65 protein-coding genes, 1 tRNA gene and 1 other RNA gene (2 of these 67 cut by a window edge) are annotated in these 57,671 nt (G+C 31.4%); 27 read left to right on the top strand and 40 right to left on the bottom strand.

The features are described from left to right. Nucleotides 1-1,416: the 5' portion of a S8 family peptidase gene (locus ACKTTR_RS04025; protein WP_408026637.1), read on the bottom strand. The gene continues 69 nt to the left of window position 1, outside the view; only the first 1,416 of its 1,485 coding nucleotides appear in the window; it begins with the start codon at nt 1,414-1,416; the stop codon falls past the left edge of the window. Between the two features lie 171 nt (nt 1,417-1,587). After that, nucleotides 1,588-2,586 (bottom strand): M28 family peptidase, encoded by a 999-nt coding sequence (locus ACKTTR_RS04020; protein WP_408026636.1) that lies wholly within the window; start codon nt 2,584-2,586, stop codon nt 1,588-1,590. Between the two features lie 67 nt (nt 2,587-2,653). On the opposite strand from ACKTTR_RS04020, the gene kdsA reads away from it, so the two are divergent. The 4 genes from kdsA to ACKTTR_RS04000 all read left to right on the top strand — a co-directional run bounded on the left by kdsA (nt 2,654) and on the right by ACKTTR_RS04000 (nt 6,552). After that, complete coding sequence (gene kdsA, locus ACKTTR_RS04015) at nt 2,654-3,472, top strand: 3-deoxy-8-phosphooctulonate synthase (RefSeq protein WP_408026635.1); 819 nt, start codon at nt 2,654-2,656, stop codon at nt 3,470-3,472. 39 nt (nt 3,473-3,511) lie between these two features. Then, nucleotides 3,512-4,462 (top strand): transglutaminase domain-containing protein, encoded by a 951-nt coding sequence (locus ACKTTR_RS04010; RefSeq protein WP_408026634.1) that lies wholly within the window; start codon nt 3,512-3,514, stop codon nt 4,460-4,462. 100 nt (nt 4,463-4,562) lie between these two features. Next, on the top strand, nt 4,563-5,459 hold the full coding sequence (locus ACKTTR_RS04005) for a transporter family protein (protein WP_408026633.1): 897 nt from the start codon (nt 4,563-4,565) through the stop codon (nt 5,457-5,459). 148 nt (nt 5,460-5,607) lie between these two features. Further along, the gene (locus ACKTTR_RS04000; RefSeq protein WP_408026632.1) at nt 5,608-6,552 is read left to right on the top strand and encodes a transglutaminase domain-containing protein; all 945 of its coding nucleotides are present in this window, start codon (nt 5,608-5,610) and stop codon (nt 6,550-6,552) included. A gap of 9 nt (nt 6,553-6,561) precedes the next feature. Here the strand turns inward: ACKTTR_RS04000 and ACKTTR_RS03995 are convergent, their stop codons facing one another. After that, the gene (locus ACKTTR_RS03995; protein WP_408026631.1) at nt 6,562-6,930 is read right to left on the bottom strand and encodes a DUF1801 domain-containing protein; all 369 of its coding nucleotides are present in this window, start codon (nt 6,928-6,930) and stop codon (nt 6,562-6,564) included. Between the two features lie 78 nt (nt 6,931-7,008). On the opposite strand from ACKTTR_RS03995, the gene ACKTTR_RS03990 reads away from it, so the two are divergent. The 4 genes from ACKTTR_RS03990 to ACKTTR_RS03975 all read left to right on the top strand — a co-directional run bounded on the left by ACKTTR_RS03990 (nt 7,009) and on the right by ACKTTR_RS03975 (nt 9,834). Next, the gene (locus tag ACKTTR_RS03990; RefSeq protein WP_408026630.1) at nt 7,009-7,617 is read left to right on the top strand and encodes a hypothetical protein; all 609 of its coding nucleotides are present in this window, start codon (nt 7,009-7,011) and stop codon (nt 7,615-7,617) included. Between the two features lie 32 nt (nt 7,618-7,649). Then, on the top strand, nt 7,650-7,946 hold the full coding sequence (locus ACKTTR_RS03985; RefSeq protein ID WP_330487346.1) for a winged helix-turn-helix domain-containing protein: 297 nt from the start codon (nt 7,650-7,652) through the stop codon (nt 7,944-7,946). Between the two features lie 57 nt (nt 7,947-8,003). Next, nucleotides 8,004-9,389, top strand: coding sequence for a cell envelope integrity protein CreD (gene creD, locus ACKTTR_RS03980; RefSeq protein ID WP_408026629.1), 1,386 nt, complete (start codon nt 8,004-8,006; stop codon nt 9,387-9,389). Nucleotides 9,390-9,453: 64 nt separating this feature from the next. Next, entirely contained in the window at nt 9,454-9,834 is a 381-nt protein-coding gene (locus ACKTTR_RS03975; RefSeq protein ID WP_408026628.1) for a ribosomal maturation YjgA family protein, read from the top strand. Here ACKTTR_RS03975 and ACKTTR_RS03970 read toward each other — a convergent pair. Beyond that, a complete protein-coding gene (locus tag ACKTTR_RS03970; RefSeq protein ID WP_408026627.1) occupies nt 9,814-10,029 on the bottom strand; it encodes a DUF3820 family protein in 216 nt (71 codons plus the stop codon). The genes ACKTTR_RS03975 and ACKTTR_RS03970 overlap by 21 nt on opposite strands. A gap of 40 nt (nt 10,030-10,069) precedes the next feature. Continuing rightward, entirely contained in the window at nt 10,070-11,278 is a 1,209-nt protein-coding gene (locus ACKTTR_RS03965; protein WP_408026626.1) for an NAD(P)-dependent oxidoreductase, read from the bottom strand. A 229-nt stretch (nt 11,279-11,507) separates the two neighbouring features. Here ACKTTR_RS03965 and ssrA point away from each other — a divergent pair. Beyond that, nucleotides 11,508-11,903, top strand: a transfer-messenger RNA (tmRNA) gene (gene ssrA / locus ACKTTR_RS03960). Between the two features lie 142 nt (nt 11,904-12,045). Continuing rightward, on the top strand, nt 12,046-12,570 hold the full coding sequence (locus ACKTTR_RS03955) for a hypothetical protein (RefSeq protein WP_408026625.1): 525 nt from the start codon (nt 12,046-12,048) through the stop codon (nt 12,568-12,570). Between the two features lie 82 nt (nt 12,571-12,652). On the opposite strand, the gene rpsU is transcribed toward ACKTTR_RS03955, so the two are convergent. Continuing rightward, complete coding sequence (gene rpsU, locus ACKTTR_RS03950; RefSeq protein ID WP_099215259.1) at nt 12,653-12,841, bottom strand: 30S ribosomal protein S21; 189 nt, start codon at nt 12,839-12,841, stop codon at nt 12,653-12,655. A gap of 312 nt (nt 12,842-13,153) precedes the next feature. Beyond that, nucleotides 13,154-14,230, bottom strand: a complete 1,077-nt coding sequence (gene prfA / locus ACKTTR_RS03945; RefSeq protein ID WP_330487365.1) for a peptide chain release factor 1 — start codon at nt 14,228-14,230, stop codon at nt 13,154-13,156. A gap of 78 nt (nt 14,231-14,308) precedes the next feature. On the opposite strand from prfA, the gene ACKTTR_RS03940 reads away from it, so the two are divergent. Both ACKTTR_RS03940 and ACKTTR_RS03935 read left to right on the top strand, forming a co-directional pair. Then, nucleotides 14,309-14,743, top strand: a complete 435-nt coding sequence (locus tag ACKTTR_RS03940) for a hypothetical protein (protein WP_408026624.1) — start codon at nt 14,309-14,311, stop codon at nt 14,741-14,743. 124 nt (nt 14,744-14,867) lie between these two features. After that, nucleotides 14,868-15,455, top strand: coding sequence for a hypothetical protein (locus ACKTTR_RS03935; protein ID WP_408026623.1), 588 nt, complete (start codon nt 14,868-14,870; stop codon nt 15,453-15,455). Between the two features lie 49 nt (nt 15,456-15,504). On the opposite strand, the gene ACKTTR_RS03930 is transcribed toward ACKTTR_RS03935, so the two are convergent. From ACKTTR_RS03930 to ACKTTR_RS03910, 5 genes are all read right to left on the bottom strand, one after another. Then, nucleotides 15,505-18,054, bottom strand: coding sequence for an adenosylcobalamin-dependent ribonucleoside-diphosphate reductase (locus ACKTTR_RS03930; RefSeq protein ID WP_408026622.1), 2,550 nt, complete (start codon nt 18,052-18,054; stop codon nt 15,505-15,507). 178 nt (nt 18,055-18,232) lie between these two features. Further along, complete coding sequence (locus ACKTTR_RS03925; RefSeq protein WP_408026621.1) at nt 18,233-19,411, bottom strand: AIR synthase related protein; 1,179 nt, start codon at nt 19,409-19,411, stop codon at nt 18,233-18,235. Nucleotides 19,412-19,458: 47 nt separating this feature from the next. After that, complete coding sequence (locus ACKTTR_RS03920; protein ID WP_408026620.1) at nt 19,459-19,953, bottom strand: GNAT family N-acetyltransferase; 495 nt, start codon at nt 19,951-19,953, stop codon at nt 19,459-19,461. 2 nt (nt 19,954-19,955) lie between these two features. Continuing rightward, nucleotides 19,956-20,423, bottom strand: coding sequence for a GNAT family N-acetyltransferase (locus ACKTTR_RS03915; RefSeq protein WP_408026619.1), 468 nt, complete (start codon nt 20,421-20,423; stop codon nt 19,956-19,958). A gap of 3 nt (nt 20,424-20,426) precedes the next feature. Next, complete coding sequence (locus ACKTTR_RS03910) at nt 20,427-22,610, bottom strand: glutamine synthetase III family protein (RefSeq protein ID WP_408026618.1); 2,184 nt, start codon at nt 22,608-22,610, stop codon at nt 20,427-20,429. 184 nt (nt 22,611-22,794) lie between these two features. Between ACKTTR_RS03910 and ACKTTR_RS03905 the strand changes: the two genes are divergently transcribed. Then, nucleotides 22,795-23,805, top strand: coding sequence for a glutamine synthetase beta-grasp domain-containing protein (locus ACKTTR_RS03905; protein ID WP_408026617.1), 1,011 nt, complete (start codon nt 22,795-22,797; stop codon nt 23,803-23,805). 73 nt (nt 23,806-23,878) lie between these two features. Here the strand turns inward: ACKTTR_RS03905 and ACKTTR_RS03900 are convergent, their stop codons facing one another. The 3 genes from ACKTTR_RS03900 to ACKTTR_RS03890 form a co-directional block, all read right to left on the bottom strand. Next, nucleotides 23,879-24,820 carry a calcium/sodium antiporter gene (locus tag ACKTTR_RS03900; RefSeq protein WP_408026616.1) on the bottom strand — a complete coding sequence of 314 codons (942 nt, stop codon included), beginning with the start codon at nt 24,818-24,820 and terminating at the stop codon, nt 23,879-23,881. A gap of 86 nt (nt 24,821-24,906) precedes the next feature. Then, complete coding sequence (locus ACKTTR_RS03895) at nt 24,907-25,980, bottom strand: PepSY-associated TM helix domain-containing protein (protein WP_408026615.1); 1,074 nt, start codon at nt 25,978-25,980, stop codon at nt 24,907-24,909. An 89-nt stretch (nt 25,981-26,069) separates the two neighbouring features. Continuing rightward, a complete protein-coding gene (locus ACKTTR_RS03890; protein ID WP_408026614.1) occupies nt 26,070-28,454 on the bottom strand; it encodes a TonB-dependent receptor in 2,385 nt (794 codons plus the stop codon). Nucleotides 28,455-29,044: 590 nt separating this feature from the next. Between ACKTTR_RS03890 and ACKTTR_RS03885 the strand changes: the two genes are divergently transcribed. The 4 genes from ACKTTR_RS03885 (at nt 29,045) to ACKTTR_RS03870 (ending at nt 30,240) form a co-directional block, all read left to right on the top strand. Next, the gene (locus tag ACKTTR_RS03885) at nt 29,045-29,197 is read left to right on the top strand and encodes an SsrA-binding protein (protein WP_099215251.1); all 153 of its coding nucleotides are present in this window, start codon (nt 29,045-29,047) and stop codon (nt 29,195-29,197) included. Between the two features lie 11 nt (nt 29,198-29,208). After that, nucleotides 29,209-29,442 (top strand): putative signal transducing protein, encoded by a 234-nt coding sequence (locus ACKTTR_RS03880; protein ID WP_408026613.1) that lies wholly within the window; start codon nt 29,209-29,211, stop codon nt 29,440-29,442. A gap of 75 nt (nt 29,443-29,517) precedes the next feature. Continuing rightward, nucleotides 29,518-29,591, top strand: a tRNA-Arg gene (locus ACKTTR_RS03875). 196 nt (nt 29,592-29,787) lie between these two features. Beyond that, on the top strand, nt 29,788-30,240 hold the full coding sequence (locus ACKTTR_RS03870) for a carboxymuconolactone decarboxylase family protein (protein ID WP_408026612.1): 453 nt from the start codon (nt 29,788-29,790) through the stop codon (nt 30,238-30,240). Between the two features lie 70 nt (nt 30,241-30,310). On the opposite strand, the gene ACKTTR_RS03865 is transcribed toward ACKTTR_RS03870, so the two are convergent. From ACKTTR_RS03865 to ACKTTR_RS03845, 5 genes are all read right to left on the bottom strand, one after another. Continuing rightward, on the bottom strand, nt 30,311-30,889 hold the full coding sequence (locus ACKTTR_RS03865) for a YdeI/OmpD-associated family protein (RefSeq protein WP_408026611.1): 579 nt from the start codon (nt 30,887-30,889) through the stop codon (nt 30,311-30,313). A 7-nt stretch (nt 30,890-30,896) separates the two neighbouring features. After that, entirely contained in the window at nt 30,897-31,277 is a 381-nt protein-coding gene (locus ACKTTR_RS03860) for a DoxX family protein (protein ID WP_408026610.1), read from the bottom strand. Continuing rightward, entirely contained in the window at nt 31,274-31,744 is a 471-nt protein-coding gene (locus tag ACKTTR_RS03855; protein WP_408026609.1) for an SRPBCC domain-containing protein, read from the bottom strand. Before ACKTTR_RS03855 ends, ACKTTR_RS03860 begins: the two co-directional genes overlap by 4 nt. Nucleotides 31,745-31,746: 2 nt before the next feature. Then, entirely contained in the window at nt 31,747-32,070 is a 324-nt protein-coding gene (locus ACKTTR_RS03850; protein ID WP_408026608.1) for an ArsR/SmtB family transcription factor, read from the bottom strand. 135 nt (nt 32,071-32,205) lie between these two features. After that, on the bottom strand, nt 32,206-33,177 hold the full coding sequence (locus tag ACKTTR_RS03845) for a GlxA family transcriptional regulator (protein ID WP_408026607.1): 972 nt from the start codon (nt 33,175-33,177) through the stop codon (nt 32,206-32,208). 113 nt (nt 33,178-33,290) lie between these two features. Here ACKTTR_RS03845 and ACKTTR_RS03840 point away from each other — a divergent pair, with 113 nt between their 5' ends. Next, a complete protein-coding gene (locus tag ACKTTR_RS03840; RefSeq protein WP_408026606.1) occupies nt 33,291-33,701 on the top strand; it encodes an SRPBCC family protein in 411 nt (136 codons plus the stop codon). Nucleotides 33,702-33,710: 9 nt separating this feature from the next. Beyond that, entirely contained in the window at nt 33,711-34,118 is a 408-nt protein-coding gene (locus ACKTTR_RS03835) for a VOC family protein (protein ID WP_408026605.1), read from the top strand. A 50-nt stretch (nt 34,119-34,168) separates the two neighbouring features. Here the strand turns inward: ACKTTR_RS03835 and ACKTTR_RS03830 are convergent, their stop codons facing one another. The 10 genes from ACKTTR_RS03830 to ACKTTR_RS03785 all read right to left on the bottom strand — a co-directional run bounded on the left by ACKTTR_RS03830 (nt 34,169) and on the right by ACKTTR_RS03785 (nt 45,381). After that, complete coding sequence (locus ACKTTR_RS03830) at nt 34,169-34,615, bottom strand: heavy-metal-associated domain-containing protein (protein WP_408026604.1); 447 nt, start codon at nt 34,613-34,615, stop codon at nt 34,169-34,171. A gap of 13 nt (nt 34,616-34,628) precedes the next feature. Then, nucleotides 34,629-36,329, bottom strand: coding sequence for an efflux RND transporter periplasmic adaptor subunit (locus ACKTTR_RS03825; RefSeq protein ID WP_408026603.1), 1,701 nt, complete (start codon nt 36,327-36,329; stop codon nt 34,629-34,631). A gap of 2 nt (nt 36,330-36,331) precedes the next feature. Further along, nucleotides 36,332-37,042, bottom strand: coding sequence for a PepSY domain-containing protein (locus ACKTTR_RS03820; RefSeq protein ID WP_408026602.1), 711 nt, complete (start codon nt 37,040-37,042; stop codon nt 36,332-36,334). Between the two features lie 10 nt (nt 37,043-37,052). Next, nucleotides 37,053-38,393 (bottom strand): TolC family protein, encoded by a 1,341-nt coding sequence (locus tag ACKTTR_RS03815; protein ID WP_408026601.1) that lies wholly within the window; start codon nt 38,391-38,393, stop codon nt 37,053-37,055. Further along, the gene (locus ACKTTR_RS03810) at nt 38,390-38,740 is read right to left on the bottom strand and encodes a four helix bundle protein (RefSeq protein WP_330487385.1); all 351 of its coding nucleotides are present in this window, start codon (nt 38,738-38,740) and stop codon (nt 38,390-38,392) included. The genes ACKTTR_RS03815 and ACKTTR_RS03810 overlap by 4 nt, the downstream gene beginning before the upstream one ends. 23 nt (nt 38,741-38,763) lie before the next feature. Next, nucleotides 38,764-42,519 (bottom strand): efflux RND transporter permease subunit, encoded by a 3,756-nt coding sequence (locus ACKTTR_RS03805; protein ID WP_408026600.1) that lies wholly within the window; start codon nt 42,517-42,519, stop codon nt 38,764-38,766. Nucleotides 42,520-42,624: 105 nt separating this feature from the next. Then, entirely contained in the window at nt 42,625-43,044 is a 420-nt protein-coding gene (locus ACKTTR_RS03800; protein ID WP_303507996.1) for an HYC_CC_PP family protein, read from the bottom strand. A 50-nt stretch (nt 43,045-43,094) separates the two neighbouring features. Next, complete coding sequence (gene corA, locus ACKTTR_RS03795; protein WP_408026599.1) at nt 43,095-44,159, bottom strand: magnesium/cobalt transporter CorA; 1,065 nt, start codon at nt 44,157-44,159, stop codon at nt 43,095-43,097. Nucleotides 44,160-44,167: 8 nt separating this feature from the next. Next, nucleotides 44,168-44,545, bottom strand: a complete 378-nt coding sequence (locus ACKTTR_RS03790; protein WP_408026598.1) for a hypothetical protein — start codon at nt 44,543-44,545, stop codon at nt 44,168-44,170. A gap of 2 nt (nt 44,546-44,547) precedes the next feature. Then, complete coding sequence (locus ACKTTR_RS03785; protein ID WP_408026597.1) at nt 44,548-45,381, bottom strand: universal stress protein; 834 nt, start codon at nt 45,379-45,381, stop codon at nt 44,548-44,550. A gap of 95 nt (nt 45,382-45,476) precedes the next feature. On the opposite strand from ACKTTR_RS03785, the gene ACKTTR_RS03780 reads away from it, so the two are divergent. The 7 genes from ACKTTR_RS03780 to ACKTTR_RS03750 all read left to right on the top strand — a co-directional run bounded on the left by ACKTTR_RS03780 (nt 45,477) and on the right by ACKTTR_RS03750 (nt 51,083). Further along, nucleotides 45,477-46,004, top strand: a complete 528-nt coding sequence (locus ACKTTR_RS03780; protein ID WP_408026596.1) for a mechanosensitive ion channel domain-containing protein — start codon at nt 45,477-45,479, stop codon at nt 46,002-46,004. A 404-nt stretch (nt 46,005-46,408) separates the two neighbouring features. Then, on the top strand, nt 46,409-47,800 hold the full coding sequence (locus ACKTTR_RS03775; RefSeq protein ID WP_408026595.1) for an arginine decarboxylase: 1,392 nt from the start codon (nt 46,409-46,411) through the stop codon (nt 47,798-47,800). A gap of 14 nt (nt 47,801-47,814) precedes the next feature. Then, a complete protein-coding gene (gene speB, locus ACKTTR_RS03770) occupies nt 47,815-48,753 on the top strand; it encodes an agmatinase (RefSeq protein ID WP_408026594.1) in 939 nt (312 codons plus the stop codon). Between the two features lies 1 nt (nt 48,754). After that, complete coding sequence (locus ACKTTR_RS03765; RefSeq protein WP_408026593.1) at nt 48,755-49,534, top strand: RMD1 family protein; 780 nt, start codon at nt 48,755-48,757, stop codon at nt 49,532-49,534. Nucleotides 49,535-49,546: 12 nt separating this feature from the next. After that, nucleotides 49,547-50,515, top strand: coding sequence for a deoxyhypusine synthase family protein (locus tag ACKTTR_RS03760; RefSeq protein WP_099216029.1), 969 nt, complete (start codon nt 49,547-49,549; stop codon nt 50,513-50,515). Between the two features lie 4 nt (nt 50,516-50,519). Continuing rightward, nucleotides 50,520-50,801, top strand: coding sequence for a hypothetical protein (locus ACKTTR_RS03755; RefSeq protein ID WP_408026592.1), 282 nt, complete (start codon nt 50,520-50,522; stop codon nt 50,799-50,801). Between the two features lie 21 nt (nt 50,802-50,822). After that, complete coding sequence (locus ACKTTR_RS03750; protein WP_408026591.1) at nt 50,823-51,083, top strand: hypothetical protein; 261 nt, start codon at nt 50,823-50,825, stop codon at nt 51,081-51,083. A gap of 38 nt (nt 51,084-51,121) precedes the next feature. On the opposite strand, the gene ACKTTR_RS03745 is transcribed toward ACKTTR_RS03750, so the two are convergent. From ACKTTR_RS03745 to ACKTTR_RS03705, 9 genes are all read right to left on the bottom strand, one after another. Next, complete coding sequence (locus ACKTTR_RS03745; protein ID WP_408026590.1) at nt 51,122-51,547, bottom strand: TerB family tellurite resistance protein; 426 nt, start codon at nt 51,545-51,547, stop codon at nt 51,122-51,124. Nucleotides 51,548-51,549: 2 nt separating this feature from the next. Then, nucleotides 51,550-51,879, bottom strand: coding sequence for a hypothetical protein (locus ACKTTR_RS03740; RefSeq protein WP_408026589.1), 330 nt, complete (start codon nt 51,877-51,879; stop codon nt 51,550-51,552). 474 nt (nt 51,880-52,353) lie between these two features. Further along, nucleotides 52,354-52,626, bottom strand: coding sequence for a hypothetical protein (locus tag ACKTTR_RS03735; RefSeq protein ID WP_408026588.1), 273 nt, complete (start codon nt 52,624-52,626; stop codon nt 52,354-52,356). A gap of 2 nt (nt 52,627-52,628) precedes the next feature. After that, nucleotides 52,629-52,904, bottom strand: a complete 276-nt coding sequence (locus ACKTTR_RS03730; RefSeq protein ID WP_121146033.1) for an ATP-dependent Clp protease adaptor ClpS — start codon at nt 52,902-52,904, stop codon at nt 52,629-52,631. A gap of 5 nt (nt 52,905-52,909) precedes the next feature. Then, nucleotides 52,910-53,743: a 50S ribosomal protein L11 methyltransferase gene (prmA, locus tag ACKTTR_RS03725; RefSeq protein ID WP_408026587.1), complete on the bottom strand. Its 834-nt coding sequence runs from the start codon at nt 53,741-53,743 to the stop codon at nt 52,910-52,912. Further along, the gene (gene tpiA, locus ACKTTR_RS03720) at nt 53,743-54,501 is read right to left on the bottom strand and encodes a triose-phosphate isomerase (protein ID WP_408026586.1); all 759 of its coding nucleotides are present in this window, start codon (nt 54,499-54,501) and stop codon (nt 53,743-53,745) included. Before tpiA ends, prmA begins: the two co-directional genes overlap by 1 nt. Before the next feature lie 41 nt (nt 54,502-54,542). After that, the gene (locus ACKTTR_RS03715; protein ID WP_408026585.1) at nt 54,543-55,037 is read right to left on the bottom strand and encodes a TlpA family protein disulfide reductase; all 495 of its coding nucleotides are present in this window, start codon (nt 55,035-55,037) and stop codon (nt 54,543-54,545) included. Nucleotides 55,038-55,041: 4 nt separating this feature from the next. Then, a complete protein-coding gene (locus ACKTTR_RS03710) occupies nt 55,042-55,521 on the bottom strand; it encodes a TlpA family protein disulfide reductase (protein WP_408026584.1) in 480 nt (159 codons plus the stop codon). A gap of 1 nt (nt 55,522) precedes the next feature. Continuing rightward, on the bottom strand, nt 55,523-56,599 hold the full coding sequence (locus tag ACKTTR_RS03705) for an ABC transporter permease (protein ID WP_408026583.1): 1,077 nt from the start codon (nt 56,597-56,599) through the stop codon (nt 55,523-55,525). A 63-nt stretch (nt 56,600-56,662) separates the two neighbouring features. Between ACKTTR_RS03705 and pyrF the strand changes: the two genes are divergently transcribed. Then, on the top strand, nt 56,663-57,475 hold the full coding sequence (gene pyrF, locus ACKTTR_RS03700) for an orotidine-5'-phosphate decarboxylase (protein WP_408026582.1): 813 nt from the start codon (nt 56,663-56,665) through the stop codon (nt 57,473-57,475). 105 nt (nt 57,476-57,580) lie between these two features. On the opposite strand, the gene ACKTTR_RS03695 is transcribed toward pyrF, so the two are convergent. Next, on the bottom strand, nt 57,581-57,671 hold the 3' end of the coding sequence (locus ACKTTR_RS03695) for a RagB/SusD family nutrient uptake outer membrane protein (protein WP_408026581.1). Its footprint extends 1,406 nt past the window's final position; only the last 91 of its 1,497 coding nucleotides appear in the window; its start codon lies beyond the right edge, outside the window; the stop codon is at nt 57,581-57,583.

The following is a 57,671-nucleotide window of genomic DNA, read 5'->3' as shown; positions in this document are numbered from 1 at the left end:
TGCGGATTCTTTCATTTTTTGTAAAACTTGTTCTCTTGACCAACTTGGATGCTTTGCCCATACCAATGCAGCAATACCTGCTGTGGTAGCAGTTGCTACGGATGAACCTCCTACATAATTTGCTTGTCCATCATAATAACTCAATACAGGAATTTTATTATCCGTTCCGTTAGTTCGTTGCATTTGTACTGTAAAATCAATTTGTGATCCGGTATGACATACATCACACTTACTATACTGTCCTTCTTTAACACCTGTTACCGCAACAGTTTCAGACATACTTGCTGGAAAAATTACTCCATACCAAGTAGTAAACGAAGTAGACGTTCCTCCTGCTGCTAAAATCATCTTTCCTTTGCTATGTGCGTACTTTACTGCATCCGATACGTTACCAATACTGAACGGAGAACCTAATGACATAGAAATAACTTTTACATCACTTCTATTTGCCAATGCTGTTAACGCTTCAACAACACCTCTTTTTTCATGGTAATCATCAATTACTACATTTTCAACAGCTCTATACGTTACTAAGTTTGCATTATAAGCAACACCTACAGGTAAATTATCATTATTTCTTGGAGCTGTAGCTACTGCTGCCATTTTTGTTCCATGACCACACTTGTCATTTACTCCGTCATAATTATTAGACCATGCCCACCAAGAATCTACAAAGGTTCCATATTTCTGAACTATTCTTCCTGATGAATATCCATCGTTAAAATATTGATTCATCCATTTTTGCTCTGGTGATAAACCAGAATCAACCACCGCTACAGTTACACCTGAACCTGTACTATAATTCCAAGCTTGTGAAATATTGTGTGCATCGAAAGACCATGGTAATCTAGCACCTGGTGATACTGTACGATAATCACTCGTATTTAAAGTTACAGTACCATAGCCACATCCTGAAGAACCTGATGAATCTGATTTAGCTTGAGCAGTTGACTCTAAAAAACTATATCCTCCTGGTTCTATATAACGAACTCTACTGTCTTTTAATAAGATATTTATTGTTTCCTTGTTGGTAACTTTAATGTCTAATACATTAATATTTTCGTTTACATATAGTTCCGTTTCTCCTTTTGCTGAAGTAGGTTCAAAGCTTCTTACTAAGGCTAGTAACTCATTTTTAATATTAGCGCTTTCTTCACTCTTTGCATAGTTATTTTTTGAAGTACCGTAGCCTATAGTCAAGATATTTTCTCCATGATTCACTGCACTCCATATTGTATGAGCGTCTTGTGACATCCATTTAAAATCTCCTGTCTTTTGTAAAGATTCCTTGATTTTTGAATTGATTTCTTTTTTGGTAAGTAAATCTTGATCTTGTTTTATATCTAATGTTTCATCATTATTAGAACATGAGATCATAGTTAAAACAACCGTTAGGCTTAAAAGTGTTTTTTTCATTTTCGAAGGGGTTTAAATTAAAACTTTTCGAATATAGTAAAATTTTAATACAATTTTAACACTTTAATTAATTTAACTAGCAAAAAATTAACATTTTATTAAAAACACAATACCTAATCCCAATAAAAAAGGAGCTCATGGCTCCTTCTTTACTTTAAGTTTTCAATATGTTTACTCCATATTTACTCTAGTAGGTGTGTCTTTTCCTTCAATAATGCTTTGAGTTCCTCTAGCAACTGCTTTTACAGTTTCTGTTAACACATTCATATTTAAGGTTTCAGCCTCATCTGTTACTTTATGATAATCAGCATCAATATCAATTGGAGTGGTTGAAAATGTATGAGACGGCACCCCTAAACGTGCTAAAGAAGCATTATCTGATCGTAAGAACAATTGAAATTTAGGGTATGGATCTGGAAATAACTTATATCCTGACCCTTCTAAATTCTTTTGAATTATTTTTCCAAAATCCGATTTATCAAAACCAGTTAACCATGCAGTTTTTGGTCCTGTTTTAGGTTGTTTTCCTATTAACTCTAAATTAATTCCTGCTACAAATTTACTCGCATCAATTCCTTTTCCAAAGTACTCAGAGCCTACCAATCCCATTTCTTCAGCAGTAAAACATACAAACAAAATACTACGCTCATTGTTTCCCTTTTTAGCATAATATTCAGCTAATGATAATACACCGGTAACACCAGAAGCATCATCATTCGCACCATTAAAAATTCTATCCCCTTCTCCGTCTTTCTTTACCCCTAAATGATCGTGATGTGCAGATACAATAACAAACTCATCTTTTTTAGACTTTCCTTCTAACAAGCCTATAATATTGCTCATTTTAATACCCTTGTATTCAAAATTTTGACGATATGTAGTTAATGTATCAAAAGTTTTTAAACCAATTCTTTTGTATTCATTTTCTATATACTGAGTTGCTTTTTCCATTCCCTCAGTTCCTGGTTTTCTACCTTCCATTTCATCTGAAGCAAGTGTATATAAGTGTTTTCTTACTAAAATAGAATCAATTAACTCTTCTTTATTTTCTTTTTTCTGAGTTACCTCAACAGTATTCATAGCAACCTCGCTACTAGTATTTTTAGTTTGCTTACACGACAGTAAAATTGATACACTTACAAGTGTTAATGGATATAAAACTTTTTTCATTCTTTATTTATTTAAAAGCCTAAATATAGCCAATTTAATTTCTTAATTTTGTTGAAAATTTTTAAGGATGGCTTTAACTGATATTCCAAACATAAAACATACTGATTCAAACAACTTTTTCTTACTTGCTGGTCCTTGTGCCATCGAAGGAGAAGACATGGCAATGCGAATTGCTGAAAAAGCAATTACCATTACTGATAAATTAGAAATTCCTTATGTATTTAAAGGAAGTTTTAAAAAAGCGAATCGTAGTAGAATAGATAGTTTTACAGGTATTGGTGATGAAAAAGCTTTAAAAATTTTACGTAAGGTTTCTGAAACTTTTAATGTTCCTACCGTAACCGACATTCATGAAGTTTCTGATGCTGAAAAGGCAGCTCAATATGTAGATGTATTGCAAATTCCTGCTTTCTTAGTTCGTCAAACCGATTTAGTAGTTGCTGCTGCAAAAACTGGTAAAGTTGTGAATTTGAAAAAAGGACAATTTATGAGTCCTGAAGCTATGCAACATGCTGTAAAAAAAGTTCATGATGCGGGAAACCAAAAAGCATGGATAACTGATAGAGGTACTATGTTCGGGTACCAAGATATGATTGTTGATTTCCGTGGAATTCCTACTATGCGTGAATACGCTCCTACGGTATTGGATGTTACACACTCATTACAACAACCAAACCAATCAAGTGGTGTTACTGGTGGGCGTCCTGATATGATTGAAACTATTGCTCGCGCTGGTGTTGTTAATAATGTTGATGGATTGTTTATCGAAACTCATTTTGATCCTGCTAATGCAAAAAGTGATGGTGCTAATATGTTACATCTTGATTATTTAGAAGGTCTACTAACTAACCTAGTTACCATTAGAAAAACTATTAATAATTTATAGGCACAGTTTTTGTTTCATACAATCGTTTTTAGCCCATATATGAAACAAATTCTTTTTTTATTCTTTATAGTTACTACTATCGTAAGTGCACAAGACTTTTCTTTAATTGAAGAGAAAGTTAATAGTTACCCTAAATTTAGTGAAGTAGAACGTCTAGCTCAGCAGATCGCAAACGATTTTAAAACTGAAGAACAGCAAGTACAGGCTGCGTTTTATTGGCTTGCTCATAATATTAGATATGATTTAGAAGGATATTACAACCCGAAGCAAAAAAGAATTTCCTTTAGGTACAGGAATGAGCAAGAAAAATTAGAAAAGCTACAGGCTATAAAAGACGATATTGTTAACGAAACTTTATTGACTCGAAAAGCCATTTGTGAGGGATATGCGCAAACTTTTGCTAAAATATGCTCTATGCTTCAAATTGAGAATGAAGTTATAAAAGGATATATCAGAAATTCCTCAAACGATATAGCTAATCCTAAAACCAACTCAAATCATGCTTGGAATGCTGTTAAATTGAATGGTAAATGGATTTATATTGATGCTACTTGGGCAGCTGGAGTTGTAAATAATAACAGATGGCAACCTTTATTTAATGCATACTATTTCAACTTTCCAAAAGAAAAATATTTTAAAACACATTTTCCTGAAAAAAAACTTTGGCAGTTAAGAGTTGGTAGAATGGCTAAAAAAGACTTTTACAATCAGCCAATTTACGATGCATCTTTTTTACAATCTGACTTAGAGCTAATTTCACCTTTAAAAGGGACATTAAATAAAAACGCTACTATTGAACTAAAAATCAAAAACCTACATCCTAATCAATCAATTTTCTTAGGATATAGTGGATATCGATATGCTGTTAAACCTGATAAAATATCTACTAAAAATAATGTTACTACAGTTACAACAACTCCACTTGAAAATAGCAAACAGTTATTTTTAATTATAGATAAAGAGGTTATGCTTGAGTTTTTGATTGAATAATAATATCTTCTTCTTTTGGATTACTAAAACTATAAATCATAGATTTCTATGTAATGATTTAAAATAAATTCGACAAAGGGTGAAAACAAACTAATATCCCATGAAAAAATTAGACACCCTTCTATTCACATTTATTTTATTAGGAATATCAACAACCTCTTATAGTCAAGGTCTGTACGATGGCTTTACTCTAAAGAAAAACAGTTTATCTATTACTACTTCTTTTACCAAAAGTGAGTATGAAAAGTTTTATTTAGGTAAAACTAAACAAAACTCTACACCTGTTCATGAAAAAATTAATCAAAATATTTATTCTCTTTATGCCAAATATGGTATTACTGATCGACTTTCAGCTATTGTAAGCATTCCTTTTATTGATGCTACGAATACCAGTAATCAACCAGACCCTATAAACGGGTTAACTTCTATCTCTGAACTGCAAGATATTTCAATAGCTTTAAAATTTAATGCACATAAGTTTCAGTTTAAAAAAGGAGACTTAAATATCATAACTGGTATTACTACCGTTATCCCCACAGGGTATGAACCAAACGGAATATTATCTATTGGTAATGGAGGCTTCGGGTTTGATTTAAAAGCTGGTTTACACCTCAACACAAACGCTGGCTTTTTCTCTACCATTTTTGCGGGTTATAACTTAAGAGGAAATGCTGATAATAATTTAACTCCTGGTGGTGACTTTGGTGTCCCTAATGCCTTTACCACTACTGGTAAAATTGGTTATGCAAGTAGCTTTATTTATGTAGAAGCTTGGGTAGATTATTATAACTCAGAAGAAGGAGTAGACATTGGAAGTCCTTCATTTAAAGGAAACTTCCCTGAAACTGATATAGATTATAAAAGTGTTGGTGTAACTGTTTATAAAAATATTATTCCTAAACTAGGAATTGGTGTTGGTTATGGTAAAGTAATAGATGGTAGAAATATTGGTGAGTCTTCTACTTACTCTGTAAGCCTAACATATAATGTGCTATAATCAAACACAACTATTTACTAATAATAAAAAGAGCTTTTAAAAAGCTCTTTTTTGTTTATCTAATTGTTACTCTTTAAGAAATATAAGTTGTTCTTTCTTTTAGTTAGGTTATTTTTTATCTTTATAGCTACCCTAAATAAAATACGCTATGAAAAAAATATTAATACTTTTTATTCTTTTTAATAACATATCCTTTTCTCAAATATCTAAAAACAACAATTTAACTCCTTATCATCAGGTAAAGTCAACTAAACAATTAGCGCAACTAATTAATAATAATTTTAACTCAGATATAGATAAAACGAAGTTTCTTTTCTCTTGGTTAACTTCGAATATTCGATTTTACTCAAGTTCAAATAACTCTACCCTTAAAGAACCCGAACTTATTGTTTACTATAATAAAGATGATCTTAAAAGAAGAAGAAAAATTATTAATGATAAAATTGCAGAAAAAACAATTTTATCGAAAGAAGGTGTGTGTCTAGGCATCGCCATAACGTTTAAAAAAGTTTGTGATTTACTTAATATTGAAAACGAGTTAATTAAAGGGTATACTAAAACCTCACCTAACGATATAGGCTTAAAACCAAAATTTAAAAATCATGCTTGGAATGCAGTTAAAATAAGTAACAAGTGGATTTTAATTGATGCGACTTACGGAATTAAATTTGATTCTGAACTCCTCAAACAAGTACCTAATTTCAATTACTTTAACATACCTAAAGAAAAAATTAAACTGACACATTATCCTAGTGAAAAAAAGTGGCGTGATTATATACAACAAGTTTCTTTAAGTTCATTTAGTCTCTTGCCAATGGTTTGGGAATCTTTTTTAAGAAATGATGTAGAAATTGTGTCTCCTATCAATGGTAAGTTAAGTAATAATAAAAATGTTTTTATCACCCTAAAAAACTTACCTCAATATATTGATATTACTTATAAATATGAAAAAGAAAGTTTTTCTAAAATACCATTGATAAAAAATAGTGGAACTTTTACCAATATAGTTATTGATGATATTAAACCTGGAAACATACTTACCTTATATTTCAATAATAAGTCAGCTTTATCATACATTATAGCGTCTAAGTAAGTTAACACGTTATTTCCTCCAAAAACCTTTATGATTGTGTTTTGCTACCTCTTTTATAACTTGTAGTAGTATCTCTTCATTAATTTCTTCAATTGAAGTATAACGAAGTGATTTTACCACCGTTCTCCCTTCTGAAACTAAAAAGGCATCAAAATCCTGTAAAATACCTTTTGCCCAAAAACCAACATCTACAAATCCTTTTTTATGGGATGCATTCATGTAGCACAACTGTTTCCCGTTGATATAATATACAGGTATTTTCCACTTATACTTTAGTTCTAAATCCTGAAAATTACTTTCTATTAATACTTGTAAGTGCAGTAAAATAGACTTGAACGGCTCGGGTTGTTTGAGGATATATTCTTCGGCTGGTTTCATTCTTTCAAAAGTACATTAAAATTTTATTTGTTTGTTTCACAAAATTAAACTTACTTTGTTTTTCAAAGTTCTTTAAAAATGAGTTCAGAAGATTATTTAAAAGACATATCAGAAATAAAAAACCTAATGAATAAATCATCAAGATTTATATCATTAAGCGGCTTGTCTGGTATTTTAGCAGGAATATATGCCTTAATTGGAGCTGCTTATGCATATTGGTTAGTCAATAACAACTCAAACGGTTATTTGATGCTTGATGGAAAAATTTTCCAAATGGTCATCTTTGATTTATTATTAGTTGGCTTTTTGAGTATTACTACCGCTATCTTTTTAACCACAAGGAAAGCTAAAAAGAACGGTGAAAAAATTTGGGATGCTACCACAAGACGGTTATTATTAAACTTTCTTATTCCACTAGTTTCTGGAGCCATCTATATCATTATTATTTTAGGGCATCAAAAATATGGGCAAACTGGTGCTTTAATGTTACTTTTTTACGGATTAGCGTTAATCAACGCTTCAAAATATACTGTAGGTGATATTAAGTATTTAGGATATACTGAAGTTGTTTTAGGACTTATTGCTGCAATGTTACCTGGTTATGGTTTTTGGTTTTGGGTTATAGGATTTGGAGTTATGCATATTGTTTACGGTACTGTCATGTATTTTAAACACGATAGAAAATAAGAACTATTTTCATACTTTAAAATTTACTTTTCTTGAAAAACATTATTCTAAATATAAATAAAGCTTTTGATCATAGAATTAGACTGGGAATTATGTCTGTTCTTATGGTTAATGAATATGCTGAATTTACTACCCTAAAAGAATTATTAGGTGCTACAGATGGTAATTTGGCAAGCCATACTAAAGCGTTAGAAAAAGTTGAATTTATTAGGATAGAAAAACAATTTATTGGAAGAAAACCCAACACTAGATATTATGCTACTGAACTTGGTAAACTGGAGTTTAAAAAACATATTGATGCTTTAGAAAAACTGATTAAAAATAAATAACAATAATTTTTTTACTATTAAACTTTGAAATTCAAAGTTCTTTTAAAACAACAAACTATGGAAATATCAAACAAACAAAACGGAAGATTCGGAAAGTGGGTAAAAACATCAATCACAGCCCGAATGTTAATGATTGGATTTTTAATTCTCATCCTTTTAATTCCTTTATCTTTTATTAAAAGCTTAATTGTTGAGCGAATGAATCGACAGCAAGAAGTTGTACAAGAAATCAATCAAAAATGGGGTAAAGAGGTTTTATTATATGGTCCTATTTTAAAAGTTCCTTACAAAACCTATAAAGAGAAGTTTGTTAGAAATCAAAAAACAAAAGAAACTCAAACTGAGATCGAAGAAAAAATCAAGTATGCCTACTTTTTTCCGAAGAAACTAAATATCAAATCATCCATTAATCCTGAAGAAAAAAAACGTGGTATTTACAAAACTGCTGTGTACAATAGTAAAATAGACATTGATGGGAGTTTTACAACACCTGATTTTAGTGAAAAGGATATTAATGAAAAAGATATTATTTGGAACAAAGCTCGCTTAATTATTAAAACTTCTAATTTAAAGGGAGTAAACAATTTAGTTGAAATAAAACTGAATAAAAACAACTATGCTTTTACTTCTAAATATGAGGGTAATAATAGTAATGAAAAAGCCTACTACAACTATTTAAACCTTCATAAATTAGAAAGTAAATTTTTAAATGAAGAAGACCTTCCTAAAAAATCAGACACGAAATTTAGTCTATCACTAAGCATCAATGGTAGTAAACAAATTCGTTTTATTCCTATCGGGAAAGAAACAGCTGTTCATATAAATTCTGACTGGAAAACAGCTAATTTTATTGGGGAATACCTTCCTTTTAATTCCGACAAAATCTCTGATAATGGTTTTGATGCCAGATGGAAAATATTAGATATTAATAGACCTTTTTCTCAGCAATCTTTTACTGGAATTCCTAACTTAAAAGAATATGCTTTTGGTGTAAACTTTATGATTCCTGTAGATGAGTATCAAAAAAGTGAACGATCTGCTAAATATGGCTTTTTAGTTATTGGACTTACCTTCTTAATTTTCTTTCTAATTCAAACAATGAGTAAAATATCCATTCACCCCTTTCAATATTTAATGATTGGTGTTGCCTTAACCATGTTTTATACTTTACTTATTTCTATTTCTGAACATAGTAGCTTTTTAAAAGCCTATTTAATAGCATCGATAGCTGTGGTATTGCTAATTTCTTTGTATTCGAAATCAATTTTAAAGGGTGTTAAATTTCCATTGTTTATTGGAGCTTCCCTTACCACATTATATGCCTTTATTTTTGTAATTATTCAGCTTGAAAATTATGCGCTTTTAGTGGGCAGTGTTGGACTATTTATTATTCTTGCTTCAGTGATGTATGCTTCAAGAAAAATAGATTGGCAAAACGGTTAATTAGCAGTAATAAATAAGCAAACTATCATATTATGTATGTGGTAGTTTGCTTAAAAATATGAATATGAAATTCAATCGAAAACACTTCCTTACCTTTATCTTTCTTCTTCTGCTAGAAATTATAATAGCTCAAACTTCAGGATTTATAAGACATACTTTTGGTGACTTTTTAGTAGTTATCTTACTTTTTTATTTGGTAAAAGCGTTCTTCAACTTCTCTAACAAAACTATTGGGATTATAGTACTTATTTTTGCTTATGTAGTAGAATTTTTACAGTTAACTCCTCTTTTAGAATTTCTTGGTTTAGAAAATAACCGATTAGCAGTAATCATATTTGGTGCTACTTTTAGTTTTGTTGATTTGGTAGCTTATACCTTAGGAATTATCACCGTTTTACTTTTAGAAAAATTTTTAACTCGTAAATTATCTTCTAATCTTTCGTAAAATATCTTCTAGTCCGTTTAACTTCAATTCGTAAACTAGCTCTAACATTGTGCCTAGTTTTCCTTGTGGAAATCCTTTGTTTTTATACCAAACAATATAATATTCAGGAATTTCAATTAAATACGTTCCTTTATACTTACCAAAAGGCATTTTCATGTTTGCTGTGTCGATTAAAAACTGTTTGTCTGGTATCATCTTAAATAAAAAATCCCGCCGAAGCGGGAGTTAATGAGTGTTATTCTTTTCCGTCTACGTAATCTTGCAAATATGCATAACGTTCGGTTAATTTACCAGTATTTGTTGTCATTTTTGCACGAGCTAAAATTCCGTCTTTATCATCGTTGTAAAAAGCAGGAATTACATGCTCTAAAAACATCTCTCCAAAACCTTCACTTGCATCTTTTGGCAACTCGCAAGGTAAATTATCAACTGCCATTACCGTGATAGCTTTTTCATCTTTAAAGTCAATTTCTGATTCTGTTTCTGGGTTATAACCATAAATAGGATCTGCAATTGTTGATGCACGAAGTGTTGTAGCTACTGGTCCATCAATATCACATGAAATATCTGCTACATACTTTATTCTGAACTCAGGGTGTTTTGCATCTTCACGTGTAAATAAATACGGTGCTCCATCTCCATAAAAATGTCCCGCTATAAAGAAATCGGTTTGTTTCGCATAAGCCATAAAATTACTTTCATATCCAGTTGGATCTTTATAAAATTCAAACTTATCTCCTACTTTACCATCTTTTCGTTTTGCGTACTCCATAACATCTGCTATGCAATACACAGGCTCTGTAAATTCTGACGTTAAATACAATGCATCACTTACTTGCTTAATTTGTAAATGATCTAAAATTTCTTGGGCTCCTTTTGCTACTTTTCCAGTTCCAGTCAATAAAATTTTAATGCTAGGTAGGCTAATTTTATCCAACTCTGCCTTTACAGCATCTAAATCTGCTAAGGTTTCTACTTTCGGTAAAGTAAACAACCCTTCTCTTATTCCTATTGCTCTAAAACCATTATAAGCACCTACCAAACCTGCATAACGACCAAAACCAATTAAACGTGCTCCGTTTTCTTTAATAATTGTTTCATGGTCAAACATTTCTATATTTCTCTCAAGCATTGCTTTTAACAACTTACGATTGTATGGCTGTTTTTTAATGGTATGGCTAAAGAAAAAATATTTTTTATTGGGAATTAAACTGTCTACAGGTACTTCTTTCACTCCTAGTAATACATCACAATCAGAAATATCATTTGTTACTTCAAAACCTGCTTTTTTATAAGCTTCATCAGAAAAAACTCGGATATCAGAACTTTCTACCACTATTTCTGCTTGAGGAAACTGTTGCTTAAACTCTTGCAATTTTTCTGGAGAAAACACGACTCTTCTATCAGGTGGATTTTTACGTTCTTTTATAATTCCGAATTTCATAATTGATCTTGTATTAAAATTAAACAATTTTACATATAATGTTATAGTTTATAACAATTGCAGCGAAAATACTTGTTTTAAAATGATTGTACAAGTAGTATTTTTTTATATTTGCATTCTCTTGTTTCGGCAATATTGATTTATAGTACTGCTAAACGAAATTGCATAGAATTACAAAGATTATCTGGTATATTTTTTGCAAGGATACTTATAGCATCTTTGACATATTGGGGACGACTGGTTTTGACAGCAAGACTAGTGAAAATGTAAGCATACCGAGGAGTGAAATGACAACTCGTTAAACTTATTTCAAACATTTAAACGGCGAAGATAACTACGCTTTAGCTGCTTAATCTGAATTAATAGTAAGATAGAGCCTCGGCGCACAAGGTGCGCAAGCTGAATGTCCACGAAAAGCCTTGGTTTACGGCGTTTCACTTTTGGGCATCGTAAAAGTAAACATAGAAAACTTAGGGCTTCGATAGGTTTTCGAAACTAAAGAAGATAAGTTAAGATTGGGCAGTTTTTGGTCAGGTCTTAATCGAAAATTAAACAAAAACTAAGTATGTAGAAAGCCTTTGAGCTACTTGTTTGGACCCGAGTTCGATTCTCGGCGTCTCCACAAAAAACCTCGTAAAACACTGATTTCACGAGGTTTTTTCTTTTTACTTATGGTTTTAGTGATATAACAAGTTTTATTTTATATTTACCTTACAAAAGTTATAATTAACTTTTTTCACTATAATAAATTGTTATAAGCAAAAACCATGCATACAAAAATTGATGAAGAACTACGTCAGTATAAACTTTATAAAATTCAAGAAACCGAATCTAAATTAAGACGTTTTAAAAAAGTTTATAAAAAAATTAAAGAACATGTATTTATAAAGCTTTCTAAAAACATCTCTTCAAACATAATTAAGTTTTCAGTTTATATAATTGGAATATCATTTTTATTAATTGGCTTAGTTTCATTTTTTCCTAATGAAATTTTAACCTTTTTAGAATCTAACGGAAATTTGTTTTCTTCAGAAGAAAAAGAAGCTTTCACTAATTTAATAAATATTAGTAAGTACTTTTTTTTAAGTCTTTCCATCTTATTTAGCTTTGTTGGCTATTTACTAAAACTAAACAATCAAAAACGCAGTTACATTTATGATTTATCTATACTTTTAGAAGAAGTTATGGATTATATGGAAAACTCTGTAACCGAAGATAAAAAGAAATATGAATATTTTGTTGATAGTATTGCTGAAAAAGATAAAATCATTAGAAAAGCGCAGAATCAATAATAAATTTCAAAAATAATTATCTCATATAACAAAAAAGCGCAACCAAATTGGTTGCGCTTTTGTATTTTATATAGCTATACTACTATTCTTCTTTAAATAACTGCTCTTTATAAGCCGCTTTTTGAATTTGTGCTCTTCTAGTTACAGAAGGCTTAGTGTATTGCTTTCTTTCTCTTAACTCTTGTAAAACTTTTACATTTCTAAATTTACGCTTGTAACGCTTTAAGGCTCTATCGATATTTTCACCTTCTTTTACAACTATTCTTAACATACTATAAGGTTTTATTATTAGACATACTTTAAGTCATATAAATTACAGCGCAATACTACACATAGCATAAACTATGATTTACATGATAATTATTTTAGATTAAAAATTCTATTGAAAACGCTTTGTAAAGCAACTGAAGACTATGGAATCTGGTGATAACAGAAGATAGTATAAAGACTTGTAGATTTTCTCCTAAAAGGACAGAACATTAATACGCCGCAAAGGTATGTTTTATTTATCGGCTCTACAAGGATTGTGAGTAGTAATTCTTTTATGATAAAAAAGGCGTTACCAAATGGTAACGCCTTTTTGTTAAATAGTTTCTCCTAGTTCTTTTAACTTAGAAGTATTTTCTGCGAGCATTAACTCGTCTATTATCTTTTGAATATCTCCGTTTACAATATTAGATAAATCGTATAAGGTTAATCCAATTCTGTGGTCTGTTACACGTCCTTGAGGGTAGTTATACGTTCTAATTTTTGCAGAACGGTCTCCTGAAGTTACCATCGAACCACGTTTTGCAGCATCTGCTTCCTGCTTCTTCGCCAACTCCATATCGTATAAACGAGAACGTAATACCTTAAACGCTTTCTCTTTGTTTTTATGCTGCGATTTTTGATCTTGACATTGCGCCACTAATCCTGTTGGAATATGGGTTAAACGCACCGCTGAATAAGTCGTGTTTACCGATTGACCTCCTGGTCCTGATGAACAGAAGAAATCGATACGTACATCTTTTGGGTTAATTTCTACATCAAACTCTTCTGCTTCTGGGAATACCATACAAGTTGCTGCCGATGTATGTACACGTCCTTGAGTTTCTGTTTGAGGTACACGTTGTACACGGTGTACACCTGCTTCAAACTTTAAAGTTCCATACACATCTTCTCCAGTAACCTCAAACTGAATTTCTTTAAATCCACCGTTCGTACCTTCAGAAAAATCTACTGTAGAAACTTTCCATCCTTTGCTTTCACAGTACTTGGTGTACATTCTAAACAAATCACCCGCAAAAATACTCGCTTCATCTCCACCAGTACCTGCACGTAATTCTACTACCGCATTTTTTGAATCTTCTGGATCTTTCGGAATTAGTAAAAACTTAATCTCTTCTTCCAATTGTGGAATTCGAGTTTTCGCTTCGTCCATTTCCATTTTAGCCATTTCAACCATTTCAGCATCCGATCCGTCAGCGATGATTTCCTTAGCTTCTTCTATATTGTTTAATAAAGTTTCGTACTCATCTGCCTTTTTAACAACCTTTCCTAAATCTTTATATTCCTTATTTAATTGTACATAACGTTTCTGATCAGAAATAACATCTGGTTGGATAATTAAGTCTGATACTTCATCATAACGTTGTTTAACTATCTGTAATTTATCTAGCATAGTATCTTTTCTTGGGGTGCGAATTTACGATTTTTTATCGAATTTTATTCATATCTTTAATTCATAAAGGCTTTTGTTATGCGAATTTTAATCTTATTTTTCACTTGTATACTACTTTTTTCTTGTCAACAAGAAAAGAAAATAAAAAAACCAACTTGGTTGTTTGGTACATGGGAACGTATTAATAACGAAGCTGATAAAAAAACTTACGAGTTTTGGTATGATGATTTTTCTGGAATTGGTTTTACTTTGCAAAAACAAGACACCGTTTTTAAAGAGGTTTTACACATCGTTACTAAGAATGATTCTCTTTTTTTACAAGTTACAGGAGTTAATGAAACCCCTACCTTCTTTGCTATTACTCAACAAACAGATACTTCTTTTACTGCGGAAAACAAACAAAACGAATTCCCTACTTCTATTCGTTATTGGAAAGATAAAAATCACCTAAAAGCTACAGTTGCCAACGATGAATTTTCGATTGATTTTGTGTTTAAAAAGCTAAATAACTAAGTAAAGCAAGGAAAGACATTTTATATTCACTCTTTTTTACAATTATTGACACTTCTTTTACTTTTTTTTGACACTTTTCTTCAATTACTGCAATAGTTTTACTCAGAGTTAAAAAACGCATACAATGAAAAACAACTTTATTGCTCTCGCTTATTTATTATTTCTTTGCTCAATAAACCTTTACGGTCAAGAAACTAAAGAAGTAAACTTAATTAACCTTGACGGTTCTTGGGAGAAGGAAATTTTCAAGTTTCCTATAAGTTTCGCTCCTAGTATAAACTATCAGGGTTATGAGGAAGCTCGGTTTCCTCCAATAGGTTGGTCTAGCGTACATCACCCTAACTTTTGGTCGTACACTTTTGCTTGGAGCATTGACAAAAAATCACAAATCACCACAAATGACTTAGAAACTGACCTACAAAAATATTTTGATGGTTTAATGAAAGTACATACATCCAAAGAATTAAAAGAGCATAAAACTGTTGCTTTATTTATAAAAAAAGAGCGTGCCCTTTTTGTAGGAAAAATTAAAACTTACGATCGATTTACTACTAAAAAGCCAATTAGTTTAAACGTGTTAGTGGAAAGTCATTTTTGTAAAAAGCAAGAAAAATTAATACTCTTATTCAAGTTTTCTCCAAAAGACTTCACACATCAAACATGGGAAATGCTAGATAGAATTACACTTGTAAATAATTATTGTAATCAATAGCAAAAAAAACCCTCAGGCTTTACTGAGGATTTATAAGCTATACTATTTTTTATCCGCATTTGGATGTTCCGCAATCATTACACGTTAAACAGCCTTCTTGATACACCAAATTATCTGATTTACAATTTTCACACGTTTGCCCCTTTACTTTTGTACCATCTTCAACATAACGCTTTAAGGCTCTTACTACACCATTTTTCCAAGTATTAATCGATTCACTATCTAACTGTAAACTCTGAATTAGTTTTACTATTTTATCAATTGGCATTCCATGACGTAGGGTTCCTGAAAACAACTTAGCGTAATTCCAAAATTCTGGATTAAACTTATGTGATAATCCTTCTATTGTAGTTTTATAACCACGTTTATTTTTATACTGAAAATCATAACGCGAACTTCCATCTTCATTTCTGTTTTTTATAATAAAACCTTTTTCTACCCAACGTGGTAATAAAATTCCGTCTTCATCGTCAGCTAAACCAGTAAAAATTTCATACGGTTTGTCATCCACTAACCCAATAAAAGCAATCCATTTTTCTTTTTGGTTTTGAAAACGAACTACATCTGCTTCTAACACTTGTGGGCGCTTGATTGGAAATGATGTCAACTTATCATTCTGCTCTTTTTTCTCATCATTTGCTATCAACACCCCCGATCTTGATCCATCTCTATACACCGTAACTCCTTTGCAACCTACCTCCCAAGCTTTTAAATACAACTCTCCTACCAACTCTTCGCTAACATCGTTCGGTAAATTAATAGTTACACTAATAGAATGATCCACCCACTTTTGTACAGCTCCTTGCATCGTTACTTTACTCAACCAGTCTACATCGTTAGAAGTTGCTTTGTAATATGGCGATTGCTTTACCAACTTATCTAACTCTTTTTGTGAAAAATTTTTAGAAACGTCAATCCCATTTACTTCCATCCATTGTTTAAATCGGTGATGAAAAACCACGTATTCCTCCCAAGAATCTCCTACCTCATCTACAAAATCTACACGTACTCCTTTATCATTAGGATTAACTTTTTTCCTACGTTTATATACAGGCATAAATACTGGCTCTATCCCTGAAGATGTTTGTGTCATTAAACTCGTAGTACCTGTTGGAGCAATGGTTAGTAACGCTATATTTCTGCGCCCATACTCTAACATTTCATAATACAACTTGCTATCAGCTTCTTTTAAACGTAAAATAAACGGATTGTTTTTTTCTCTTTCTGCATCAAATATTGAAAACGCCCCTCTTTCTTTAGCTAAGTTTACTGACGCTCTATATGTTTCTATTCCTAATGCTCTATGGACTTTTACCGAAAACTCATTTCCTTCTTTGCTTCCATATCTAATTCCTAATGCTGCCAACATATCTCCTTCAGCCGTAATTCCAATTCCTGTTCTTCTTCCTTCATAGGCTTTCTTCCTAATATTTAGCCAAAGGCTTTTCTCTGTCGCTTTTACTTCATCTAACTCTGGGTCTGCATCAATTTTCTCTAAAATTTTATCTATTTTTTCTAATTCTAAATCAATAATATCATCCATCATTCGCTGAGCAATGACAATATGCTTTTTAAACAGTTTAAAATTAAAAGTTGCCTTTTTGGTAAACGGGTTTTCTACATATGAAAACAAGTTAATTGCTAACAGACGACACGAATCATAAGGACATAATGGAATTTCTCCACAAGGATTGGTTGATACCGTTTTATAACCTAAATCGGCATAACAGTCAGGTACCGATTCATTAATTATAGTATCCCAAAACAAGATTCCTGGTTCGGCAGATTGCCATGCATTATGCACTATTTTTTTCCATAGTTCTTTAGCTTCAATCGTTTTTGAATACTTCGGATTTTTACTGAAAACAGGATATTTCTGCGTATACGTATCTCCTTTTTTCACTGCTTTCATAAAAGCATCGTCTATTCTTACTGAAACATTAGCTCCAGTTACTTTTCCTTGTTCTAGTTTAGCATCAATAAAGTCTTCTGAATCTGGATGATTGATAGACACCGACAACATCAATGCTCCTCTACGACCATCTTGGGCAACCTCTCGTGTTGAGTTTGAATAACGCTCCATAAACGGAACAATTCCTGTGGATGTTAATGCTGAATTTTTTACGGGTGAGCCTTTTGGTCTTATATGTGATAAATCGTGTCCTACACCTCCTCTTCTTTTCATGAGCTGTACTTGCTCTTGATCTATCTTCATAACACCTCCATACGAATCTGAATCTCCTTCGTTTCCTATTACAAAACAATTAGAAAGTGATGCTATTTGAAACGGATTCCCTATTCCTGCCATCGGACTTCCTTGTGGCACTATATATTTAAAGTTTTTTATTACTTCATATATTTCTGATTCTGTTAGCGGGTTTGCATATTTTTTTTCAATTCGTGCAAGTTCTTTGGCAATTCTACGATGCATATCATCTGGAGTACTTTCGTAAATATTTCCTTCAGAATCTTTTAACGCATATTTATTTAACCAAACGCTTGCTGCCAAATCATCGTTGTTAAAATAAATAAGTGAAGCTTGTAATGCTTCGTCTCGTGTGACTACTTTTTTAGGTGTGCTGTGTGTTGTTGATTTCATTGTTTTACTGAGAATTTAGCGATTAATAAGACACTTATAAAACAACTCAAAAAAAACAACTTAAAACATGATTAAAGTCATAAAGTCAACCAAAAAAAAATGTAAAAAACTAAAAATTAGCTTTTTACATTTTTACCAACATAAAAAAGTTGTTATTTTATTTCTTTTTTAAGAAAATTTAATACTCAAAAGTTCCGAATTCACTTTTAATAGTTAGTTGCTTTTTATCAGATTTTTCTACCCTACCAACAACCTGTGCATTTACATTGAACGATTTTGAAATTGCAATGATATCTTCTGCTACTTCAGGAGACACGTATAACTCCATTCGGTGTCCACAGTTAAATACTTGATACATTTCTTTCCAATCTGTTTTTGATTGCTCTTGTATCAATTTAAATAATGGCGGAATTGGAAACATATTATCCTTTACAATATGTAGATTATCTACAAAATGTAAAATTTTAGTTTGTGCTCCTCCAGAACAGTGAATCATTCCATGTACCTCTTTCGAAGAGAATTTTGATAAAATTTCTTTGATAATTGGCGCATAGGTTCTTGTTGGTGACAACACTAACTTACCAGCGTCAATTGGTGAATCTGCTACTTCATCTGTCAATTTTGTATTTCCTGAATACACTAAATCAGACGGTACTGAAGCATCAAAACTTTCTGGATATTTCTCTGCTAAATATTTATGAAATACATCGTGACGTGCAGAAGTTAATCCGTTACTTCCCATACCTCCGTTATATTCTTTCTCGTAAGTAGCTTGTCCGAAAGATTCTAAACCAACAATTACATCTCCTTCTTTGATGTTTGCATTATCAATTACATCAGCACGCTTCATACGAGCAGTTACTGTAGAATCTACAATAATGGTACGTACTAAGTCTCCTACATCAGCAGTTTCTCCACCTGTTGAATGAATCGTAACTCCGAATTCTTTTAATTCAGCAATCAACTCTTCTGTTCCATTGATAATTGCCGATAAAACTTCTCCTGGAATATTGCTTTTGTTACGCCCAATCGTAGAAGATAACATAATATTATCAGTAGCTCCTACACACAATAAATCATCAATATTCATGATTAAAGCATCTTGAGCAATACCTTTCCATACCGAGATATCTCCTGTTTCTTTCCAGTACATGTATGCTAAAGAACTTTTCGTTCCTGCTCCATCTGCATGCATGATTAAACAATAGTCCTCATCGTTCGTTAAATAATCTGGAACAATTTTACAGAAAGCTTTTGGAAATAATCCCTTATCAATATTCTTGATAGCGTTGTGTACATCTTCTTTAGATGCCGATACTCCGCGTTGTGCGTAGCGTTTAGATACTTCGTTACTCATGTGTTGTGTTGTTGTTGCCGCGAAATTACTTTAAAAACAGTAAACTATCAAAGTAATTGTTGTTTTTTACTTCGTCTTTCATACAAAACGGTATCTCTCCAAACTCCATCTAACTGTGCTATTTTTTCTCGGTATCCTATCTTTCGAAAACCGTATTTAAGATGTAACTTAACACTTGCTTCGTTTTCGGGAAATAGACTTGAATACAAAGTCCAAATACCATTTTCTTCTGAAGATTTTATAACATCTTCCATCAATAAACTCCCTATTCCTTTCCCTACCACTCCTTGTTTCACATATACACTTACTTCTGCTACTCCTCTATATTCAAATCTTGTTGATACTGGGGCTATGGCACACCAACCTACTACTTCATTTACTTCCACAGCAATAAACCGAGAGTGTTGATAGTGTGACGCATTCCATTCTTCCCAACTAGGAACTTGAGTTCTAAAAGTAGCATTTTTAGTCTGGATTCCTTCCTTAAATATGGTTGCTACTTCTTGCCAATGGCTTTGAGTGAGTTTTTCTATACTTACCATTATTACATACTTGACAATTGTTTTTTAAAGCAAATACTTGACGACACCTCTTTATAGGGCTCATAGTTAGGTATAACAATGTACCCATTTCTTTGATACAGGTTTACCGCAGGCTCCATAGTTTTACTTGTTTCTAAAATAATTGTGTCAAACTGCTCTTGTCTTGCCCATTCTTCTAGCTCATTTAAAATACGTGTTGCTATATGTTTTCCTCTACATGTTGGTTTGACGTACATTCGTTTTACCTCTACTGTTTTATCTTCAACTATTTTAAATGCTCCACAGCCTACAGGTATTGTTCCTATATAACCTACAATTACATAAGGTAATGCTTCTATGGTATTAAACTGTCTAAAAAACTCATCTTGACTTCCATTAACTCCAGAGAGGTACGTATCTAGTTCTTGTACCAAACTAACAAAATTCTCATCTTTAGAATTGGTTCTCTCAAAGTTTAATTCGTTCTTCATTAACTATCTTGTAAACAATAATTCTCTGTACTTAGTTAAAGGCCATAAATTATCATCTACCATCAATTCTAGCTTGTCGCAGTGATAACGAATTTCATCAAAATAAGGTTTCACTTTGTTGCAGTAAGCATCTGCATTTTTTTGTCCTTCTAGCTTATTGGCTTTCTTACGCTCTTCAATCATATCTTCTATTTTAGAATTGATTTCAGCAATATGATTAGATATTTTCTGGATTAAATCGATTTGTTCGTTAGCGTATTTCTCAAAATTATTTCCAAAAATTTCTTTCAGTCCTCTTACATTTTCTATCAAAGTATTTTGGTATTGAATAGCAATCGGTATCACATGATTTCTCGCAATGTCACCTAACACTCTACTTTCAATTTGTATTTTCTTTGAATATTCTTCTAGTTCAATTTCATGACGAGCTTCTACCTCAACCTTATTCATCACTCCCATTTCTTCAAAAAGGGCTATTGCTTTTTTAGAAACTTTTGCTTTTAATGCTTCTGGAGTTGTTTTATTATTTGATAAGCCTCTTTTCTTTGCCTCCTTTTCCCAAGCTTCTCCGTATCCATCTCCTTCAAATCGGATATTCTTTGATGCTTTAATATATTCTCTCAATACATTAAAAATAGCCTCGTCTTTTTTAAGCTTTTTTGTGTCAATTAACTTATCTACTTCCTCTTTAAACTCATTTAATTGTTTGGCAATAATAGTATTCAGTACAGTCATAGGACCTGCACAGTTAGACCATGAACCTACCGCACGTAACTCAAACTTATTTCCTGTAAAAGCAAAAGGTGAAGTTCTATTTCTATCGGTGTTATCTAATAAAATTTCAGGAATCTTCCCTACAATGTTTAATTTTAAATCAGTCTTTTCTTCTGGTGATAATTTTCCTTTGGTAACGTTCTCTAATTCATCTAATACCGATGATAATTGTGTTCCAATAAAAACCGATATAATGGCTGGTGGTGCTTCATTAGCCCCTAAACGATGATCGTTACTAGCACTTGCTATCGATGCTCTGATTAATTCTTCGTAATCATGAACTGCTTTGATGGTATTCACAAAAAAGGTTAAGAATTGTAAGTTTTTCATCGGAGTTTTACCCGGACTTAATAAATTAACTCCTGTATTGGTAGATAAACTCCAGTTGTTGTGTTTTCCTGAACCATTGATTCCTGCAAATGGCTTTTCATGAAATAACACCTTAAATTTATGTCGTTGTGATACTTTTTCCATCACATCCATTAATAATGAATTGTGATCTACCGCTAAGTTTGCTTCTTCAAAAATTGGCGCTAACTCAAACTGGTTCGGTGCTACCTCATTATGTCGTGTTTTAACAGGCACTCCTAACAACATACATTCATGTTCTAAATCACGCATAAAGTTTAATACTCTGGTAGGTATTGACCCAAAGTAATGATCATCTAATTGTTGTCCTTTAGCTGGAGCATGTCCTAACAACGCTCTTCCTGTCATCATAATATCAGGACGCGCAGCAGCTAAAGCTGTATCAATTAAAAAGTACTCTTGTTCCCAACCTAAGGTTGCATTTACTTTACTTACATTCTTATCAAAATATTTACAAACTGCTGTGGCTGCTGTATCAACTGCTTGTAATGCTCTTAATAACGGCGCTTTATTATCTAATGCTTCACCTGTATATGCTACAAAAACTGTTGGAATACATAAAGTTGTACCATATATAAACGCTGGAGATGTTGGATCCCAAGCGGTATACCCACGAGCTTCAAACGTATTTCGAATCCCTCCATTAGGAAAACTAGACGCGTCTGGTTCTTGCTGTACTAATTGACCTCCATCAAACTTTTCCATTGCTCCTCCTCCTTCAACAGTTTCAAAAAAGGCATCGTGTTTTTCTGCCGTAGATCCCGTTAGCGGTTGAAACCAATGTGTATAATGAGTGGCTCCTTTAGATAAAGCCCAGTCTTTCATACTCACTGCAATCTGATCAGCAGTTTTTCTATCAATCTTAGTTCCAAACTCAATAGCATCCATTACGCTTTGGTATGCTTCTTTGGTCATATATTGACGCATTGCTTGCTCGTTAAAAACATTTTTACCAAACAATTCTGAACGACGTTCGTTCTCTTCTACTACAACTGTTTCTCTATGTAAAACCTCTTGTAAAGCACTGAATCTTAAAGTTGACATATAATAAAGTATTAAATTAGACACTCAAAAATACATTTTTAAATCAAACACCCCTAAAAAAATAGGGGTTAAATTATTTTAAAGTTAATTTTAAATAAAAAATACCCTAAAAATTTTGCCCTTTAACAAAAAATACTCAATTTTGCCCCGTAATTAACTCGATAACAACACAAAAACAAAAATCATGAGTAAATCAAAATTAGAATACATTTGGTTAGATGGTCATGAACCAACTCAAAACATGCGTAGTAAAACTAAAGTTGAAGAAAATTTTAGTGGTGAATTAAAAGACTGTCCTATGTGGTCTTTTGATGGAAGTTCTACAGAACAAGCTTCTGGAGGTGCTTCTGACTGTTTACTTAAGCCTGTTGCTATTTATCCTGACCCTACTAGAAAAAATGGATTCTTAGTAATGTCTGAAGTTTTAAATGCTGATGGTACTCCACATGCATCTAATGCACGTGCAAAAATTGACGACAACGATAATGATTTTTGGTTTGGTTTTGAGCAAGAGTATTTCTTAATGGATACTAAAACTGATTTACCTTTAGGGTTCCCACGTGGTGGATTCCCTGGACCTCAAGGAAAATACTACTGTTCTGTAGGTGGAAGATACACTTGGGGAAGAGATTTTGTTGAGGAGCATGCTGACTTATGTATTGAAGCTGGTTTAAACTTTGAAGGAATTAATCAAGAAGTTGCTCCAGGACAATGGGAGTTCCAATTATTTGCTAAAGGTGCTAAAAAAGCAGGTGATGAAATTTGGGTTGCTCGTTATTTACTAGATCGTTTAACTGAAAAATATGGTTACTATATTGAATATCATCCAAAACCAGTAAAAGGAGATTGGAATGGTTCTGGTATGCACGCAAACTTCTCTAACACTATATTAAGAACTTGTGGTTCTCAAGAAACTTACGAAAAGATTTGTGAAGCTTTTAGACCTGTTACAGAAGAACATATTGATGTTTACGGAGCTAATAATGACGAACGTTTAACTGGTTTACATGAAACTGCTCACGTATCTGACTTTAGTTATGGTGTTTCTGATAGAGGTGCTTCAATCCGTATTCCTATTATTACTGTAGAAAAAGGATGGAAAGGTTGGTTAGAAGACAGAAGACCTGCTTCGAATGCTGACCCTTACAAAGTAGCTGGAAGAATTATAGAAACCGTAAAAGGTGCCAACATATAATTAACAAACACAACAACACAACTAAAAAAGCCGCAAAATTGCGGCTTTTTTTATTTTATGACTAATTCGTTTTTTACGAAATTGTTAAATAGATAAAAGTTGCATACGTTCCTAACAAAATAATTCCATCTCTCCACCCTAAACGTAATCCTTTTGGAATAAATACTAGAGGTAGTATAGCAAACGAAACTCCTAGCATCCAATAAATATCATTATTAATCAAACTATAGGCGTCTGGTTTTACCTCTACAGGCGTAATCATTGCTGTAATACCTAAAACGGCTAAAATATTAAACACATTAGATCCTACAAGGTTTCCTAATGAGATAGCTTTTTCTTTCTTTAATACAGCAATAATTGATGCAGCCAATTCTGGAACACTTGTCCCAACAGATACTACAGTTACTCCAATTATAGCATCACTAACACCTATGTTCTTGGCTAAAGTTACCGAACCATTAATTAACAATTCTGAACCTCCCCATAAACCAACTCCTCCAACTGCTAAGAATAATACTATTTTGTATAGCGGTAGTTCTTCATCATCTTCAGGCATTTCATCAACAACAGCTTGTTTTTGAAAACGTAATAAATAGATTAAAAACACTACCAACATTCCAAATAAGATAGCTCCTTCATAAAACTGAATGGTTTTATCATTCACTATAAAAAAATACAGCATTACAGAAGCAATCATCATTACTGGCCAATCAGTCTTATAAAAACTTTTTTCTACATCAATTGAAGATAGTATTACTGTTATACCTAATACTAAACCTAGGTTTGCAATATTAGACCCAATAACATTTCCTACTGCTAGCCCTGTGGCTCCGTCTAAAGCAGATTTTATACTTACAATTAATTCTGGTGCCGATGTTGCAAACGACACTACTGTCATACCTATTACTATTTTTGGTATATGTAGTTTAAGTGACAAACCTACCGCCGCTTTTAACAGCCAATTTCCTCCTAAAACCAACAACGTTAAACCAATAATAATGTATAGAATGCTCATAAAATATTTTTTGGCGAAGATAAGGTTTTTACCAAGCAAAAATGAAAACAAATTCAAGCTCCTGAACCAACAAAACCGTAATTAATTTATTTCTTTAACCTCTTACGTTTTGCACTATAAACTTTAAAACCTGTTATTAATAACACCAAAGGCACTAAACCAGAAACAAACACTAAAAACCTACCCAATATTCCTGCTATTTCTCCTATATGTATTGGATAAAATTGTGCCGCTATTCGATTATTATTGGAATCGAAATCAAAACTTGATAGTGTTCGTAATTTACCTTGCGGATTTAATTCCATTTCTTTTGTCTTTCTAAATCCTGCTTTGATAAATCGATCTTTTATGTACCTAAGTTTATATACTCCTAAGCTATCTTTCGGGTAATAAATAGCTCTTAAAGCATATTTTCCATCAGTTTGCAGAACTGCTTCTTCTAATGAAGATATCTTTTCTTGCTTTGCTTCTTCATCCAATACAATTTTATCTGAATTATTAAAAATAGACAAAGCTGATTTATAGGTTTTATAATAAGTGAAGTAGCCTCCTGTAAAGGCTATTACTAACAAAGGCAACAAAAAATAAATTCCGAATACTTTATGTAGATTGAAGTAAAATCGTTTCTTTTTGGGCTTCCACTTCATCGTGAACCCTTTTGACAAATTGTTTTTATATGCTTTCCACCACATATAAAATCCTGTTGTTAATAAAAAGAAACAGAACAATAGGGTACTTGTTCCCATAATATACTTCCCAATTGTAGGTACTCCTAACGTACGGTGTAACTTCAGGAGTGTTTCAAAAAACTGTATAGACATCGATTTTTCACCTAAAAAAACTCTTGTTTCAGGATGATAATACAATGTTTTGCCGTCTTTGTAATTTATTGAAATTGTTTGCTGCTCTCTATAAGGCAAAAAAACTTTACTTACTTCTCCTTCATTCTGTGTAGCTAAAAAATAAGCAGAACTTAAAATTGTTTTTTCGTTTATTTTAGAAAAATCTTCAACCTTTAATAATTTCGGATTCAGTAATGAAGTTATTTCTGGCTGCCAAACATACAATGCTCCTGTTAACCCAGAAAAAGAAGCAATAACCCCACAGCTAAGACCTAGCCATAGGTGTATTTTCCAAATTATTTTATGTATCTGCTGCAATTGGTACCTCCTATTTTTAAAACCCAGAACCTATAATTTAATAGGCACTGGGTTTTTAATTTTGCAAATGTAAGATGTTGTCAATTATTTTAGAAATTATACAACACACTTAATTTAGCATTTGTCCCTTCTCCAGTTCCTGTAAAAGTTCTTAAAGGTGCTGCCCATTGTGATCTTGCTGGTAAATAATATTCGTTTAACAAGTTATTTACAGCTAATGAAACCGATATATTTTCTTGTAACTTATAATTCATTGACCAATTAAGTAAAGTATATCCTTCTACAGGAAACTGTGTGTGTCTAAAAGTATAATTATCGTTTGCATCTAAATACGGGTTAAATCGATTTCTATCTCCCAAATTAGTCATTCGTAAAGAGGTACTAATTTTGTTTGTTGGAATCCAAGTTACATAAGCTGTTAATTTTGGAGCAGCAATTACATCACCTCCTAAATAAGTTAAATTATTTTCATCTCCTACATCATGAGTCAAACCTTCAACATAAGAATACGATGTTCCTACTTTTAATTTACTATCAAAAGCAGTATAATCTATTGCTATTTCTCCTCCATAAATATTCTGTGGTTTTTTAGACGGCACAAAAGAATTTATATTTTCATCAAACGCAACCCCTGTACCTAAATTTGAAACACTGTAATATCCTACGGCTTCTAATCTAAAATTTTTGAACTTTGATAAAAATCCAAACTCATAATTTTTAGTTACTGCTGGTTCTAATTGAATATCCTCAACACTATCTGCTTTTGCTGAGCGTAAAACAGAACCTAAATCAGCAATTGAAAAACCTTGAGAGTAACTTACGTAAGGAATAAACTCTTGGTGTTTAATATATCTTACACCTGCATTAAACGCTAAATTATCAAATCCTAGTTTACCTCCTTCTACTGCTACTGAAGGATTAAAATTACCATCACCTAAAGGTGAATATGGTAACGTATTATAATCATCTATTGTAAGATTCATATCGTCATATCTTAACCCTGCTTTTAAAACCCATTCATCATTAAATTTCACTGTAGATTGTATGTATTGTGCCCAACTAAACATATCAATATTTGGCACCCATAATCTACCATCTAACAATCCTTGATTGGTTTTATCTTTTAACAAATCTAAACCATAGGTTAATGAAATCTCTGTTGATTCATTTGGGGTAAGTGTAGTGTTAAAATTTGGCCTTAAACCATACTTTTCTGCATTAATTACTGATTGACCTCCGTTTTCAAACTTATCTGAATAAAAGAATATGTTTTTTGTTTTTTGATAATACACATCAGCTGTAAAATCTGTTGTACCATCAAAAATAGAATTTAAATCATATTTCAAATTTCCATTGTAGAGTTTAGATCCGGTAGGTTCTTGCCCTTCGACAGATCCTTCCATACCATAACCAGGTGTTAAGGTATAGTCTCCATTTTCATTATACACTTCAAAAGATCCAAGAACAGGTATAAATGGTGTGTCTTGTAAAGAATTATACAAGTTTCCTCCAATACTTATTTTTTGTCTATCAGATATTTCATACTCTAACTTAGCTAAAGCTGTATAAATTCTTGTATTATCTAATCCATAAGTAGGAAGTATAACCTTACCGTCTGCATCGTATTTATTTCCTGTTTCCTCATAACTACCACTTACATAGTAATTAAACTTATCTATTTTTCCTCGTAACGATTGATAAGCTCCGAATCCTAAAGCATCTTTCGTCTTTGTTAAGTTAGAAGTGCCCCAAATATTAGTAGTCCCTTCAATTTTTTTTCCACTATTAGGCTTTTTTGTTATGTAGTTAATAAAACCTCCATTTCCTCCATTTCCAAAAATAGAGGTTGCCCCTTTTATTACTTCTACACGACTAATATCGTTAGGGCTTACAGATTTTATTCCTAATTGACCATTACGTAAAGGAGTAGATTGAGGAACACCATCAATCATAACTAATAAAGAACGACCACGTAATGTTTGTCCCCAGTTAGAAAAGGTTCCTGTAGACACAGCTAAACCTGGAACAGTAAATTCTAAAATTTCATTGATATTAGTTGTTGAGTTTGATAAGTCTGCTAATTGTTTTTGGTTGACAACAGTAATTGATGCTGGTATCTCTGAAAGATATTCTGAACGTCTACTAGCTGAAACAACAACTTCGCTTAAACTCTCCGAATCTTCCTTTAATGTTTGTAAAATCTCCACAGTGTTGTTTTGAGTAAATGCTATTTTTCTTACTTCTGTTTTGAAACCTACCATGCTAAAAGTTACCTTAAAAGTTCCTTCTTTTATGTTTTTTAATATAAAGCCTCCATTTTCATTAGAGGTTGTACCTTTTTGAAGTTCTGAAATATGAATATTAACCCCATAAATTGGTTGACCTTGTTCATCCTTTATTTTCCCTTTTAAACTAGACTGAGCTGATACTCCGAAGATTAAAAATAAAGCTGCTACTACTATGTAAAATTTCATTATATTTATTTAGATTTATTTTAAATTGCAAATATATCTCCTATCAAAATAGTACCAAACATTTATTACGAAAAACTTATTTTTTTCTTTCTGAAGAAATGAAACACCTAAAAACTGCTTACTTTAAAGATCCTTTTTCCTTTACTTTTCAAATTCTGCAAAAAAAGCTCCTTTAAAACCTTACTAAATATGACTAATAAGATACTTTTATGTTTCATTTAACAACTTAAACATAGATTATAAGGTTATAAATTAAAACTAATAGTGTTTTTATATATTTAAATTCATACCCAATCTAATAAAATTAGATTCAAAAGTTTGGTTGTAATATTTCCTTTCACATATATTGAAAAAACAATTCCGGAATTCATCATTATTTACTAACTAAAAACACATGATTCTAACATGATTATACTTGCTTTAAAACTAATTTTAATAACCATTAAAATCACCTATATATTACTGGAATTTATCTTTTAAGAAATTGACTAACCTTAGCTTATGCTTTTCATTTTAAACTAAGTAAAGTTTAGTTTTTCTTATCATAACAAATTATTTTTCGTTATTTTTGATAGTAGAATCAACTACTAATGAAAAAAAGTTTTTTTAAGTTTTTAGCCAAACTAAACAAGGCTCTACTACCTTCCTTTACAAAAAAGGAATTGGATATATCTAAAGCATCAAAATTTCAATTGGCTATTATTGGATGGCGTGCTTATGTTACAATAAATTCGTTGGATTAAAATTTACCATTATGAACAAGCATATTAAAGTTTTCTCTGGATCTCAAATCTTTGTGAACAGACTAAGTCAATTACTTAATGAAATTGAAGTTCCATATTTAGTAAAAGATAATAAAGAAGCTGGAAGAGTTGCTGGTTTTGGAACTTTAGGTAACTCTATTGACGTATTTATCTATGAGTCAGACCTTGAAAAAGCTCAAAGCACTATTGACGATTTTAAGCATCAAATAGAAGCTGACAAATAATTTAAAAAGCTTGAAAAAAAATTATTTTTTTGCTTTACATTTTAAAAAACATTCTTATATTTGCACCCGCAAAACGGCCTCGTAGCATAACTGAATAGTGCACTTGATTACGGCTCAAGAGGTTGCAGGTTTGAATCCTGCCGAGGTCACAAAAAACCCTGTTAGATTTCTAACAGGGTTTTATTTTTATAACATTTCCCTCTAAAACTACCCTTCACGCTATATAAAATCAAATTGATTTTGTTCAAATGTTTTTAATAGAAAAGTATTATTCTCTCTTTCTTAAACTGGCTTAAGTTTTAACTTTACAAGGAACAATACCTTTGGTTTATAAAATTAAAAATTATGAAACAAAGACTAAACATTCAAGAATTAGAGCCTAATGCTTATAATGCAATCTTAGAAATTTACAAATACCTTGAAACAACAACTCTTTCAAAAAAGAGTAAAAACCTTATAAAAATAAGAGCTTCACAAATTAACACATGTGCTTATTGTATAGAAATGCATACTACGGAGGCTTTAAAAAATGGAGAAGCGCAAAACAGAATTTTTGCTTTGAGTGCTTGGAGAGAATCACCTTTATTTTCTGAAGAAGAAAAAGCTTTATTAGCTGCTACTGATGAAATAACACAAGTAAGCAACAATGGATTAACAGAAGAAACCTTCCAAAAGCTTAAAGGTTACTTCAGCGATAATGAAATAGCACAAATTATTATACAAATAGGAGAAATTAATATTTGGAATCGTATTGCCGTGTCTACACAAATGTTTCACGCTACCTCTAAGGTTTCGTAATATGTAATAATACAATTTATCTAGTTTTCATCTAAGTTTCTATAAAGCTACCTAAATTTGGGTAGCTTTATTATCTTTCATTATGCCCTTTACCTTCAATCATTTTGGGTATCGATTTTTCTATTCTCGATAAACGTGTTTTTGATTGTTTGGCTTGAGAAAAATACAGTAAATAACTTCTTTGTCTTCCTGGTGTTAGTGTTTCGAAAGCTTTTTTTACTTCTAAATTTTCTTCCAATACTCCTTTAAATTCACTTACCATTTCAAATTCTGAAGTTTTCTTAGTTTTCACATTTAAACCTGCTTTTTCAACTTCTATCGCTTCGAAAATATATCTTTTAATAGTTGATGTTAAATCTATAATCTCCTCTGTTTTTGTAAATCTAATTTGACGGGCTGATTGTACATTTTCTGTTTGTTGAATTAAAACCTCATCTGTATCTTTTAATAATGCACCTTTATGAAAAAGTAATGCACAGTAATCTTTAAAGCCATGAATCAATACAATATTTTTTCCTTGAAAGGTATAACAAGGGTGCATCCATTTAAAATTTTCTTCAAGACCACAATCCAAACAAACTTGTCGTAACAGCTTTGTTTCTTCCTTCCATTTTTTTATGTTTTCTATGTATTTATCAACTTTCTCCATTGCAAACTTACTTTATAATTCTTTTTATTTTTCTACTATCTGGCCTTAAACCCCAAGATAAAACTGTAATTACCAATAGTATCAAAGATGGTAATGCTTCTGTAAAATTTTGTTCTACTACAATATGAGATATCGCTGCTCCCGACATAGCAAAGAAAAAGCCTGCATATGCCCATTCTTTTAATAAGATTAGTTTAGGAGCTAGAATAACAATTACTCCTAGTATTTTCCATACACCTAAAATACTTAGTATATATAACGGATATCCTAAAGCTTTAATAATGTCATTGTACCCGCCAATTTGTAACATCTGCTGAATACCTCCTGCGAGCATAGCTATTGAGAGAAATATTGTTAAAATCCAATATGTGATGTCTTTTACTTTCATGCTTTTAATAGTTTATCTACAACTTCTTCCAATCTCTGATGCGCCCAATTAATACCTTGTTTAAATGGAAATTTTAAGTTTTCGTCTCTTTCTTTTACTGATTGATAAACTACTTTCTTGGTTAACTTACTACTATTGTTTGTTAACTTTTCAAACACCAACGTTTCTAATTGTACACCGAAAGACATGCTTACCATTTCAAAAGTTCTAATAATTTTGTTCTGAGGAGTAATTTCATGAATAACTCCTCTTAACAAATGTTTGTTCCCTGCTGGATCTGTCGTTTCAAACTGATAACTTCCGTTTGTTTTACTTTCTAATTTTAAAACTTTTGTTCCCATCCATTGCTCAATAATTTCAGGTTCAACATATGCCATAAACAAATGTTCTACAGGCAAATCAAATATTCGTGTTATTATAATTTCTTGTTTTCCTGTTTCTGCTACAACTTTAGTTTTCTGTTCCATTTTTATTTTTTTTGTTTATAATTCTTCATTACAGATTCTAACTTATTATAACGTTCATCCCAAAACTTCCTGAAAGGTTCAATAAAAGCAGCAATTTCCTTCATTCCTTCAGGATTTAAATGATAGTATATCTCTCTACCCTTTTGTTCCTGTTTTAGAATATCACATTCTGATAGTATTTGTATGTGTTTAGAAATTGTTTGCCTTGAATATTCAAAATTGTTCGCTATTGCAGATGGCGTCATTGCTTGAAGCGCTAGTAAAGAAATAATAGCTCTACGAGTAGGGTCGGCTATGGCTTGAAATACGTCTCTTCTTAATTTCATTACGCAGTTATTTGACTGCTAATATAAGCGAAGTTATTTAACTGCGCAAATTTCAAGGTCTAAAACACAAATTAACAAACTTATAATCAACACTTAACTCATTATAAAGACTCCTAATAAGTATACTAGTAAGACTTAATTTCCTTTAGTATATTTGTTTCTATACTCAATTGGTGTAAGTCCTGTAATCTTTTTAAAAACATTTCTAAAGGCTTTGGTATCTGAGTATCCTACATCATACATTACTTCTGTAATATTTTTTCTAGTACTCTCAAAATGTCTTTTAGCGGCTTCAACTTTTACACGCTGATGATATTGAATAATAGTATTATTAGTTGCTTGTTTAAAACGTCTTTCAAAACTTCTTCTACTAACAGCTACTAAACTTGCCATGTCATCTACTGTTATCTTATCTTTATAATTTGCTTCTATATGCTCTTGTACTTTTATAACCTCTAAGTCATTATGATTTTTTTGTCCTGTAAACATTGTAAATGCTGACTGACTGTCTCTATCAATATCAATTGCAAAATATTTAGATGCTAAAATAGCTGTATCTCTATCAGTATATTTTTCTAAAAGGTATAATAATAAATTCCAATATGAGTTTGCTCCTCCACTAGAATAAACCCCGTTTTCTTCTGTAATAACACTACCATCGGCGATTTTAACATCAGGAAAAGTTTCTTGAAATTCATTATAAAAAGCCCAATGGGTAGAACACTTCTTTCCTTTTAAAATTCCTGTAGAAGCTAGTAAAAATGCTCCCACACATAAGGAAGCTACTTCGGTTCCTTTTTTGTAATGTTTTACAATCCAAGGGATAGCTTCTTTGTTAAGTTCAACCGCAGTTTTCATATCTCCAAAGAGTGCTGGTATTATAATAAGGTCTGTTTGAGTAACATCATGCAACAACTTATCTGTATGAACAGAAAACATTCCGTTATTAAACCTAATCTCTTTTTTACTCCCCACAAGAGCAACCTTAAAAAGAGCTTCTTTATTATTGGATATTAAAAAATTATTGGCTGTAGAAAACATGTACTGAGGATCAGCAACAGACTCTATTACAGCAGATTCAGGAACAAGAATAGAAACATTTTTCATTAAACAAATATATAAAATTGTCGTAATTAGCCCTTAAAAACGGCGTTATACCACCCAAGAAAAGACTTGAATTAACTTGATCTTTGTAGTATTAATAATAACATCTTAAAATTATGGAACAGATTACAGTAAAAACTACAGTTAAGGGAAGCCCTAACGAAATATGGGATATATGGACAACTCCAAAGCATATAAAAACATGGAATACTGCTTCTGAAGATTGGCATACAACTAAAGCTGAAAACGATTTGAGAGTTGGAGGAAAATTCTTATCAAGAATGGAGGCTAAAGATGGAAGTTTTGGTTTTGACTTTGTAGGCACTTACGATGAAGTAAATCCTTTTAAGTGTATTTCTTATACTATGGATGATGGCAGAAAAGCAAAAACAAACTTTTCACAAAAAGAAAATTACACTGAAATTATAACAGTTTTTGATGCTGAAGCTCTAAACTCTATTGAAATGCAAAAAGAGGGATGGCAAGCTATTTTAAACAACTTTAAAAAGTACACTGAAAGTTTGTAAAAGATTATAATGAGTCAACTAATAACGTATCTTACATTTAATGGTAACTGTAGAGAAGCAATGCTTTTTTATCAAAACTGTTTGGGTGGTGAATTATATTTTCAAACCTTAGAGGAATCTCCTAAAACAAAAAATCTTCCTAACAATTATAAAGAATATATTCTACAAGCTATTCTTAAAAAGGAAAATATTTTATTAATGGGAACTGATTTATTTGATGAGGATAAATTAATAAAAGGAAACACTATCTCTATCCTCTTAAAAAGCAACAATGAAACTGAGATAAGAAAGTACTATTCAAATTTTTCAAAAAAGAAAACAATAGCCCATCCATTAAAAAGAAATTATTGGGGAATTTTATTTGGAAGTATAACTGATACGTACGGAGTACGCTGGTTATTTAGTTGTAATAATTAAAGTAAGAAAAAAAGTGTAACGAAGTTTATATCGTTACACTTTTTTTAGAATTAGTGATTAGACGTTTCGTCTGCTTTTACATCACCTTTTAAACTCATTTCCATATTGTGATCGTATTGACAACAACCTGGTAAGTTACCATAAGCTTCTTCATTACTTGCTACTTTATCAGTATCGTAACCAGATGCTGCAATTGCGTTATGAATAGCATCTAAATTAGTCTTAGAATCATCAAACGATACGTTGATTTGTTTTCTTAATTTATCCCAATCTGCTGACGCTACTCCATCAACACCATTTACTGCCTTTTCAATTGTGTTTTTACACATTCCACAGTTACCTCTTACTCCAAAAGTTGCCGTTGTCATCGCTACCTCTTTAGTAGAAGTTTGCTCTGTTTGCACTTCTTTTGTTTCTGTTTCTTTTTTAGCTTCGTTTTTACAACTTACTAAACCAATAGCAGCTAACATAGCTACTCCTAAGATTACTTTTTTCATTTTGAATTGATATTTAATTATTATTAATTGTTTCTTTTACTTCACCACATTTTAACATCATATCGCCAAAATACGGATTTAACACTTGTTTTTCTTTACTTAACCAATAAGCTCCTTTATCACTATCAGCCATAGGACAGTATTGTTTATAGGTAACCTCATTTATCCCGAAAGATTGAACTGCCATAATAAAATGCTCTGATAATACTTTAAAATACTTTCGTTGTACATCTACATCTGTAGTTTTTGCAATTTCTGCGTTACTTGACTTTAGTGTAGGAACTAATTGCATCCACTGTTTATGAGCTTCTTCATTAGTTAACAACTTCATATCAACTAATGTTAAGTCTTTTTGTAGATTTTCTGCACTTGTTTTTGCTGCATTTGCATCAGTTTTTACCAAAGCATCTTTTAAGACGATATAGGCTTCATAGGCTTTTTGTAATTGCTCTTTAAACTTTTTTGATGTACTAAAAGATTCCATAATTTCTTTTGTATGATTCATCATTGACTTCTTCCCTTGTAATTGTGCTGAAGCATCTATTGTAAACACTCCATTCGTAACAATTTCTTCTCCAGACTTCAACCCTTTCTCTACTAAATAGTTCTCTCCTGCTCTTCCTCCTAACACGACTTCTCGCATTTCAAAAACTGGTTTACTTGCGTCAGGTTTTACATATACAACTGAACGTTTTCCCGTCCATAAAACTGCCGTAGCCGGAATACTCAATTGTTGTTCTGTTTGTTTTTCTGTAGCTTCCACTTTCCCTGTAACAAACATAGCTGGTTTAAACTTTCCTTTGCTATTGTTAAGAACAGCACGCATAGTTACTGTGCGTGTTTCTTGATTTAACACAGGGTCGATAAACGAAACTTTTGCTTTAAAAGTTTCATTAGGGTATGCATTTGTAGTAATTGATATATTTTGCCCTACTTTAAAATTACTGATTTGATTTTCATATACGTCAAAATTTGCCCACACCGAATTCAAATTAGCTATTTTCAATAACGCTTGTCCTTGGCTTACATAATCTCCTTGCTCTACCAATTTCTCTGATACTGTACCAGAAACTGTGGCATATACAGGGAAGTTCTCTTTTACTTTACCTGTTTTTTCAATTTGATTAATTTGATTTTCAGATAGCTTCCATAATTTTAGCTTATTTCTAACCGCTTTGTATAACGCTGGCTGATTTTCTTTTACTGACGCTGCTGTTAATAATTCTTGTTGTGCTTTTACCAATTCAGGGGAATATACTGTTGCCAACAACTGACCTTTTCTTATTTTTTCTCCTGTAAAGTTTACATTTAAACGTTCTATTCTTCCTGCAAAATAACTCACTTGTACTGCATTTGACTTTTCGTTTTCTGCTATTTTTCCAGATAGTGTAATTGTATTATCAGCACTTATAGCATTACCAATCACAGTTGTTTGCACATTAGCCAATGCCATTGCATTTTTAGTTAATTTAAACTGATTAGCTGCTAATCCTTCTGCTCCTACTTCTGCAGGGATTAAATCCATTCCGCAAATAGGACAGTCTCCTGGTTCTGGTTGCATAATTTGTGGGTGCATAGAGCATGTCCACATTTTACTTGTTTCTGCTGTATTGTGGTCATGAGTTACTTCACTTTTTGAAGAACCTCCAAAAAGTAGCCATCCTAAGAACAAACCAGCAATTAAAATTACTATGTATATTATATATTTTTTCATTGTTATTTATTTTTATTTTTTACTAGTTTTCTAATAGATGGCGATGTGATATACCATAATAAAAAACCACTTAATACTGTTATTAAACCTAATAATGAAAACACCCTTAAAACAGTAGTATTAAAATTATCTCTTCCTTCATAATCCATCGTATGCGTCATCCATAAAAAGTCGAACCAACGCCAACTTTGATGTCTTACAGTTTGAAATTTTCCATCATTAACAGATACATAAGCTTTTATATTTTCGTCTGCTTTGTATGTTATAACGTAAGCTGGTAGCAACTTCCCTCTGTATTCATGATGTTTTCCTACTTGATTTACTTGTTCTACTGAAGCAACTTCAAGATCACTTTTCATATAGTTATTAGCTATATACAGCGCTTCTTCTTTTGTTATACTTTCTTTTAAGTTTCCATTTAAACCATTGTATAAATACTTTTTATTTACCCAATAATGTGGAACATTGTTAACATCTCTTAACTCAATGGTTTTGATTCCTTCAGAAATATTAAGTTCCGACGGACTAATTAAGTTATTAAATTCCTTAGGTTTAAATTCAGTTTTCTTCAAATGGTCTCCATGAATTTCATCAATATTAGTCCAACTAAAATACAATCCACTTATCGTCCACATTAAAAACTGAATTCCTAAAAACAGCCCTAAGTATCGATGTATTTTTCTAATTTTTAATGATGTGTGTCTATTTACCATTTTAGTATACTTATTTAATTAAATAATTAATTATGGTACTTTGTGTATAATAAGTTACTTCTGATGTTATCATATTCGTTTGAAACTTCAATTGTAATTCTTGAATATCTAACACATCGTTAAAATCTATAGTTCCTGTCTCGTAACTTTTTACCAAAATTTGCTCTGCATTTTTAGCTTGCTCTAAATTTTTAAGTTGTGTTTGATAACTTATTACAGATGCTTTTCTATCTGAAACTGCTCTGTATAATACAGACTCTAGCGTATTATATCGTTGTTCCTTTTGTGATAAAATTTCCTCTTGCTGTAGCTTATTTTGTTTGCTTATAGATTTATTCTTCTTATTAAAAATAGGAATTGACAACGATACCATTGGCATTACAATATCTTTTCCATTATCTAACACATTCATATCTGTACGCTTACCAACACTTACATAATCCAGCCCAAAACCAATCATTGGTTGTTTATCTTTTTGGTTTAAGAATTCAGACTTTTCTACAGAAGTATACAACTTATCAAACTTTACCAATTCTGGATGCAACTTTAAGGTACTTGGTTGTATTTTATCCGCTTCTTTCGGAATTTGTAAACTATCAACCACTGAAATTGATGTATTAACATCTTGATTCAATAATTTATTAAATGCTTTTTGCATTCCTAAAAAAGTTTCTTGCAATACTTCTTTTTGTTGTGCTAACTCGTTTTGTCTTATTTGTAACCTTAACACATCTACAGCAGATACTTTTCCTACCTCAACAGAAGTTAACGCTAACTTTTCATAGGTTTCAAGTAACGCTATATTCTCTTCTAATACCTTTTGTTTCGCTTTAACTTCATAAAGTTTGTAATACGACTGCGCTACTGATGTTACTAGTTTACGTTTTACGACCACGATATCCTGATAAGCTGCATCAGCTAATGAAGACACATAGTTTTCTCGTGCTGTTATAGTTCCGAAAAAAGGAATCATTTGCTTTACAGATAGTTTAAATTGCTGCGGCCCTGTACGTGTTTCTGGTGTACTTACAAAATACCCCGCTCCAAACTCAGTATTAGGGAATGTATTTACCTCTTCTTTTTTCTCAGAAATGCGTTTATACTTTGTATCAAACTGTTGTACTTCTGGATTATTTTCTAAGGCAATGTTTATATATTCCTGTAGATCTTGCGCATTTGAAAAGTGAAAAACTAAAAGTGAAAAACTAAAAGTGCATATCCTTTTTAAATGTAAAGCGAAAAATGGAAAATGAAAAGTTGATTTCTGTTTTAAGTGAAAATTAAAAAATGAAAAACACAAAACTATCCAATTCTTTGTTACATGAAATATAAAAGTTATAAATCGTTTCATAATAATGATTTTTTTGCTGTTTTTATTGAACTTACTAGCATTGCTACTAATTCTTTACAAATTGAATGCAACGATGAATATGTATCTTCAACTATATACTTGGTATCCTTTAAAAGGTCTAACCAATACAAGGTTTCATTAGCTTCTTTTAAGGCAATACTCATTTTATGAATAAAGTCTTTTTTACTTTGTCCAAATTCAGCTTCTCGTATTAAAGCCCCTATAGCTGTACCACTTCTTAAAAGTTGCTTACTTAAAACATATTCCTTTTTATCAGCAACCAAATATTGCGAAAGCTTCACTATCTCTAGTGCAAACTCATAACTTTTATCTTTTAAAATACTCATATTTAAAAATTTTACACTTTACACTATTCACTTTTAACTTTCCGTTTTAATAAAAATTCTTCTCTCCAACTGTACAATACAGGTACTATAAAATATGAAGTCACATCTATAATCATTCCTCCAAATGCAGGAATTGCCATTGGAATCATAATATCGCTACCTCTTCCTGTTGAAGTTAATACCGGTAACAAGGCTAAAATAGTGGTGGCTGTTGTCATTAAACATGCTCTAATACGTTTGTTTCCTCCGTGTAATGCAGATCCGCGAATAGCTTCAATTGTTTGAGGTTTATCTCTTTTAAAGGTTTGCGTTAAATAAGTTGCCATTACCACACCATCATCGGTTGCAATTCCAAACAATGCAATAAAACCTACCCATACGGCAACGCTTAAATTTATTGGATGCATTTGAAATAGCTCTCGTAGGTTTTCTCCGAATACACTAAAATTCAAGAACCAGTCTTGCCCGTACAACCACATCATAATAAATCCTCCTGCAAAAGCTACTGTAATCCCTGTAAACACCATTAATGAAGTAGCTACTGAACGGAACTGGAAATACAGTATTAAAAAGATAATCATCAATGCTAATGGTACTACTACTGACAATGTTTTTTCCGCTCTTAATTGATTTTCATACGTTCCTGTAAACTGATAGGAGATTCCTTTAGGAACAACTAGCTCTCCTGAATCTATTTTTTGTTGAATTGCTTTTTGAGCAGCTTCGACCACATTTACCTCAGCAAAACCATCTAACTTATCGAACAACACATACCCAATTAAAAAAGTATCTTCACTCTTAATCATTTGTGGTCCTTGTTCATAACGAATCGTTGCTAATTCACTTAACGGAATTGGCGTTCCTTTTGCTACTGGCACATAAATACTTTCCAAATCAGTTGGACTAGAGCGCAGCTCTCTTGGGTAACGAACTCGAATTCCGTAACGTTCTCTTCCTTCTACCGTTTGCGATAGTTGCATACCTCCTACAGCTACTTTCAATACATCTTGTACCGTTTGAATAGTAATCCCGTAGCGAGCTAATTTTTCTCTATCTATATCAATTAACAAATAAGGCTTCCCTACAATTCTATCAGCAAAAACAGCCTCTTTTTTAACTCCTTTAACCTCTTTTAAAACTCCTTCAAGTTCTACTCCAAAAGCTTCAATTTGTTTTAAATCTTGTCCTTTTACTTTAATTCCCATCGGAGCTCGCATTCCTGTTTGCAACATTACCAATCGAGTTTCAATAGGTTGTAATTTAGGTGCTGATGTTACGCCTGGTAACTTAGTTACCTTTACTATTTCATTCCAGATATCATTAGGCGACTTGATATTTGGTCGCCAATTACGATAGAACTCACCATCTTCATCTTCTATTAATTCATTTGAAGAAACCTCATAAAAAGCAACTTCTGATGTCTTATCCGTTAAACTCGGATTTGCTACCGTCTTACCATTTTTCAATAGAAATAACCCATCCTCATTCACTCTATAACGTTGACGCTCTCCATCAGAATTTAATGCGTACTCAGGCTTGTAGTTAATCACGTTTTCATACATCGATAAAGGTGCGGGATCTAATGCTGAATCTGTTCTTCCTGCTTTACCAACTACCGTAGCTATCTCTGGTATGTTAGCAACAGCCATGTCTAACTGCTGTAATACTCGTTTATTTTCCTCTACACCTGAATGAGGCATAGAAGTTGGCATCAATAAAAATGATCCTTCATTTAATGAAGGCATAAATTCTTTTCCTGTGTTTTTAAAAATAAGGAACCCACAAGTTAACACTGTTAACGGAATGGTTAAAAACAGCAATTTATTATTCAATGCCCATCGCAATATCTGATTGTAATATTTTTGAAGTAAACTGAAAAAACCTAACAATCCGAAACAAATCAGAGCTACAAATAAAAGGTTGGTTACAATGCTTTTATCAACTCCTAAAGGTCTCCAATATTCTGCTAACAAACCTACAATTGCTAATGCAGATATAATGATATTGATCGTATTAACAGGCAGTGTAAAATTATAGTTGGAGAACGAAAAATGAATTGTGGTTTTCCCTGAATAATTACTCCAAAATTGTACAGCTCCAAAAGCTACTAATACAATTCCTAACCAATATCCGTAAAAAACAGCTGTAATACCTAATGCTATTAAAACTCCATTTATAAAATACTTAAAGTTTTTTGTCAACTCTTTTTTCTTAAATAAAACAGCTGCAAAAGGTGGTATTAAAAACAATGCCACTATAATAGCTGCTATTAAAGCGAAAGTTTTGGTAAATGCTAGTGGACGGAATAATTTTCCTTCAGCACCAATCATGGTAAATACTGGAATAAAACTAATAATAGTTGTCATTACTGCAGTTACAATTGCTCCTGAAACTTCTGCTGTTGCATTGTAAACTAATGTATTTATTGGTAACTTCTTTTCTTCTTTCTCTAAATGACTTATAATGTTTTCGGAGAGTATGACTCCAACATCTACCATTGTTCCAATAGCAATAGCAATACCTGATAAGGCTACAATGTTTGCATCTACTCCGAAGGCTTTCATTGCAATAAAAACCATCAACACTGCCACAGGTAATAATCCTGATATTAATACAGAAGCTCTTAAGTTGAAGACCATTACAACAATTACTAAAATGGTAATTAGTATTTCCAACGTAAGTGCTTCATTCAACGTATCTAAAGTTTCATGAATCAACTCTGTACGATCATAAAATGGAACTATGGTTAATTGCGAAGTGCGTCCGTCTTTTAACTCTTTACTTGGTAAACCTGCACTTAACTCTTTAATCTTTGCCTTTACATTGGTAATTACTTCTAAAGGATTAGCTCCATAACGGGCTACAACTACACCTCCTACTACTTCAGCTCCTTCTTTATCTAAAATACCTCTACGAGGTTCAGCTCCTAACGATACTTTTGCTATATCTTTTACTCGTATTGAAGTATAATTTTTAGCAGTTACTACAGCATTTTCAATATCTGCTATTGACTTTACATATCCTAAACCACGAACTAAATATTCAGCTTGATTTATTTCTATCGTTTGTGCTCCAATATCTTGATTACTTTGCTTTACTGCTGCTACAATTTGTTGTAAACTAATATTATATTGACGCATCAATTCTGGCTGTACGTCTATTTGGTATTCTTGAACATAACCTCCTATTGAACTTACTTCAGATACTCCATTTGCAGATGAAAGTGCATATTTTACATAATAATCTTGTACACTGCGTAATTCATTTAAATCCCAACCTCCAGTTACATTTCCTTCTTCATCACGCCCTTCTAGTGTGTACCAAAAAATTTGACCTAAACCTGTTGCATCAGGTCCTAAAGAAGGACTTACCCCTTCTGGTAATAAATTACTTGGTAATGAATTTAGTTTTTCAAGAATTCGAGAACGACTCCAATAAAAATCTACTCCTTCATCAAAAATTACATAGATGCTTGAAAGTCCAAACATAGAGGAACTACGAATGGTTTTTACTCCTGAGATTCCTAATAAAGATGTTGTTAATGGATAGGTTATTTGGTCTTCTATATCTTGTGGTGATTGTCCATCCCACTTTGTGAAAACAATTTGCTGATTTTCTCCAATATCTGGTATTGCATCAACCGCGACAGGGTCATTTGGCAAAAAACCTGTATCTAAATTAAATGGTGCATTTACAGTTCCCCATCCTACAAATAAAACGAGTAATATAACTGCTACCAGTTTGTTTTCTATTAAAAATTTGATGCTTTTATTTAGCATAAAAAAATGATTTTAAACAATTAAACATTGATGTTAAAAAAACATCGAATAAGACAAATCATCCTATTGAAATTCTCAAAAGGACAAATAGTTATTATTTAAAAATCATATTAAATATACTTCATCAAGTACCTGAATATCCTTGATGACCAGTGGAGGTGTATAATCTTTAAAAGGAATTACTTTATCGTGAATTCCTTCAAACAAATTAATATAACTATAATAAAATGATGCTATAAAAACTTGTTGATCAAAAGACAATTGATCAAAAGATGTATGTTTTAAAGTATCTTGTCCTTCAACTACAGAAGCTACATCTTGACAACAATTTTTCTTTATTACTGAGCATTCTTCAGATCTTGATTCTTGCTTCATATCCATTCCGCAAGATTCAGCCTTTACAAAATAGCTTGTACCCACTAACATATCACCACAAAAGTGACTGTTAACTGTAAATGACATTGTAGATAACAACACTACAAAAGTCATTAAAATAGATGCTATTTTATGAAATGCTTTTTTCATTTTACTCCACAAAAGTACAAAAAATTAATTTTCAAAAACTTAAACAATCCTTAAAACCATTTTTTATATTTAAAATACCCTAACATTACTACTACTGTAAACAGAATAACACCCCACATTACAAAGTATCCACTACGATAAGTTAGTTCAGGAATATATTCAAAGTTTGTACCATAAATACCCGCTATAAAGGTAATGGGAATGAATACTACCGAAAATATCGTCAGTATTTTCATAATATCATTCAAACGATTGTTTACGTTTGTTGAGTATACAGTAAGTTGTTCACTCAACATGCTTTTATAATTTTCAACTGAATCATAACTTCGTTGAACCAAATCATTTAAATCATTAAAAAATGGTTGTTCTTTTTTAGTTATTAATTCGGTTTTTAAGGCTCTAAAACTGTTTATTGCCTCTCGAGCTGGTCTTATTGCTTTTCTAAAGTAATTAAGCTCTATTTTGTATTTATTGATTTCTTGTAGCGTATTTTTATGAGGTTGTAGTAAAATTTTATCTTCTAAATCTTCAACTTTCTCACCAAAAATTTCCATTAAAAAATTATAATTATCCACAATTACATCTAATAAACAGTATTTTAAATATGTTACGTTATAACTTCGTACTCTTCCTCTTTTATAACGTAATCTTTCTCTTACAGGCTCAAAAACATCTCCTTGCTCTTCTTGAAAAGTGATTAGTACATTTTTTAATAAGTACATAGATATTTGCTCTGCCTCTAACTGATGTTTCTCTTTATTTAAAAACAACATTTTAATGCTCGTAAAAATATAATGCTCCTCAATATCTACTCTAGGTCTTTGGTCGGTATTTACAATATCTTCAAGAACGAGTGTATGAATATCAAATAACTCCCCAACTTTCCCTATCAACTCAACATCATGCAAACCATCTATATTAATCCAAAGCCTCTTGTATTTGTTTATATAGTTTTCAAGCTCATTAATCGTTTTTAACTCAACTTCTTCAAGTTCATTTTCATCATAACCTATGAGTCGTATCCTAGTATTTTCTTCTTTTTGATTTCCTACAAAAACTGGACTTCCAGGAATTACATTTTTAGTGTTTTTTTGTTTGGTTATAAACCTTGTCATCTGTTTAGTTATACGAGATTAAATAATTTGTAAAGTCTGGCTAAAATTATGAGTTCTGATTTATTTTTTCTCGCATAAGAACTAGAAATTTCATGTGATGCTGCTAATAAATCATGAATTACTTTTTTTGTAAATTCTTCTTTATGTACCAAATAATATTCTTTAAAGCTTTCATAGGCTTCTTCTGAAGTAACTTTTTCTTTTATTAATTCTCTTAAAGTTTCATAAATTAGTTCACTATCTGTTTTATTTTCTGAAGTAGACCAATTTGCTTCTACTCTTTTAACAATGCTCTTTTTTTCTTCTACAGTCATATTTTTATCAGCCATAGAAACGGCATAGAATAAATTAGCTATGCTTTTATAGAATTCTTCTTTAAACTTCATAATTAAGCTATTTCTGGCAATATCAATACAGGTATTTTACTATTAAATGCCGACTTTTTTATTACGTTTTCTTCTAACAAACGATTAAAGAAATTGTACTTATGATTTATTAAAACCAACAGTTCACTCTCTGTTTCTTCCATATGATTTTCTAAAGTTAGCGTTTCAGAATCTTTCCAATCTAACTTCTTGTACACAACATTCAATTCTTTTAATAACTCTCTTAACTTTACTTTATTTCTCTGCTGATTTTCAGATAAAAAGTTCTCTTCAGATAAGCTTACAACCTCAAGCGCGCACTTTTTTATTGCACATAAATTAATTAAAAACTGTAATTCTCCTACTGTGAAAGTTCTCTTATAGTTTGTTGAAAATACTATTTGGTGTAATGGCCTATATTTATAATGCATTGGTACTGCAAGTATTGGACATTCATTAACCGCATTAATCATTTTCATAGTATTAGTACCAATAAATATTTCTGCCAAGCTCCTTGCTCCTTTAGTACCTGCAATGACAACGTCAATGTTTTTTTCTTTAATGGTATTTGTTACTGCTTTGGTTAATGAGTTAGATGCCACAACATAGTCGTAGTTAAAACTAGTATCTTCTCTTTTTAAAACATCAATCAAATACTTTAACTCCTCTTCTATTTCATTATCCATTTCATTAAACCATTTTTCATTTTCTTCATCACTTAACAGCTCTGAAGGTTGACTTATATAAACATCCAACAGATAAATATTCACCTCAACACCTTTAAAAAGTTGTTTTGTGTAATTTAAAGCATTAATAGCTGCTTCTGAAAAGTTATAGGGTATTAAAACATTCTTCATAACGATATATAACTGTGATTTTCAATCAAATATAATTTTTTATTTTGAGATTATATTTACAAAACCAGAAGTATATTTGTATAAAAAACTGAATAATGAAAAATCGTTTTTTAGAATTGTCCATATACAACCCGTTTTTACAATTCTTGCTTTTAGTAGCAACACTATTTTTTTTGATTTATCTTACTAAAAAACTTACTAGATCTTACATAGTAAAAAATGCTATTGAACCCCACAGGAGAAAACTAATTTTAAATCTTAGTTATTTTTTATATTACACCTTGGCTTTATTTATTTCATTAATCATTTTTGGCATTAACTTTAAAGAGGTAATTGTATTTGCTTCTTCAATACTTGCAGTATTAGGAGTTGGGTTTTTCGCGCAATGGTCAATTTTATCAAACCTAACAGCTAGTATAATTTTATTTTTCTACCACCCTATGCGTATAGGTGATACTATAAAAATTATAGATAAAGACTTCGACTTACAAGGTGTTGTTAAAAACATAACAGGATTTTATGTTCTGTTATATATGCCCGAAGAAAAAAGAGAAATCACCATACCTAATACAACTATTTTATACAAAGGAATTGAACTAATTAAAAAGCAAAAAAGAACCTAAACCACTGTGAGTTAATTTTTTAAAAAAAATAAAAAAAAGTTTGTTGTATTAAAAAATAGTTTACATTTACCACATCTTATTACATAAGTCAAAATGTTATGTTTTACTTATTTCGGCAATAACTTCTATGGGAAGATAGTTAGTTATTTAGTGTTTGAGAAGCACAACCGAAAAATTAAGGTTTCTTCCAACTTTCAATACTCTCTACCACTGAATTTTTATAAACAGTGCGGTGATTGCTTAGCTTTAAGAGTCTAACTATTCATTTTATTTTGGTTTAACATCTTGTTGTAAAACAACAACGAAACTTGTTATACACTTTATTTAAAAAAGTTCTGGCATACGTCATTACTGCTTTTTGAATGATTTTCTGTACCCAACATACAGATTCAACTAAAATAATAATGAATACTAAATATAAAGACTTAATAGAACAAACGTTTGATTTTCCGCAAGCGGAATTTCATACAGAAAACAATAATTTATTTTTTCACAACATTGATATGATGGAATTAGTGAAACAATACGGAGCACCGTTAAAATTCACCTATTTACCTAAAATATCAGAAAATATAAACAAAGCTAAAAGCTGGTTTCATAAAGCAATAGAAAAACACAATTATCAAGGTAGTTATAACTATAGTTATTGTACTAAAAGTTCACACTTTAAATACGTTTTAAATGAAGCTTTAAAAAATGATATACATATTGAAACATCTTCTGCTTTTGATATTGATATTGTAAAATCACTAAAAAAAGAAGGAAAATTAAGCGATGATGCTTATGTATTATGTAACGGTTTTAAACGCGACCAATACATTGCTAATATCGTAAGCTTAATTGATGGTGGACACACAAATTGTATACCTATAATAGACAATTATGAAGAGCTAAACTTATTACTGGATGAAACTAGAAGTAAGTTTAATGTGGGAATTCGCATAGCTTCTGAAGAAGAACCTAAGTTTGAGTTTTATACTAGTCGTTTAGGAATTGGTTACAAAAACATTGTATCTTTTTACGAACGTGAAATAGCTAATAATCCACAAGTAGAGTTAAAGATGTTACATTTCTTTATCAATACAGGAATTAGAGATAATGCCTATTACTGGAACGAATTATTAAAGTGTTTAAGAGTATATACAAAACTTAAAAAAGTATGTCCAAGTTTAGATAGTTTAAATATTGGTGGAGGCTTTCCTATTAAAAACTCACTAGCGTTTGATTACGACTATGAGTATATGGTAGATGAAATTATCAACCAAATAAACCTTGCTTGTAAAGAATCTGGTGTAGAAGTTCCTAATATTTTTACTGAGTTTGGAAGTTTTACTGTAGGTGAATCAGGAGGAGCTGTGTATGAAGTATTATATCAAAAAAAACAAAATGATCGTGAAAAATGGAACATGATTAACTCTTCTTTCATTACAACATTACCAGACTCTTGGGCTATTAACAAACGTTTTATCATGCTTCCTCTTAATAAATGGAATCATAGATACGAACGTGTTTTATTAGGTGGTTTAACTTGTGACAGCGATGATTATTACAACTCAGAGCAACATGTAAACGGAATTTATCTACCTGTATATGAAAAAGAAAGTCCATTATATGTAGGTTTTTTCAATACAGGAGCATATCAAGAAACTATTGGTGGTTTTGGTGGTTTACAACACTGTTTAATACCAACTCCAAAACATATATTAATTGACAAAAACGAAAATGGTGATTTAACCACCAAATTATTTAAAGAACAACAAAAAAGTGAAGAACTATTATCTATTTTAGGGTACTAGTAAAAAATATAAACATGAAAAAAAGAAATTACGCAGGAATACCTGACCAATACGCAAAATTAGAAAATGCCAAAGTAGTACTTATTCCTGTTCCTTACGACGGAACTAGTACTTGGCAAAAAGGAGCTGACAAAGGTCCTGAAGCATTTTTAGACGCTTCAGAGAACATGGAATTATATGATATAGAAACTGATAGCGAAGTATATAAGGAAGGTGTTTATTTAGCGGATGCTGTTACAGAAGATTCTTCTCCAGAAGCTATGGTAGAAGCTGTGCATGCAACAACTAAAAAATTTATTAATAAAAATAAGTTTGTAACACTTTTTGGTGGAGAACATTCAATTTCTATTGGTACTATTCGTGCTTTTAACGAATGTTTTAACAATCTTACTGTTTTACATATTGACGCTCATGCCGATTTACGCAAGGAATATGAAGGTAGCTCTTGCAATCACGCTTGTGCTGTATATGAGGCGAGTCAAACGACTAACTTAGTACAAGTAGGTATTCGTAGTATGGACATATCAGAAAAGTCTTCTATGAATATGGATAAAGTCTTTTTTGCACACGACATGGCTGTAAATGAATACTGGATGGATGAAGTTATTGATCAATTAACAGGTAATGTTTTTATCACTTTTGATTTAGATGCTATTGACCCATCATTATTACCAAGTACAGGTACACCAGAACCAGGAGGATTGTTTTATTACGAAACTTTAGAGTTTTTAAAGAGAGTATTTACTGAAAGAAATGTAGTTGGTTTTGACATTGTAGAGCTATGTCCTAACGAAAATGAAAAATCTTCAGACTTTTTAGCAGCTAAATTATACTATAAAATGTTGAGCTATAAGTTTTCTTCTACCATGGAAGATGAAGAAGATTATGATGATGACGAAAGCTCTCCATTTAACAAATTAGCAAAGTTTAAAAGCGACGACGACGATTATTAAAATGCACTTACAAACAATTGCATATCATCTTGAAAAACGAATAGCACTTAGTGCTATTCGTTCACAGTTTGAATCGTATGAGTTAATAAAAAGAGAACATTCTTTTTTACTATATAAAATCGCAAACAATTCATACATCTATATAAAAGATTATGGAAGTGTTGTTTTTATGAACTGTACAGATGATTTAACTAATCAAATTGTTAGTTTTTTAATTAACAAAGAAAAGTTAGTTATCAATAATTTACCTTCAGAAAAATATAATATCACTTTTTCTGATACTATAGAAGTTGATTTCGGAACTATTCAAGTTAAAGAGTTAAATGATGATGTAGCACATATCATTATGCTTAACCTAGCACAATCGGTAGCATTGATGAACTATGTAAATAAAACATCTGATTTGCATGACAAAACATTAGTATATTCTAAGCAACTAGAAAAAACTGGGAGTTTTAAACTCTCTAAAATTCAAATGAGAAAATTTATTGGAAAAACCATGAATTTAAAAAACAACATTGCTGAAAACCTGTTTGTTTTTGACTCACCAGATGTTGCTTGGAACAATAAAGACTTGTCTGATTTAGATTACAAATTAAAAGATGAATTAGACATTATAAAACGTCATCAAGGAATTGAAAATAGTTTAAATGTAATTAAAGAAAATTTAGATTTATTTAACGATATACTACAGCATAAATACAGTAGCATGCTAGAATGGATTATCATAATCCTCATTCTTTTTGAAGTAGTACAAGTAATTGTTGAAAAATCAATTTAACAAAATAAAAAAATGAACAAACCTATAACCAATTTTATAGAAAAATACTTTTTACACTTTAACGCAGCTGCATTAGTAGATGCTGCAAAAGGGTATGAAGCACAACTAGAACAAGGCTCTAAAATGTTAGTATCATTAGCAGGAGCTATGAGTACAGCAGAATTAGGGAAAATTTTCGCTGAAATGATTCGTCAAGATAAAGTGCATATCATTTCTTGCACTGGAGCAAATCTTGAAGAGGATATCATGAATCTAGTTGCTCACTCACATTATAAAAGAGTACCAAACTATCGTGACTTAACACCACAAGAAGAATGGGACTTATTATTAAAAGGATTAAACCGTGTTACCGATACTTGCATTCCTGAAGAGGAAGCTTTTAGACGTTTACAAAAACATATTTTTAAAATTTGGAAAGATGCAGAAGAAGCTGGTGAACGTTATCTTCCACATGAATTTATGTACAAGCTTTTATTGTCAGGAGTTTTAGAAGAGTATTATGAAATCGATTTGAAAGACTCTTGGATGTATGCAGCAGCAGAAAAGAACTTACCAATTGTTGTTCCTGGATGGGAAGACAGTACTATGGGAAATATTTTTGCTTCTTATGTAGTAAAAGGAGAACTAAAAGCTTCTACTATGAAGTCTGGTATTGAGTATATGACTTTCTTGGCGGATTGGTATACTGAAAACTCAGAAAACGGTATCGGGTTTTTCCAAATTGGAGGAGGAATTGCTGGAGATTTCCCTATTTGTGTAGTACCAATGCTATATCAAGATTTAGAAAGAGAAGACACTCCTTTCTGGAGTTATTTCTGTCAAATTTCAGATTCAACCACCAGCTACGGTTCTTATTCGGGAGCTGTTCCTAATGAAAAGATTACTTGGGGAAAACTAGACATTGATACTCCTAAGTTTATTATAGAAAGTGATGCGACTATTGTCGCTCCATTAATATTTGCTTATTTATTAAAAATGTAACCTTATGAAAAGAGTTATTGTAGACTATGCTAAGTTAACTACTGATATTTTAGATTTATTGGTAGAGAGGTATCCTGATGGATACGATCATTCGGACATTATTTCCTTTAAAAATAGTAAAGGAGAAACAGTTAAAGCTGTAGAGGTAAATACTGAAGATACTCTTTTTTTAGTAAAAATAAGTTCTCAGCTACAACAATCAATGGAAGATCATGAAACTGATGATGAGGATAGTGATGATACTTTTGATGAAATTGAAATAACAGGCGATTTTGATAATGAATAAATAGTAAATTGTATTTAAACCATGGCTTATTATAACTCACAAGAAACAGTTACATTAGTCGGCGTTTATCAAGGATATACAAACGGCTATTATGTTTTCGAATTAGAAAACGGAGATATTATTGATTTTGAACAAATCAACAAAAAGAATCTTGAGCATTTAGATTTAAAATCATCAACTTATAAAAACAAAAGTTTTGAAATTACGTACAAAGAAATTTTTGATGATATGGATGATGAAGATCTTGTAATTTTTAAGTTAGAAAACTTGCAGTTACTTTAAAAATAAATCCCATTCTGTTTAGAATGGGATTTTACTTTTTATAGGATGTTTAATATCGATTTATACTGATCTAAATCTATCTTACCACTAAAAACCTTTGTGGTTTTAGAGATTATCTCTTCTGCTCTTTCTTGTGAAAAACCAAGCTGAATAGCATACCTCAAAATTAATTTTAACTCAGCCTCATCTATTTCGTGATCTGAATAAATTATTTTAAATAAATCTAGTAAACGCTCTAACCTATCATCAGTTTTTGCTTGTGGCACAACTGGATATTTTTTAGAGTTTTCCACAATATCTTGATACTCTGCCTCCGTTATATCTAATTTTCTAGCAAAACGATTCACTAATTTTTCTTCATCTTCATTTAAATCACCATCAATAATAGCAAGATTAACAATAGCGCTAAAGTGCGCTACATTATTTCTATGCTTACTTGATTCGTATAAATCTACAATACTCATAATTATTCTATTTTTTTTATTGATTGTAACACAGGTATCTCAATTTCATCATCTGACATCTTATAATCATATGTAATTTCAAATACCTGATCTACAAATTTATCATCTTTTAAGTTATAAATTTTTAATATTTTCTCTGATATGGTTTCAAAGGTTATTACATCTTCATCTCCCTCTTCATTTTCAAACAAAAAAGTATAACCATACTCATCATAACCCTGAAAAGTTGCTACTGTTTTTATAGGCTCTAAAATTTTATCTTGTTTAGTAGCAAAAGCCAAACTTACCCCAACAAATAATATAAAAACTGTTTTTATAATAGTGTTTTTCATTTTCTTTAAAATTATTTAGTTAATAAACTTTTATCTTGGATATTACCCACAACAAGTCCAAGTTTCTTTTAGCAAAAACTAGTTTTAGTTATGCTCGTGGCGTCTAAAGAAAATGATGCTACATAGGCTTTTATTGTTACTATTTCACCTATATAAATATACATTTTTTTTCACTCTTTTTTACCAGACATTTAATTATTTTTTAGTTAAAAACTCAATAAAAAAGACCTTAAACTTCCGCTTAAGGCCTTTTCGTCTAACCAAACTTAGTATAAAAACTAACTACTACTATTTTCAAACCTTTAAAAAACTTCTCTTTGTAAGCTTTAAGCAGAAAAGAGAAGTTTTGCATTTAAGAGGTCATATTTTTAATCAAATTTTATTCTTTTCTTTTGCTTACACTATTATGACACGATAATTTTTAATTGGTCACCTAAAAACATAAAAAAAACTCAAAAAAAGTTTTTTGAGTTTTTAATACAAATATTTTCTAAGTACTATTCTATGTTCTGGTATAGATTTATCGTAGTTTTCAACTAATAATTCTAGTATTTCTGGTGGTTCTTTCCCTATACCTTTTTTTGATTTATATTTTGATACGTAAAGATTATATTGTGATTCTTTCTTTTCAAAAATTAAAAAATGTTCTTTGTTCAGTTCTGAAAAACTTATTTCGTTTTCTTTAAATGTACCAGAGTCATCTTTAAAAAAATCTGAAAATTCGTAATACCTAAAAATGTTCTCCATTCTTATACTATCTCTGCTGATAAACCTAACTCTAATAATTTAGAGCATCTTGGTTCTAAATCTTTATACTCTCCCGTTTTAACCGAGCATTTACCTTTATAATGTACTAAGATAGTACATTGTTCCGCCTGCTCTAATGTATGATCACATACAGTTACAAGGCTATCAATTACAAAATCAAAGGTATTTACATCATCGTTATGCAAAACAATTTCGTGCTTTCTTGTTTCATTTAATAAAACATCAAGCTCTTCTTGAATTTTTTCTATCGTACTCATTTGTTTTATTTTTGATACTGCAAAGCTACCCAATTATTTCTTTTTATGGTATCTTTTAATGTTAAACTGTACTTAGACACCTCATTATCAATCACTGGAATATCTTCACTGTAAAATCCACTTAATAATAAAACTCCTTTTTCTGTTAAGCAATTTGTGTAAGTTTCCATATCATTTAACAAAATATTTCGGTTGATATTCGCTATGATAACATCATATTTTTTTCCTTTTAATAAGGATGCATCTCCTTCATAAACCGAAATATGTTTACAGCTATTTCTTTCTACATTTTCTAATGAATTCTCATAACACCAAGCATCAATATCTATAGCATCAATAGGTTGTGCTCCTTTCATTTCTGCAAAAATTGCTAAAATCCCTGTACCACATCCCATATCTAATACTTTTTTATTTGCTACATCTAAATTAATCAAATGTTGTACCATCATGTGTGTAGTTTCATGATGTCCCGTACCAAAACTCATTTTTGGCTCAATAACGATATCGTACTTCAAGTTAGGATCTTCATGAAATGGGGCTCTGATACTAACCAAATCATCTACTTGAATAGGGTTAAAATTCTTTTCCCATTCTTCATTCCAATTAGTTTGCTCTATTTCTTTATGTTTATAGTCAATTGAAAACTCTTCTGAGTTTAAAACAAAGACATCATTTAAAATATCTTTATTCCAATCTTCTTTTTGAATATACGCTATAACTCCGTTTTCATTTTCTACAAAACTTTCGAATCCTAGAACACCTAACTCAGCAATTAGGATTTCTGTAGTTGGTTCTTTCGGTGTTACTTCAAAAGTATATTCTATATAAATATTGTCCATTAAATTGATTTAATTATTGCTGCAAAATCTTCAGCTTTTAATGCTGCTCCACCTATTAAACCTCCATCAACATCTGGCTTAGAAAAAATTTCTTTAGCGTTGGCTGGTTTTACACTTCCTCCATATAAAATGGAAATGGTATCAGCTATTTCTTTCCCATACTCTTTAGCTAAAAGTTCTCTTACAAAAGCGTGCATTTCTTGCGCTTGCTCTGGTGAAGCTGTTTCTCCCGTTCCAATTGCCCAAACAGGCTCATACGCTAAAATAATATTTTTAAAAGCTTCTTCTTTTAGGTGGAATAATGCTTTTTTTACCTGACTTTCTACAACTCCGAAATGATTTCCTGACTTTCTATCTTCCAACAGTTCACCAAAACAAAAAATCACTTCTAATCCATTTTCTAAAGCTGCATCTACCTTTTGAGCTAATAACTCATCAGTTTCACCAAAGTACTCTCTGCGTTCAGAGTGCCCTAAAACTACTATGTTCACTCCTAGGTTTGTTAACATATCTGCAGAAACTTCTCCTGTAAATGCCCCATTTTTAGATTGGTGCATATTTTGTGCAGCAACTTCAACAACAGACTTTTTAGTCTTTTTAGTAGCATAGTGCAGGTTTACAAAACTAGGAGCTATGATTACTCTTGTGTTTTCTCCTAAACCTTTTTTAACTTCTTTCTTTATTCCCTTGATTAATTCTTTTGCTTCATCAAGATTTTTATTCATCTTCCAGTTACCTGCAACTACTTTTTGTCTCACGTGTATTATTTTTTCTGGTTATTGATTTTGTGTTTGCAAAATTACATTATTTCTAGGCTTTGACGAATTAAATTATCAGTGGCTTTTGTCGCATCAAAAACAATTATTTTTCCGTTCTCATCAATTACTAAAAATCTCGGAATCCAATTTAAGCCTAAAAACTTACCAAACTCTCCCTCCCAATCCGATTGCATAAAATAATGGTCTCCTTCTATATTTAGACGTTTAATACCATTTTTCCAATCTCTCTTATTTCTATCTAAGGATAAAAAAACATACGCAGCTTCTTTATATACTTCTTGAATGCTCTGTACTTCTGGAATACTTTTTAAACAATCTGGACACCATGAAGCCCAAATATCTATTAATATCTTTTTCCCTTTATGTTTTTCTAAAATTTTATTGAAAGGTACTTCATTTCCTTCTAAAGAAATAAAAACATCCTCCAAAGCTTTTCTAGAAAAATGATCTGGGGCTTCTTTTGAACAGCTTAATAAGGTTAATCCAATAAAAACTACTATCACTATTTTTTTCATGTTATTATACTTTGTTTTGAAGTTTGTCTGACACTTTAGATGATTTATAAACGCTAATTTTTCCTTCTTCATCAATCATCAAAAACCTTGGAATTGTTTTTAATTTTAAAAATTCACCAAGCTCTCCTTTTCCTTTTTTTGGAATATAATAATGTTGTCCTTTTACAGGGATACTTTCTAAACCTCTTTTCCAATCATGGTATGAATGGTCTACTGATAAAAAAACATATACAAGTTCAGGATTTTTCTTTTGAAATGAAACTACATCTTCAAAGCTCTTTTGACTATAAGGACAATAGGTTGCGAAGATTTGTACAAAAATTTTCTTCCCTTTATTTTGTTTTAAGATTTCCTTAAATGGAATTGACTCTCTTTCTAAAGTTAACAGTTCTTCATTCAAAGATGTTTGAGTAAAGTGTTTTGGCTGAAAAACAGCACAACTTGACAAAAAAACTATGACGATTAATAGACAAAATTTTCTCATTTTATTGTAACCTTATTCTTGGATCTAACCAACTATATAAAATATCTACTATAATATTTATGATTATAAATAACGTAGCCACCACTAAAACAGCTCCCATAATTACGGGTAAATCGAGAGTATTTAGCGAGTTCACTATTTCTTTTCCTAATCCATTCCAGTTAAAAATATATTCCACAAAAACCGCTCCAGCCAACATAGAAGCAAACCATCCAGAAATTGCTGTTATCACTGGGTTTAACGAGTTTTTTAAGGCATGGTTTTTTATTACTTGGTACATTGTTAATCCTTTCGCTTTTGCTGTTCGAATGTAGTCTTGATTTAAGGTTTCTAACAATGAATTCCTCATCAATTGGATTACTACCGCTAATGGGCGAATTCCCAATACTATTGCTGGTAATACCAAATTCTTCCATTTAATATGCATTCCTTCACCAAAATCATCCACTTCATATAAACTTCCTGTCATTTCTAAGTGAGTGTATTTATGCAACACAAAACCAAACAACCAAGCAAACAATATAGCTGAAAAAAATGAGGGAACACTCATTCCTAAAGTACTGACTACAGCTATGAATCTGTCAAAAAAAGTATCTTTAAATAAGGCGGAAAAGACTCCTAAAATAATTCCTAAAATTAAAGCGATAGTTATGGCAACTATTGCTAAAATTCCCGTATTAGGTAAAGTTTCTTTAATCACTTCGGAAACATTTTTACCATTCTTTTGAAATGATTGACGTAAATACGGAGTTTTTACAACCACCTCTGTATTTCCTATAGAAAATAAGGGGTAAGCATTGTATTTATCTTCTGATAAAAAAGTGTAATTTCCTCTATTCTTACTATGAAAAGACAATGGAGAAACATCATTCAAATAATACAAATACTGAGTAAACACAGGTTTATCGAACCCATATTTTTTTCGTATATTCTGTAATTGTTCTGTGTCTTCTCGCTGGTCTAACATCATGCGAGCAGGATCACCTGGTAGGATATTAAACAGTAAAAATATTACAGTAACTACCCCAAACAGTGTTAAGAATCCGTAAAAAATTTTGTTAACGATATATTGAAACATATATAACAAAGATAACAGAAACTGCTAAATTTATGTACTTTTGCCTAACTTTTACAACAACACATGACAACACAACAACTTGTATCTGAAATTCGAAAAAAGAAATCGTTTTTATGTATTGGACTGGATGTTGATTTAAACAAAATTCCAGCTCATTTACTTCAAGAAGAAGATCCTATCTTTGCCTTTAACAAAGCCATTATTGATGCTACTCATCATCTTTGTGTAGCTTACAAACCTAATACTGCTTTTTATGAAGCTTACGGAATAAAAGGGTGGAAATCTCTTGAAAAAACGATTAATTACTTAAACGAAAAACATCCTGAAATTTTCACCATTGCTGATGCTAAACGTGGTGATATTGGTAATACTTCAACCATGTATGCAAAAGCTTTTTTTGAAGACTTAGCTTTTGACTCGGTAACTGTAGCTCCGTATATGGGTAAAGATTCTGTTGAACCTTTTTTAGCCTTTGAACATAAACATACTATTATGTTGGCTTTAACTTCTAACCAAGGTGCTTTCGACTTTCAAACAAAAACAGTTGATGGTAAGGAATTGTACAAACAGGTTATTGAAACTTCTAAATCTTGGAAAAACTCACAAAATTTAATGTATGTAGTTGGCGCTACTAAAGCTGAATATTTAGCTGATATCAGAAAAATTATTCCTGAGAGCTTTTTATTAGTTCCTGGGGTTGGTGCCCAAGGAGGAAGCTTAGAAGAAGTTTGTAAACACGGAATGACTGACACTGTAGGATTACTAATTAACTCTTCTCGTGGAATTATTTATGCTTCTAACGAAAGTGATTTTACTAAAGCTGCCACAGCTAAAGCGAAGGAGTTACAACAACAAATGGAAAATGTTCTAAAATAAAAAAAGCCAAGGTTAATAACTCCTTGGCTTAAAATTAATTCAAATAACTACATTAAATGGAGAACAAAATTTAATGTAATTAGCTTCTTATTCACAACAAAGAAACTATCTTGGATTCTGAACCATATTAGGATTCGCATCTATTTCTTCTCTGGGAATTAACCACTCCCATCTGATATCTCCTACCGGTACCTGT

Source organism: Tenacibaculum litoreum, from assembly GCF_964513915.1.
Classification (GTDB): Bacteria; Bacteroidota; Bacteroidia; order Flavobacteriales; family Flavobacteriaceae; genus Polaribacter; species Polaribacter litoreum.
The sequence above is the reverse complement of the archived record's forward strand: the minus strand, read 5'-3'. Positions and strand labels throughout refer to the sequence as shown.

Coding starts and splice junctions, on each gene's coding strand:
- ACKTTR_RS04020 (WP_408026636.1), bottom strand. CDS start 2,586: ATGAAAAAAGTTTTATATCCATTAACACTTGTAAGTGTATCAATTTTA.
- kdsA (WP_408026635.1), top strand. CDS start 2,654: ATGGCTTTAACTGATATTCCAAACATAAAACATACTGATTCAAACAAC.
- ACKTTR_RS04010 (WP_408026634.1), top strand. CDS start 3,512: ATGAAACAAATTCTTTTTTTATTCTTTATAGTTACTACTATCGTAAGT.
- ACKTTR_RS04005 (WP_408026633.1), top strand. CDS start 4,563: ATGAAAAAATTAGACACCCTTCTATTCACATTTATTTTATTAGGAATA.
- ACKTTR_RS04000 (WP_408026632.1), top strand. CDS start 5,608: ATGAAAAAAATATTAATACTTTTTATTCTTTTTAATAACATATCCTTT.
- ACKTTR_RS03995 (WP_408026631.1), bottom strand. CDS start 6,930: ATGAAACCAGCCGAAGAATATATCCTCAAACAACCCGAGCCGTTCAAG.
- ACKTTR_RS03990 (WP_408026630.1), top strand. CDS start 7,009: ATGAGTTCAGAAGATTATTTAAAAGACATATCAGAAATAAAAAACCTA.
- creD (WP_408026629.1), top strand. CDS start 8,004: ATGGAAATATCAAACAAACAAAACGGAAGATTCGGAAAGTGGGTAAAA.
- ACKTTR_RS03975 (WP_408026628.1), top strand. CDS start 9,454: ATGAAATTCAATCGAAAACACTTCCTTACCTTTATCTTTCTTCTTCTG.
- ACKTTR_RS03970 (WP_408026627.1), bottom strand. CDS start 10,029: ATGATACCAGACAAACAGTTTTTAATCGACACAGCAAACATGAAAATG.
- ACKTTR_RS03965 (WP_408026626.1), bottom strand. CDS start 11,278: ATGAAATTCGGAATTATAAAAGAACGTAAAAATCCACCTGATAGAAGA.
- ACKTTR_RS03955 (WP_408026625.1), top strand. CDS start 12,046: ATGCATACAAAAATTGATGAAGAACTACGTCAGTATAAACTTTATAAA.
- rpsU (WP_099215259.1), bottom strand. CDS start 12,841: ATGTTAAGAATAGTTGTAAAAGAAGGTGAAAATATCGATAGAGCCTTA.
- prfA (WP_330487365.1), bottom strand. CDS start 14,230: ATGCTAGATAAATTACAGATAGTTAAACAACGTTATGATGAAGTATCA.
- ACKTTR_RS03940 (WP_408026624.1), top strand. CDS start 14,309: ATGCGAATTTTAATCTTATTTTTCACTTGTATACTACTTTTTTCTTGT.
- ACKTTR_RS03935 (WP_408026623.1), top strand. CDS start 14,868: ATGAAAAACAACTTTATTGCTCTCGCTTATTTATTATTTCTTTGCTCA.
- ACKTTR_RS03930 (WP_408026622.1), bottom strand. CDS start 18,054: ATGAAATCAACAACACACAGCACACCTAAAAAAGTAGTCACACGAGAC.
- ACKTTR_RS03925 (WP_408026621.1), bottom strand. CDS start 19,411: ATGAGTAACGAAGTATCTAAACGCTACGCACAACGCGGAGTATCGGCA.
- ACKTTR_RS03920 (WP_408026620.1), bottom strand. CDS start 19,953: ATGGTAAGTATAGAAAAACTCACTCAAAGCCATTGGCAAGAAGTAGCA.
- ACKTTR_RS03915 (WP_408026619.1), bottom strand. CDS start 20,423: ATGAAGAACGAATTAAACTTTGAGAGAACCAATTCTAAAGATGAGAAT.
- ACKTTR_RS03910 (WP_408026618.1), bottom strand. CDS start 22,610: ATGTCAACTTTAAGATTCAGTGCTTTACAAGAGGTTTTACATAGAGAA.
- ACKTTR_RS03905 (WP_408026617.1), top strand. CDS start 22,795: ATGAGTAAATCAAAATTAGAATACATTTGGTTAGATGGTCATGAACCA.
- ACKTTR_RS03900 (WP_408026616.1), bottom strand. CDS start 24,820: ATGAGCATTCTATACATTATTATTGGTTTAACGTTGTTGGTTTTAGGA.
- ACKTTR_RS03890 (WP_408026614.1), bottom strand. CDS start 28,454: ATGAAATTTTACATAGTAGTAGCAGCTTTATTTTTAATCTTCGGAGTA.
- ACKTTR_RS03885 (WP_099215251.1), top strand. CDS start 29,045: ATGAAAAAAAGTTTTTTTAAGTTTTTAGCCAAACTAAACAAGGCTCTA.
- ACKTTR_RS03880 (WP_408026613.1), top strand. CDS start 29,209: ATGAACAAGCATATTAAAGTTTTCTCTGGATCTCAAATCTTTGTGAAC.
- ACKTTR_RS03870 (WP_408026612.1), top strand. CDS start 29,788: ATGAAACAAAGACTAAACATTCAAGAATTAGAGCCTAATGCTTATAAT.
- ACKTTR_RS03865 (WP_408026611.1), bottom strand. CDS start 30,889: ATGGAGAAAGTTGATAAATACATAGAAAACATAAAAAAATGGAAGGAA.
- ACKTTR_RS03860 (WP_408026610.1), bottom strand. CDS start 31,277: ATGAAAGTAAAAGACATCACATATTGGATTTTAACAATATTTCTCTCA.
- ACKTTR_RS03855 (WP_408026609.1), bottom strand. CDS start 31,744: ATGGAACAGAAAACTAAAGTTGTAGCAGAAACAGGAAAACAAGAAATT.
- ACKTTR_RS03850 (WP_408026608.1), bottom strand. CDS start 32,070: ATGAAATTAAGAAGAGACGTATTTCAAGCCATAGCCGACCCTACTCGT.
- ACKTTR_RS03845 (WP_408026607.1), bottom strand. CDS start 33,177: ATGAAAAATGTTTCTATTCTTGTTCCTGAATCTGCTGTAATAGAGTCT.
- ACKTTR_RS03840 (WP_408026606.1), top strand. CDS start 33,291: ATGGAACAGATTACAGTAAAAACTACAGTTAAGGGAAGCCCTAACGAA.
- ACKTTR_RS03835 (WP_408026605.1), top strand. CDS start 33,711: ATGAGTCAACTAATAACGTATCTTACATTTAATGGTAACTGTAGAGAA.
- ACKTTR_RS03830 (WP_408026604.1), bottom strand. CDS start 34,615: ATGAAAAAAGTAATCTTAGGAGTAGCTATGTTAGCTGCTATTGGTTTA.
- ACKTTR_RS03825 (WP_408026603.1), bottom strand. CDS start 36,329: ATGAAAAAATATATAATATACATAGTAATTTTAATTGCTGGTTTGTTC.
- ACKTTR_RS03820 (WP_408026602.1), bottom strand. CDS start 37,042: ATGGTAAATAGACACACATCATTAAAAATTAGAAAAATACATCGATAC.
- ACKTTR_RS03815 (WP_408026601.1), bottom strand. CDS start 38,393: ATGAAACGATTTATAACTTTTATATTTCATGTAACAAAGAATTGGATA.
- ACKTTR_RS03810 (WP_330487385.1), bottom strand. CDS start 38,740: ATGAGTATTTTAAAAGATAAAAGTTATGAGTTTGCACTAGAGATAGTG.
- ACKTTR_RS03805 (WP_408026600.1), bottom strand. CDS start 42,519: ATGCTAAATAAAAGCATCAAATTTTTAATAGAAAACAAACTGGTAGCA.
- ACKTTR_RS03800 (WP_303507996.1), bottom strand. CDS start 43,044: ATGAAAAAAGCATTTCATAAAATAGCATCTATTTTAATGACTTTTGTA.
- corA (WP_408026599.1), bottom strand. CDS start 44,159: ATGACAAGGTTTATAACCAAACAAAAAAACACTAAAAATGTAATTCCT.
- ACKTTR_RS03790 (WP_408026598.1), bottom strand. CDS start 44,545: ATGAAGTTTAAAGAAGAATTCTATAAAAGCATAGCTAATTTATTCTAT.
- ACKTTR_RS03785 (WP_408026597.1), bottom strand. CDS start 45,381: ATGAAGAATGTTTTAATACCCTATAACTTTTCAGAAGCAGCTATTAAT.
- ACKTTR_RS03780 (WP_408026596.1), top strand. CDS start 45,477: ATGAAAAATCGTTTTTTAGAATTGTCCATATACAACCCGTTTTTACAA.
- ACKTTR_RS03775 (WP_408026595.1), top strand. CDS start 46,409: ATGAATACTAAATATAAAGACTTAATAGAACAAACGTTTGATTTTCCG.
- speB (WP_408026594.1), top strand. CDS start 47,815: ATGAAAAAAAGAAATTACGCAGGAATACCTGACCAATACGCAAAATTA.
- ACKTTR_RS03765 (WP_408026593.1), top strand. CDS start 48,755: ATGCACTTACAAACAATTGCATATCATCTTGAAAAACGAATAGCACTT.
- ACKTTR_RS03760 (WP_099216029.1), top strand. CDS start 49,547: ATGAACAAACCTATAACCAATTTTATAGAAAAATACTTTTTACACTTT.
- ACKTTR_RS03755 (WP_408026592.1), top strand. CDS start 50,520: ATGAAAAGAGTTATTGTAGACTATGCTAAGTTAACTACTGATATTTTA.
- ACKTTR_RS03750 (WP_408026591.1), top strand. CDS start 50,823: ATGGCTTATTATAACTCACAAGAAACAGTTACATTAGTCGGCGTTTAT.
- ACKTTR_RS03745 (WP_408026590.1), bottom strand. CDS start 51,547: ATGAGTATTGTAGATTTATACGAATCAAGTAAGCATAGAAATAATGTA.
- ACKTTR_RS03740 (WP_408026589.1), bottom strand. CDS start 51,879: ATGAAAAACACTATTATAAAAACAGTTTTTATATTATTTGTTGGGGTA.
- ACKTTR_RS03735 (WP_408026588.1), bottom strand. CDS start 52,626: ATGGAGAACATTTTTAGGTATTACGAATTTTCAGATTTTTTTAAAGAT.
- ACKTTR_RS03730 (WP_121146033.1), bottom strand. CDS start 52,904: ATGAGTACGATAGAAAAAATTCAAGAAGAGCTTGATGTTTTATTAAAT.
- prmA (WP_408026587.1), bottom strand. CDS start 53,743: ATGGACAATATTTATATAGAATATACTTTTGAAGTAACACCGAAAGAA.
- ACKTTR_RS03715 (WP_408026585.1), bottom strand. CDS start 55,037: ATGAAAAAAATAGTGATAGTAGTTTTTATTGGATTAACCTTATTAAGC.
- ACKTTR_RS03710 (WP_408026584.1), bottom strand. CDS start 55,521: ATGAGAAAATTTTGTCTATTAATCGTCATAGTTTTTTTGTCAAGTTGT.
- ACKTTR_RS03705 (WP_408026583.1), bottom strand. CDS start 56,599: ATGTTTCAATATATCGTTAACAAAATTTTTTACGGATTCTTAACACTG.
- pyrF (WP_408026582.1), top strand. CDS start 56,663: ATGACAACACAACAACTTGTATCTGAAATTCGAAAAAAGAAATCGTTT.